General features: G+C 70.8%; 45 protein-coding genes, 3 tRNA genes and 1 pseudogene (2 of these 49 only partly in view). 28 read left to right on the forward strand and 21 right to left on the reverse strand.

The features are described 5' to 3' along the window. Both HNQ79_RS18295 and HNQ79_RS18300 read left to right on the forward strand, forming a co-directional pair. Positions 1-89, forward strand: partial view of a helix-turn-helix transcriptional regulator gene (locus HNQ79_RS18295; RefSeq protein ID WP_185032344.1) — the 3' portion only. It extends 487 nt beyond the left edge of the window; 89 of the gene's 576 nt are visible here — the last part of the coding sequence; its start codon lies beyond the left edge, outside the window; the stop codon is at positions 87-89. 32 nt (positions 90-121) lie between these two features. After that, positions 122-1,291: a tyrosine-type recombinase/integrase gene (locus tag HNQ79_RS18300; RefSeq protein WP_229923251.1), complete on the forward strand. Its 1,170-nt coding sequence runs from the start codon at positions 122-124 to the stop codon at positions 1,289-1,291. A gap of 119 nt (positions 1,292-1,410) precedes the next feature. Here the strand turns inward: HNQ79_RS18300 and HNQ79_RS18305 are convergent. Both HNQ79_RS18305 and HNQ79_RS18310 read right to left on the reverse strand, forming a co-directional pair. Continuing rightward, positions 1,411-1,483: transfer RNA gene (locus HNQ79_RS18305), tRNA-Arg, on the reverse strand. Between the two features lie 234 nt (positions 1,484-1,717). Then, a tRNA-Ser gene (locus HNQ79_RS18310) sits at positions 1,718-1,811 on the reverse strand. Positions 1,812-2,270: 459 nt separating this feature from the next. Between HNQ79_RS18310 and HNQ79_RS18315 the strand changes: the two genes are divergently transcribed. Further along, positions 2,271-6,749 (forward strand): response regulator, encoded by a 4,479-nt coding sequence (locus HNQ79_RS18315; RefSeq protein ID WP_185032346.1) that lies wholly within the window; start codon positions 2,271-2,273, stop codon positions 6,747-6,749. Between the two features lie 171 nt (positions 6,750-6,920). On the opposite strand, the gene HNQ79_RS18320 is transcribed toward HNQ79_RS18315, so the two are convergent. The 5 genes and pseudogenes from HNQ79_RS18320 to HNQ79_RS18340 all read right to left on the reverse strand — a co-directional run bounded on the left by HNQ79_RS18320 (position 6,921) and on the right by HNQ79_RS18340 (position 11,531). After that, complete coding sequence (locus HNQ79_RS18320) at positions 6,921-8,567, reverse strand: long-chain fatty acid--CoA ligase (protein WP_185032348.1); 1,647 nt, start codon at positions 8,565-8,567, stop codon at positions 6,921-6,923. Positions 8,568-8,724: 157 nt separating this feature from the next. Next, complete coding sequence (locus HNQ79_RS18325) at positions 8,725-9,306, reverse strand: SigE family RNA polymerase sigma factor (RefSeq protein ID WP_185032350.1); 582 nt, start codon at positions 9,304-9,306, stop codon at positions 8,725-8,727. Between the two features lie 209 nt (positions 9,307-9,515). Then, on the reverse strand, positions 9,516-10,514 hold the full coding sequence (locus tag HNQ79_RS18330; protein WP_229923252.1) for a DUF1906 domain-containing protein: 999 nt from the start codon (positions 10,512-10,514) through the stop codon (positions 9,516-9,518). 58 nt (positions 10,515-10,572) lie between these two features. Continuing rightward, positions 10,573-10,839: pseudogene (locus tag HNQ79_RS18335) on the reverse strand (thiolase C-terminal domain-containing protein); the annotation flags it as partial. Between the two features lie 380 nt (positions 10,840-11,219). After that, positions 11,220-11,531, reverse strand: coding sequence for a hypothetical protein (locus HNQ79_RS18340; RefSeq protein WP_185032354.1), 312 nt, complete (start codon positions 11,529-11,531; stop codon positions 11,220-11,222). A gap of 303 nt (positions 11,532-11,834) precedes the next feature. Here HNQ79_RS18340 and HNQ79_RS18345 point away from each other — a divergent pair, with 303 nt between their 5' ends. Then, positions 11,835-12,752: a bifunctional DNA primase/polymerase gene (locus tag HNQ79_RS18345; protein ID WP_185032356.1), complete on the forward strand. Its 918-nt coding sequence runs from the start codon at positions 11,835-11,837 to the stop codon at positions 12,750-12,752. Positions 12,753-12,941: 189 nt separating this feature from the next. Here HNQ79_RS18345 and HNQ79_RS18350 read toward each other — a convergent pair. Next, a tRNA-Ser gene (locus HNQ79_RS18350) sits at positions 12,942-13,028 on the reverse strand. Positions 13,029-13,071: 43 nt separating this feature from the next. Beyond that, positions 13,072-14,826 carry a S1C family serine protease gene (locus HNQ79_RS18355; protein ID WP_185032358.1) on the reverse strand — a complete coding sequence of 585 codons (1,755 nt, stop codon included), beginning with the start codon at positions 14,824-14,826 and terminating at the stop codon, positions 13,072-13,074. 267 nt (positions 14,827-15,093) lie between these two features. Between HNQ79_RS18355 and HNQ79_RS18360 the strand changes: the two genes are divergently transcribed. From HNQ79_RS18360 to HNQ79_RS18370, 3 genes are all read left to right on the forward strand, one after another. Next, on the forward strand, positions 15,094-15,939 hold the full coding sequence (locus tag HNQ79_RS18360; RefSeq protein ID WP_185032360.1) for a glycerophosphodiester phosphodiesterase: 846 nt from the start codon (positions 15,094-15,096) through the stop codon (positions 15,937-15,939). An 84-nt stretch (positions 15,940-16,023) separates the two neighbouring features. Then, positions 16,024-16,632 (forward strand): ATP-binding protein, encoded by a 609-nt coding sequence (locus tag HNQ79_RS18365; RefSeq protein ID WP_185032362.1) that lies wholly within the window; start codon positions 16,024-16,026, stop codon positions 16,630-16,632. A gap of 271 nt (positions 16,633-16,903) precedes the next feature. Continuing rightward, entirely contained in the window at positions 16,904-17,872 is a 969-nt protein-coding gene (locus HNQ79_RS18370) for a DUF5926 family protein (RefSeq protein ID WP_185032364.1), read from the forward strand. Between the two features lie 261 nt (positions 17,873-18,133). Here the strand turns inward: HNQ79_RS18370 and HNQ79_RS18375 are convergent, their stop codons facing one another. Both HNQ79_RS18375 and HNQ79_RS18380 read right to left on the reverse strand, forming a co-directional pair. Then, complete coding sequence (locus HNQ79_RS18375; RefSeq protein WP_229923253.1) at positions 18,134-18,688, reverse strand: hypothetical protein; 555 nt, start codon at positions 18,686-18,688, stop codon at positions 18,134-18,136. 247 nt (positions 18,689-18,935) lie between these two features. Beyond that, on the reverse strand, positions 18,936-19,628 hold the full coding sequence (locus HNQ79_RS18380; RefSeq protein WP_185032368.1) for a bifunctional DNA primase/polymerase: 693 nt from the start codon (positions 19,626-19,628) through the stop codon (positions 18,936-18,938). 636 nt (positions 19,629-20,264) lie between these two features. On the opposite strand from HNQ79_RS18380, the gene HNQ79_RS18385 reads away from it, so the two are divergent. Together HNQ79_RS18385 and HNQ79_RS18390 are read left to right on the forward strand one after the other, a co-directional pair. Beyond that, a complete protein-coding gene (locus HNQ79_RS18385; RefSeq protein WP_185032370.1) occupies positions 20,265-21,611 on the forward strand; it encodes a PP2C family protein-serine/threonine phosphatase in 1,347 nt (448 codons plus the stop codon). A gap of 131 nt (positions 21,612-21,742) precedes the next feature. Continuing rightward, a complete protein-coding gene (locus tag HNQ79_RS18390; protein ID WP_373312486.1) occupies positions 21,743-23,233 on the forward strand; it encodes an aminopeptidase P family protein in 1,491 nt (496 codons plus the stop codon). Positions 23,234-23,307: 74 nt separating this feature from the next. On the opposite strand, the gene HNQ79_RS18395 is transcribed toward HNQ79_RS18390, so the two are convergent. Next, positions 23,308-23,766 (reverse strand): ATP-binding protein, encoded by a 459-nt coding sequence (locus tag HNQ79_RS18395; protein ID WP_185032372.1) that lies wholly within the window; start codon positions 23,764-23,766, stop codon positions 23,308-23,310. Between the two features lie 248 nt (positions 23,767-24,014). Between HNQ79_RS18395 and HNQ79_RS18400 the strand changes: the two genes are divergently transcribed. The 11 genes from HNQ79_RS18400 to HNQ79_RS18450 all read left to right on the forward strand — a co-directional run bounded on the left by HNQ79_RS18400 (position 24,015) and on the right by HNQ79_RS18450 (position 36,352). Beyond that, complete coding sequence (locus HNQ79_RS18400; RefSeq protein WP_185032374.1) at positions 24,015-24,890, forward strand: hypothetical protein; 876 nt, start codon at positions 24,015-24,017, stop codon at positions 24,888-24,890. 110 nt (positions 24,891-25,000) lie between these two features. Beyond that, on the forward strand, positions 25,001-25,741 hold the full coding sequence (locus HNQ79_RS18405) for a YcnI family copper-binding membrane protein (RefSeq protein WP_185032376.1): 741 nt from the start codon (positions 25,001-25,003) through the stop codon (positions 25,739-25,741). Between the two features lie 33 nt (positions 25,742-25,774). After that, positions 25,775-26,443, forward strand: a complete 669-nt coding sequence (locus HNQ79_RS18410) for an SCO family protein (RefSeq protein ID WP_185032378.1) — start codon at positions 25,775-25,777, stop codon at positions 26,441-26,443. Next, the gene (locus HNQ79_RS18415; protein ID WP_185032380.1) at positions 26,440-26,946 is read left to right on the forward strand and encodes a copper chaperone PCu(A)C; all 507 of its coding nucleotides are present in this window, start codon (positions 26,440-26,442) and stop codon (positions 26,944-26,946) included. The genes HNQ79_RS18410 and HNQ79_RS18415 overlap by 4 nt, the downstream gene beginning before the upstream one ends. 17 nt (positions 26,947-26,963) lie before the next feature. Next, positions 26,964-29,051: a copper resistance CopC/CopD family protein gene (locus tag HNQ79_RS18420; protein ID WP_185032382.1), complete on the forward strand. Its 2,088-nt coding sequence runs from the start codon at positions 26,964-26,966 to the stop codon at positions 29,049-29,051. Positions 29,052-29,056: 5 nt separating this feature from the next. Continuing rightward, complete coding sequence (gene efeB / locus HNQ79_RS18425) at positions 29,057-30,340, forward strand: iron uptake transporter deferrochelatase/peroxidase subunit (RefSeq protein WP_185032383.1); 1,284 nt, start codon at positions 29,057-29,059, stop codon at positions 30,338-30,340. A 197-nt stretch (positions 30,341-30,537) separates the two neighbouring features. After that, positions 30,538-31,473 (forward strand): prephenate dehydratase, encoded by a 936-nt coding sequence (pheA, locus tag HNQ79_RS18430; protein WP_185032386.1) that lies wholly within the window; start codon positions 30,538-30,540, stop codon positions 31,471-31,473. Positions 31,474-32,056: 583 nt separating this feature from the next. Next, positions 32,057-33,334, forward strand: a complete 1,278-nt coding sequence (serS, locus tag HNQ79_RS18435) for a serine--tRNA ligase (RefSeq protein WP_185032388.1) — start codon at positions 32,057-32,059, stop codon at positions 33,332-33,334. Continuing rightward, positions 33,331-34,170 (forward strand): HAD family hydrolase, encoded by an 840-nt coding sequence (locus HNQ79_RS18440; protein ID WP_185032390.1) that lies wholly within the window; start codon positions 33,331-33,333, stop codon positions 34,168-34,170. Before serS ends, HNQ79_RS18440 begins: the two co-directional genes overlap by 4 nt. Before the next feature lie 153 nt (positions 34,171-34,323). After that, positions 34,324-34,998 (forward strand): FadR/GntR family transcriptional regulator, encoded by a 675-nt coding sequence (locus tag HNQ79_RS18445; RefSeq protein WP_185032678.1) that lies wholly within the window; start codon positions 34,324-34,326, stop codon positions 34,996-34,998. 73 nt (positions 34,999-35,071) lie between these two features. Next, the gene (locus HNQ79_RS18450; RefSeq protein WP_185032392.1) at positions 35,072-36,352 is read left to right on the forward strand and encodes a CynX/NimT family MFS transporter; all 1,281 of its coding nucleotides are present in this window, start codon (positions 35,072-35,074) and stop codon (positions 36,350-36,352) included. 194 nt (positions 36,353-36,546) lie between these two features. On the opposite strand, the gene HNQ79_RS18455 is transcribed toward HNQ79_RS18450, so the two are convergent. The 4 genes from HNQ79_RS18455 to HNQ79_RS18470 are packed head-to-tail and all read right to left on the reverse strand — an operon-like array spanning position 36,547 to position 40,110. Continuing rightward, on the reverse strand, positions 36,547-37,266 hold the full coding sequence (locus tag HNQ79_RS18455; RefSeq protein ID WP_185032394.1) for an ABC transporter permease: 720 nt from the start codon (positions 37,264-37,266) through the stop codon (positions 36,547-36,549). 15 nt (positions 37,267-37,281) lie between these two features. Beyond that, entirely contained in the window at positions 37,282-38,193 is a 912-nt protein-coding gene (locus HNQ79_RS18460; RefSeq protein WP_185032396.1) for an ABC transporter ATP-binding protein, read from the reverse strand. Beyond that, positions 38,190-39,101, reverse strand: a complete 912-nt coding sequence (locus HNQ79_RS18465) for an ABC transporter permease (protein WP_185032398.1) — start codon at positions 39,099-39,101, stop codon at positions 38,190-38,192. Before HNQ79_RS18465 ends, HNQ79_RS18460 begins: the two co-directional genes overlap by 4 nt. Beyond that, positions 39,091-40,110 carry an ABC transporter ATP-binding protein gene (locus HNQ79_RS18470; protein WP_229923254.1) on the reverse strand — a complete coding sequence of 340 codons (1,020 nt, stop codon included), beginning with the start codon at positions 40,108-40,110 and terminating at the stop codon, positions 39,091-39,093. The genes HNQ79_RS18465 and HNQ79_RS18470 overlap by 11 nt, the downstream gene beginning before the upstream one ends. Positions 40,111-40,376: 266 nt before the next feature. Here HNQ79_RS18470 and HNQ79_RS18475 point away from each other — a divergent pair, with 266 nt between their 5' ends. From HNQ79_RS18475 to HNQ79_RS18505, 7 genes are all read left to right on the forward strand, one after another. Then, positions 40,377-41,234, forward strand: a complete 858-nt coding sequence (locus tag HNQ79_RS18475; RefSeq protein WP_185032400.1) for a M24 family metallopeptidase — start codon at positions 40,377-40,379, stop codon at positions 41,232-41,234. Between the two features lie 2 nt (positions 41,235-41,236). After that, complete coding sequence (locus HNQ79_RS18480; protein ID WP_185032682.1) at positions 41,237-43,051, forward strand: SDR family oxidoreductase; 1,815 nt, start codon at positions 41,237-41,239, stop codon at positions 43,049-43,051. Beyond that, positions 43,033-43,605, forward strand: a complete 573-nt coding sequence (locus HNQ79_RS18485) for a metal-dependent hydrolase (protein ID WP_185032402.1) — start codon at positions 43,033-43,035, stop codon at positions 43,603-43,605. The genes HNQ79_RS18480 and HNQ79_RS18485 overlap by 19 nt, the downstream gene beginning before the upstream one ends. A gap of 66 nt (positions 43,606-43,671) precedes the next feature. Next, positions 43,672-44,673, forward strand: a complete 1,002-nt coding sequence (locus HNQ79_RS18490) for a MerR family transcriptional regulator (RefSeq protein WP_185032404.1) — start codon at positions 43,672-43,674, stop codon at positions 44,671-44,673. Between the two features lie 135 nt (positions 44,674-44,808). Further along, a complete protein-coding gene (locus HNQ79_RS18495; RefSeq protein WP_185032407.1) occupies positions 44,809-45,372 on the forward strand; it encodes an RNA 2'-phosphotransferase in 564 nt (187 codons plus the stop codon). A gap of 156 nt (positions 45,373-45,528) precedes the next feature. Beyond that, positions 45,529-46,443, forward strand: coding sequence for an LLM class flavin-dependent oxidoreductase (locus HNQ79_RS18500; RefSeq protein ID WP_185032409.1), 915 nt, complete (start codon positions 45,529-45,531; stop codon positions 46,441-46,443). A gap of 82 nt (positions 46,444-46,525) precedes the next feature. Beyond that, positions 46,526-47,422: an HAD family hydrolase gene (locus tag HNQ79_RS18505; protein ID WP_373312487.1), complete on the forward strand. Its 897-nt coding sequence runs from the start codon at positions 46,526-46,528 to the stop codon at positions 47,420-47,422. 48 nt (positions 47,423-47,470) lie between these two features. Here the strand turns inward: HNQ79_RS18505 and HNQ79_RS18510 are convergent, their stop codons facing one another. From HNQ79_RS18510 to hisC, 5 genes are all read right to left on the reverse strand, one after another. Further along, positions 47,471-49,225: a sensor histidine kinase gene (locus HNQ79_RS18510; protein WP_185032413.1), complete on the reverse strand. Its 1,755-nt coding sequence runs from the start codon at positions 49,223-49,225 to the stop codon at positions 47,471-47,473. A gap of 20 nt (positions 49,226-49,245) precedes the next feature. Further along, positions 49,246-52,818, reverse strand: a complete 3,573-nt coding sequence (gene cydD, locus HNQ79_RS18515; protein ID WP_185032414.1) for a thiol reductant ABC exporter subunit CydD — start codon at positions 52,816-52,818, stop codon at positions 49,246-49,248. A gap of 68 nt (positions 52,819-52,886) precedes the next feature. Beyond that, on the reverse strand, positions 52,887-53,891 hold the full coding sequence (gene cydB / locus HNQ79_RS18520) for a cytochrome d ubiquinol oxidase subunit II (RefSeq protein WP_185032416.1): 1,005 nt from the start codon (positions 53,889-53,891) through the stop codon (positions 52,887-52,889). Positions 53,892-53,907: 16 nt separating this feature from the next. Then, positions 53,908-55,416 (reverse strand): cytochrome ubiquinol oxidase subunit I, encoded by a 1,509-nt coding sequence (locus tag HNQ79_RS18525; RefSeq protein ID WP_185032419.1) that lies wholly within the window; start codon positions 55,414-55,416, stop codon positions 53,908-53,910. Between the two features lie 289 nt (positions 55,417-55,705). Next, complete coding sequence (hisC, locus tag HNQ79_RS18530) at positions 55,706-56,812, reverse strand: histidinol-phosphate transaminase (RefSeq protein ID WP_185032421.1); 1,107 nt, start codon at positions 56,810-56,812, stop codon at positions 55,706-55,708. Positions 56,813-57,201: 389 nt separating this feature from the next. On the opposite strand from hisC, the gene HNQ79_RS18535 reads away from it, so the two are divergent. Then, positions 57,202-57,671 carry the 5' end (the start) of a LacI family DNA-binding transcriptional regulator gene (locus tag HNQ79_RS18535; protein WP_185032423.1) on the forward strand. It continues 652 nt past the right edge of the window, so only the first 470 of its 1,122 coding nucleotides appear in the window; its start codon is at positions 57,202-57,204; the stop codon falls past the right edge of the window.

The raw sequence follows: 57,671 nt of genomic DNA on the forward strand, positions 1-57,671 counted from the left end.
GAGCCCAAGAGACTTTGCGGCAGCTCAACGAGAGCACCCGCAAGTTGCACGACGTCCAACATGGCGACCAGGCGGTCAATGACTCCTGATCGCGCAGGTCAAGAGAAGAAGGGAGGGGCTCGTGGCAGATCCGATCAAGAAGATCACACTCAAGGGCGGGAAGGTCCGCTACCGATTCGTCGTCGATGTCGGTACGGACCCGGCGACGGGCAAGCGCAAGCAGCTCACCGTCACGAAGGACACCAAGAAGGACGCCGTCGCGGAGTACGGCCGCATCCAGCACCAGAAGTCCACGGGGACCTACGTGGCGCGCTCGAACGCAACGGTCGGCGACCTCGTGGACATGTGGCTGAAGGCTGCGACGCGCGACGTCGAGCGGGCCACCAAGCGCAGCTACGAGGACGCGATGCGGTACGTCCGCACGCACCTCGGAGAGAAGCGGTTGCAGCAACTCACCGAGGACGACGTGGAGTCGCTCATCGACTGGATGCTGACCAGCGCGCGCCGCATCGGAGGAACACCCGGCACCGGGGTCGGCGTACGAACTGTGAGCCTCACCCTCGGGCGCCTGCGGGCCGCACTCAACCTCGCGATCCGGCGGGGCCTGGTCGCGCGGAACGTGGCGGAGCACGTCACCATCCCTCGGGCCGCACGCGTCGCAGCGAAGGCGAAGGCGAAGGCGCGCGTCCCGTGGAACGAGGACGAGGTGAAGGTGTTCCTCGGGCACGTCGCCGGGGACCGCCTCAACGGCGTGATGCTCCTGTCCCTTATCGGCCTGCGGCCGGCGGAAGTCTGCGGACTGCGCTGGCGGGACGTCGACCTGGACGCAGGCACCGTCTCCGTCGAGACCACCCGCACCCTCGTGGAGGGCATCGTGGTCGAGAAGGAGGCAAAGAGCGACTCAGGCGAGCGGAAGCTGCCGCTCCCCGCGGTCGTCCTTGTCGCGCTGAAGACGTTCCACCGGACGCAGGCCAAGGAGAGGTTGGCGGCCGGAGACGGGTACGACGCTTCCGGCCGCGTCGTCGTCGACGAGCTGGGTGGTGCGGTCAAGACTGATTGGCTGCGGCGCCGGGCGTACAAGTTGATGGAAGCGGCCGGGGTCCGGAAGGTGCGGCTGTACGACGCGCGACACGCGTGCCTGTCGTGGATGGCGAACAACGGCGTGCCCGACACGGTGGTGTCGGCGTGGGCCGGTCACGCGGACCTCGGCTTCACGAAGAGGATCTACGTCCACCCCGATCCGCAGTCCTTGAAGGCTGGTTCGGACAAGCTCGGTGAGCTGCTCGGATAGCAAGATCAAACAACGAATGTGAGATGTTGTGAGACGCCCGCTCTGCGAGCACGACAAAGGCCCCGATCCGCCTTAGCGTCTCAGGGCCTCCGACCTGGCCTTTAACCAGTCTTTCTCTGTGCACTCGGCAGGATTCGAACCTGCAACCTTCTGATCCGTAGTCAGATGCTCTATCCGTTAAGCTACGAGTGCTTGTCGCTGTGCTTCCGGGCCGTTTTCCGCCCCGTCGGCGTTGCAAGAAGAACATTACATGACCTCCGCCGTCATGCGAAATCCATTGCGCACACCCGGCTTGACCTGCGCAAACACCCAGACGAGTGACGGGCGCGCCGCATCCCTGGCCAGGGATGCGGCGGCCGCCGCCGCGGGCCGAGGACTCCAGGAACGGCCGAAGCCCCGGTCCTGGAGGACCGGGGCTTCGAGTGCTGGCGGAGGCGGAGGGATTTGAACCCTCGATGGGCTTTAAGACCCAAACCGCATTAGCAGTGCGGCGCCATAGACCGGACTAGGCGACGCCTCCAGCACGACCCAGCCGCGTTCGCCTGCGCGATCGCGAGTAGGTGCGTTGCAGATGATGGCACAGCATTGCGCGGTGTCACCAATCGCACCCCACGGTACTAGGCGACGGTGCCGCAGGGCAAAGCACTTCCGGCGACGCGCGGGACGGGAATCCACTGGCCGCGGGAGTGTCCGGGTGCGCCTCGGGCACTTGTCCGGCGTATGCGTCCCACGGTGTCTCCCCGGGGTGACCGGGGAGTGTCCGGAGCCGTCCGCGCGATCCGGCGGGAGATCCACTTCCGGCGGCGCTCCGGTCCGGCCCGGTGCTCCCGTTCATCCGCCGTCACGCCGGTATCCCCAGCCTTTAGACTCCTTCCAGTGACAACGCGCGGACCCAGGGGAAAAATTGGGGCCGCCGGAGGGTCACCGACCGGGCGGGATCGCCTGGGCAAGGTGCAGTAATCAGGAAGGAACCGTCGTTGTGAGCAGCAGGCCGTCCCGAGGCGCTGCTCGCCTCGCAGCGATACTCGACGCTCTCCCCGACGGGCTGCTGCTCGTCAATTGCAACGGGACCGTCGTCAACGCCAACACCATCGCCCTGGAGACCTTCGAGACCCCCGGCACCGCACTGGTCGGCCGCGGGCTGCTCGACCTGTTGCCGGAGTTCGACTCCAGGCTCATCCCGGGCTCGATGCGACGGCCCGCCCACGCGGACGCCCAGGGCCGTACGAAGCCGACCCGGATGACCGCGCGCCGCACCGACGGAACCGAGTTCCCCGTCGAGGTGACCAGCGCGAACCTGGAGGACGGGCGGGACGCCTTCTCCGCGGACCGGCCGACCGGCTCCAGCTCGCTGACCGGGGACGAGCTGCTGATGCTCGTCGTACGGGACCTTTCGGGCACCGTCGACACCGAGGCCGAACTCGCACGCTCCCAGCGGCAGACCGAGATGATCCTGCGCGCCGCGTCCGAGGGCGTGGTGGGCACCGACACCGACGGACGGATCGTCCTCGCGAACCCGGCCGCCGCACAGATCCTCGGCTTCCGGGCCAGCGATCTCGGCGGCAAGGAGCTGCACACGCTCGCCGTGCACTCGCGGGCCGACGGCACGCCGTTCCCGTACGAGGAGTCCCCGCTCGCCGACACCCTGAAGTCCGGGCGCAAGCACCGGGTACGCGGGCAGGTGCTGTGGGCGAAGAACGGCAAGGCGGTGCCGGTCGACCTGACGACGGCGCCGGTGCGCGACGGTGAGCAGCTGGTGGGCGCCGTCATGACGTTCACCGACCGCCGGGCTTACGACGAGCTGGTGGCCCAGCACGCCGAGGAACTGGCCGCCACGCGGGAACGGTACGACGCGGAGGTCGCGTTCGGTCAGGAGCGGTACGAGGAACTGGCCGGTCGGCACGCCCAGTTGAGCGCCGTACTGGGCGGCTCGCTGCGCGGGCCGCTGGAGGAGCTGCGCGGCGAGCTCGGCACGCTGGCGTCCGACCCGGCAGGTCAGCTGTGGCCCGAGGCCAACCAGATCCTGCACCACCTGGCCGCCGGGTACGCGCGCATGACGACCCTGGTCGACAACGTGCTGGGCTTCCAGCGGCTGGCATCGGGCGCGGAGCCGCTGGTCAAGACGAACGTGCTGGTGGACGGGATCATCGGGGCGGCCGTGGAGGGCGCGGTCGAGCTGATCGGCCCCGGGCGCGCCCAGTTTGCCGTGCACGCCCCCACCATCGAGGCCGAGGTGGACGGCGGGCGGCTGGCAACGGCCCTCGCACACCTGGTCGCGGATGTGGCGGGAGTGGACTCCACGGGCAAGGCACCCGCTGCCGCGGCGGCCGGGGGGAACGTCGACTCGACGATCGTGGTCGCGGCGGCGCTGCGCGGCGAAGTCGTGCGCTTCGAGGTGCGCGGACCGTACGAGGGCGGCGACCCTGTGCACGCACCGATCGTGCGAGGGATCGTCGATGCCCACGGCGGCATGCTCCAGACGATCGAAGTGCCCGGGATGAGCGGCAGCGCGTACGTGCTGGAGGTACCGCTGGGCGCGGGTTCGGGAGTCGTGGAGGCCCCGGCGGCGGACGCCGTGGCGGCTGCCGCCGCTGCCCGTCCGGCCTCGGGCCGGGATCCCGGGACCGGCGGGCCTGCGGGGGCCGGTGCGAGTGGTCCTGCCACTTCGGGTGCCGGTGTGCCCTCGGCGGAAGGCGGGGAGCCGTCGGCGGGGTCCGCAGAGCAGGGCGGCGGACGGCGCGGGCGGCGCGCCTCCACCGACGCCTTCCTGGACGTGGGCCTGGCGGGGGGCAGCCCGGCGGTCGGCTCCGTCCCCGGCGCCGGGGACGGAAGCGGGGCCGCCGACATCGCACAGTCTCCGCAGGCCGCACCGACTGCACAGGCGGCGCAGGCCGCCCCCAGCGGGCGGCGGCGGGCACGGCGCGGTCCCGGCGACGAACAGCAGGAACTGATCCCGGCTCAGGGCACGGGCGAAGGCTCGGGCGGTGCGGGCGGCGGCGGTACGGGCCGCAGGCGCGGGCGGCCGAGCCCGACGGAGGGCCCGGGGACGGCCGGCGATGCCACTCATGGTGCTGCCGGAAGCGAGGGTGCAGCCAGTGGGGACGGAGCCGCGGCTTCGCCGGGGACTCCCGGTGCGGGCCGCGCCCCCGGGGCGGGCGGTGTCCCCGGCGGGCAGGAACTGGCGCTGGCGGGTCCCGCCCGGTCGCCCGGCGCACCTGGTGTGCCTGTCGGCGAGCCTCTTGACCCTTCCGCAGAGGCGCGCCGCAACCCCTCCGAGGGTTCCGTGGTGACGGCCGGTGAGGGTGCGGTCGAACGTGCGGCACTGGGGGCCCCCGTGCCTCCGCAGGGCGTTCCCCAAGAGGCTCCGCAAGGGTCCCAGCAGGCGCTTTCGCACGGGGTTGTCCCCCCGCAGGGCCCGCCCCGCACCGGCGAGACGCAGCCGACGTCCGGCCGACGGGCCCGCCGTACGGGCGGCCCGATGCCCGCACTGCCGCCCGCACAGTCCTCGCACGAGGCTCCGTCCTCCGCTCCGGAGACCGTGGCCGGTACCGGCTCAACGGATGCGGGCACCTCCGGGGCAGGCGTCCTGGACGGTTGCGGCAGCGCCCACGGGACCGGGCATGCCCGTAACGGCGCGGACACCCGTACCGGGTCGGTCCCCGCCCCGGCACCTCACGACCGGCGTCCCCCGGGCTCGGACGCCTCCGCCATGCCCGGCGGGGTAGGCGGCACCCCGGCGGGCGGCGTCGAGCAGCCCGGCCAGGACACCTCCGGCCAGGGCGCCTCGGGCATCCCCGCTCAGGACACCTCCGGTGGCGGCCAGGTCCTGGCATCCGCCGGAGCGGCCCAGCAGCACGGGCAGGCATACGGTCCGGTTCCTGCTCAGGCACCGGCACAGGGGCAGTCCCAGGGAACCGCCGGCGGGCGGCGGGCCCGTCGCGCATTGGCCACCGCGCCCGCCGCCGAAGCCGAAAGCCCACGTGGTCCGTTCGCGCTGCCGCCCGCCGAGGCCGACCGCCCGCCGGTCGCCCCGCCCGGCGACGTACCGCGGGAAGCCCACCGCGACCCGCAGCCGCCGATGGCGTCCGCCGCGCAACACGGCTGGCCCACGCCGTCCGGGCAAGTGGCCAATCCGGCACCGCAGCCGCTGCCCCTCCCGCAGGCACAGCCGCACGGCGAGGCGCAGCCGCAGCCGCTGCCCGCGGAGGCGACGCACTCGACCCAGGGACGCGCCTTCAGCGTGCGGACGCTGGGTCAGGGCGCGCCGTTCGCGCAACACCTCACCCAGCAGCAGAACCAGACGCTGGGCTCGGGCCGTCGCCGCAGGCTCGCCACGCCCTCGCCGGACGAGCGTCCGGCGGCAGCGGCTCCCGAGACGAGCGCCCGCCCGCACCCGCAGGGCAGCCCGCAGCAGGGGCCGGTCGTCCCGCAGCAGGGCACTCACGCCCGGTCGGGCCCAGCAGGCACGGCGCAGCCCGGCACGCAGCAGTCCGGCGACCGTCAGGGCGACCCGCAGGCCGCGTCATCGACGCCGCTCCCGCAGCATCAGGCCCAGTCGCAGTCGCAGTCGCACCAGCAGGCGCACCAGCAGCTCATCCAGACGCCGACCGAGGGCCGCGCGTACGCCATAGACGCTCCCGACGAGGGCAGTGAGGGCCCGGAGCCGCTGGACGGTCCCAACGGGGCCGTGGAGGTCGCCAACCGGCCCGTTCCGCACCCGGTCGACGACGAGCTGCCTCCGGAGCCGCTCGACAACCCGCGCCGTCTCCTCGTCTGGCCGGCGCCCGACGTCTCCACCGAGCAGGCGCTCAGCGACCGCGGCTACCGGCCGGTGATCGTGCACTCCCGCGAGGAGGTCGACGCGCAGATCGCCGCCTTCCCTGCCGCACTGTTCGTGGATCCGCTGACCGGGCCGATCACCCGCACCGCGCTGCAGTCGTTGCGCCAGGCGGCCGTCGCGGCGGAGGTTCCGGTGCTGGTCACGGCCGGTCTCGGGCAGGCGACGCGGGAGGCCGCGTACGGCGCGGACCCGGCGGTGCTGCTCAAGGCGCTCGCCCCGCGCGACAGCGAGCAGCACCCGCCGCGTGTCCTGCTGATCGAGGAGCACGAGGAGATCGCGCTCGCGCTGACGGCCACCCTGGAGCGGCGCGGGATGCAGGTTGCCCGCGCGTCCGACGACACCGAGGCCGTCCATCTCGCGACCCAGATGCGACCGAACCTGGTCGTCATGGATCTGATGCTGGTGCGCCGCCGCAGGGCGGGCATCGTCGACTGGCTGCGCGCCAACGGGCAGTTGAACCGGACTCCGCTGGTCGTCTACACGTCCGCCGGTCTCGACCAGTCCCAGCTGCCCCGGCTGTCCTCCGGCGAGACCGTCCTCTTCCTCGCAGAACGTTCCACGAGCGCCGAGGTGCAGGGCCGGATCGTCGACCTGCTGGCGAAGATCGGCACCAACTGAGGCCGTTTGCCCCGGTGGCCCGCTTCCCCGCGGTCCACGGTCCCTGCGGCCGTGCCAACAGGCCTCAGGCAGCGGATGTTTCACGTGAAACGGGCAGCAGAGGCTGCACGAGAACCCGGCGGTGGGATGTTTCACGTGAAACATCCCACCGCCCGACTCACGGCCGTACGACTACAGCTGCGTGACGTCCAGCTGTCCGTCCGCGTAGCTCTTGCGGATCACCTTCTTGTCGAACTTGCCGACGCTCGTCTTCGGCACCGCGGGGATCAGCGCCCACCGCTCGGGCAGCTGCCACTTGGCCACCGACCGGGCGAGGAAGTCGCGCAGATCGGCGTACGAGGCGGTGGCGCCCTCCTTGAGAACGACGGTGGCCAGCGGGCGCTCGCCCCACCTGTCGTCCGGCACGGCGACCACCGCTGCCTCAGCGACCTCGGGGTGCGCCATCAGCGCGTTCTCCAGGTCGACACTGGAGATCCATTCGCCGCCGGACTTGATGACGTCCTTGGCACGGTCGGTGAGAGTCAGATAGCCGTCCGGGCTGATCACGCCGACATCGCCGGTCTTGAGCCAGCCGTCCTCGCTGAACTTGTCGTCGGGCCGGAAGTCCTCACCGCCGGCACCGCCGTAGTATCCGCCCGCGATCCACGGGCCGCGCACCTCCAGTTCGCCGGCGGACTCGCCGTCCCACGGGAGCGTGTCACCCGCAGGCCCCGACAGCCGGGCCTCGACGCCCAAGGGGAAACGGCCCTGGGTGATGCGGTACGGCCATTCCTGCTCGGGGGTGAGGCCGTACGGCGGATGCGCCATCGTGCCCAGCGGGGAGGTCTCGGTCATGCCCCACGCGTGGCACAGCCGGACGCCCAGCTTGTCGTATGCCTCCATGAGGGCCGGCGGACAGGCCGCCCCTCCGATGGTGACCTGGGACATCGAACTGAGGTCGCGCGGGTTCGCGGTGACCTCGGCGAGCAGGCCCTGCCAGATGGTCGGCACGGCGGCGGCGTGCGTGGGTCGTTCGCGCTCGATCATCTCGGCGAGCGGGGCGGGCTGGAGGAAGCGGTCGGGCATCAGCATGTTGATGCCGGTCATGAAGGTGGCGTGCGGCAGTCCCCACGCGTTCACATGGAACTGGGGCACGACCACCAGAGTGGTGTCCTTTTCAGTCAGCCCCATCGACTCGGCCATGTTGACCTGCATCGAGTGCAGGTAGATCGAACGGTGCGAGTACGCGACGCCCTTGGGGTCGCCGGTGGTGCCCGAGGTGTAGCAGAGGGCGGCGGCGGAGCGCTCGTCGATCTCCGGCCAGTCGTACGTCGTGGGACGGTCCGCGATCAGTTCCTCGTACTCGTGGACGCGCGGCGTACATCCGTCGAGGAGGGAGCGGTCGCCGGGGCCGGCGACGACCACGTGCTCGACGGTCGGCAGGTGGGGGAGAAGCGGGGCCAGGAGGGGGAGGAGCGAGCCGTTGGCCACGACGACACGGTCGGCGGCGTGGTTGACGATCCAGATCAACTGCTCGGCGGGCAGCCGGAGGTTGAGGGTGTGCAGGACGGCTCCCATGGAGGGAATCGCGAAGTACGCCTCGACGTGCTCGCTGTTGTTCCACATCAGGGTCGCGACCCGCTGGTCGCCGACGACACCCAGTTCGTCGCGCAGGGCGTTGGCGAGGCGGGTGGCGCGTTCACCGATCTCCGCGAAGCTGCGGCGCTCTGGCTCGGCCTCGCCGGTCCAGGTCGTGACCTGTGATTTTCCGTGGATGGTCATCCCGTGCTTCAGGATGCGGGTCACGGTCAGCGATACGTCCTGCATGGTGCTGAGCACGGCGTCCTCCCGGTGGGCGCGCGAATGGCACGTGGCACTGAAACGTCGTCAGTGCGTGTCTGGCCGATTCTGCGCACATACCCAGCGGTATGTCACTACCCGGAGGTGATCTGAGGAGAAACCGCGGGTGGCCCGGGGCAGGGAGGACAGGCGGGCGTCAGCGGACCGGGGTCAGCTCCGGGTCCTCCCGGAGTTTGCCCAGCGCACGGGAGACCGCGCTCTTGACGGTGCCGACGGACACGCCGAGAACCTCGGCGGTCTGCACCTCGCTCAGATCCTCGTAGTACCTGAGAACGACCATCGCCCGCTGGCGGTCGGGGAGCTTCATGACCGCGCGCCACATCGCGTCGTGCAGCACCTGCTGTTCGGCGGGATCCTGGACGGGCGCTGCGGTGGAGCCGGTGCTGCTCGGCTCGGGCAGTTCCTCGCAGGCGAACTCGTCGACCTTGCGCTTGCGCCACTGCGAGGTGCGGGTGTTGACCAGCGCCCGGCGGACGTAGCCGTCGAGGGCGCGGTGGTCCTCGATGCGCTCCCAGGCCACGTACGTCTTGGTCAGCGCGGTCTGCAGCAGGTCCTCGGCGTCGCACGGGTTCGCGGTCAGCGAGCGCGCGGTGCGCAGCAGGACCGGCCCGCGGGCCCGGACGTAACTGGAGAACGACGGGTATCCGGTGAAGGAGGCGGCGTGCCCGGCATGCCCGGTGGCGGCCTTGGATGCGCTGGTGCAGACAGGCGTGGTCATGTGTTCCACGCTAGAAGCGACGGCCGTTCCGGGGATCGGTCCCAGGTCCCGAAGCCGTGTCCGCCTCAGGTTGTAGGGGTGGGGCGGGCCCCACCTCCTGAAGGTGGAGAGGCACCCGGGGACCCTCAGGGTCGGGACGCCTTCCGGATGAGGGTCGCCCCGGGTGCGGAGGCGGGTACGGCCCGGAGCCGATCCCGCAGGCCGACGTCTCACTCCCAGGTGCGGGCCACCAGTGCGTCGACCCGGTTGCGGTCGATGTTGAGGCGGTGGCCGCCGTGCGTCTCGCGCACATTGCCCACGTACTGGTGGATACGGCGGTGCGGCATCCAGGCGCGGCGGTTCAGCGACGGCTCGTGCTGCACCGAGGGCGGCACCTTCCAGCGGGCGAACCACATGGCAGTGGGCAGGTCTTTGATCCCGGCCTTGCGCGCCCACTCCATGTGCCGCACACCCGAGCTCGCGCTGCTGTAGTAGCCGGGGATGTAGCGGTGGCGGCGGATCTCGCGGTTCCAGCCGCGCACGAAGGTCAGGGTCCGGTCCGCGCACGCCTTGTTCCGCAGGTCGTACGCCTCGATGTCGAGGTACAGCGTGCTGCCGGGGATCATGCGGTGCCACCTGGCGCGTTTCACGGCGTCGCGTGCCTCCCGGACACCCTGCTTCCAGGGGGCGCGGCCGATGGCGTACCTGCGCTTGTCGCGGGCGTGCACGCACGGCGACTGGGAACCGACGTACACCGGGAGCAGGAACCAGCCCATCCGGTCGACCGCGGTGATCCACTGCTTGTTCAGGTTCTTCTGGCGCGGGCAGCCACGGCCGCGACCACCGAAATAGATACCGACGGCTCGGTAGGGGGAGGCCCGCCGCCACGCCCTCATGGTGGCGAGCGAAGGGGCCTCGCAGGTGTCGAAGCCCCAGCCGTTGAAATGCACGGGCTTCCCGGAACCGGCCGCACGGTGGAACTGCGGTGCGACCCTGGCGTCCGCCGCCACCGCGGACCCGGTCGGCCAACCGCCGTCCGCCCCCACCGTGGCGCCCGCCACCCAACGGTCGTCAACCGCCGCCGCGGTTTCCACCGGCACACTGTCCGCCGACGCTTCGACGGGGGGCAGTACGAGCGCGGCGAGCATCGCGGTGAACGCACCCGCGAACCCCAGCGCCCGCCCGGGCGACCATTGTCGTACGTACGCAGAGAGTCTGATTCGGTACATATGGTGAGCTAACGGCCATTCGGTCGCGGAGTCCACGACTCACGCCGTACGGACAGCGATCCGCCCCCAGGATCAACCCGGATGTGGGAACCCCGGTCCCGGCCGTCACCAACATCCGCCCCACACCCGGCACCTGATTGACCGACGCACCCCGGACCTGGCGGACCGCCTCCGCGATCCCGTTCATCCCGTACAGGTAGGCCTCCACGAGATGGCCGCCGTGCGTGTTGAGCGGCAGCCCGTCCGCCGCCACGAAGTCCGCCGCCCCGCCCGGCCCGCAGAAGCCGTACTCCTCCCACTGCATCAGCACGAACGGTGTGAAGTGGGATGTCATGGTCCGAGCCACTCCCGAGGTGACCGCCACCCGCCCCTCGTACTGCTTCAAACGGGCTGCGAAGCTTCTGAGTCCCCCCTCGTCGCCGCTTCCCGCACTGGACTGCGCGCCCCCGGGGTGTCCCCCTCCGCATTCGGCCCTCGGCTCCCGTACCCGACGCGGGGCGGGCCCTCAAGACTCGCAGCACAGCCTTCTGACTGTCTGTCAGTCCTGCGAGCCATGTCGAGGTTGCCGTCACCGCGCCCGGAACAGCCCGATCCGCCGGATCGGGCGCAGCCGGACACGAAAAACTGCCTGTACGGCGGCGCCGAAGCACCGCCGTACAGGCAGTCATTCACCCCGCAGCACAGCCCCTCATCAGGCCGCGCCGACTACCAGAGGGGGAAGAAGTTCACCGCGACGTTGGAGTTGCCCTGGTTGATGGCCGTGAAGCCGGAGCCGTTCACGCTGGCGTTGTTGCTCTGGTTCGAGGCGCCGGCACCGTTCGCCACCTGCTGCGTGGTGGTGGAGTTGCCGTTGTTCGTGCCGCCCACGCCGCTGCCGGCGATGGTGGCGACAGCCGCGTTCGATCCGTCGTCCGCGAAGGAACCGTTGTCGGCGACTGCCACCCCGGTGAACAGGGCGGCGGCGAGCGGGAGAGCAGCAACAGCGGCGACAACGCGGGCGTTACGGATGCTTGCCATGTCAATTCCTCCAGGAACTGGTAAATACGGCTGGTTCCAAGGCAGTTGGCCGACCGCCTCGGCTGGTGACGACGTCGCCCCATCAGACTCGCCCACCGAATCCCCGGCGAACCACCCATCGCGCTCTTATTCACACTCAAGCGTGATGATTTGTCGATAAACCCCCAAGTAGCCGCCAAATCGCTCTTGTCATGCACAATTGGTCCACACAATCCAATAACCGCATAAGGAAAAGCGTTCCGGCAGATTTCCGGCCAATTTTTACCGCTTCCCTTATTCGAACGTCCGTACGACGATGGAGCCATGGCCACTCCCGACCGGCTCACCGCCACCCTGGCCCTCGCCCACGCCCTCTCCGCGGCGGAGCGCGGTCTGCCCGTCATCCCCCTGTCCCGCAGCAAACTTCCGGCTCTGCGCTCGCCGCACCACGAGGAGCGCGACACCAGCGCCGACACCCCGTCCGCCCCTCCCTGCCGCGGCGAGTGCGGGCTCCCGGGCCACGGCGTGCACGACGCCTCGACCGACCCGGCCGTCGTCCGCGCACTGTTCGCCGCCGCGCCACGGGCCGCCGGCTACGGCATCGCCTGCGGCCGCCCGCCGCACCACCTCATCGGCATCGACCTCGACACCAAGCACGGCGCCGACCCGACCGCGGCTCTCGGACGCCTGGCCCGCGAGCACCACTTCACGCTTCCGGACACGGTCACCGTCCTCACCCCGTCCGGTGGCCGCCACCTCTGGCTGGCCGGCCCACCCGACCCCTCGGTCCCGAACTCCGCGAGCCGTCTCGCCCCCGGTATCGATGTCCGTGGCTCCGGCGGCTACCTGGTCGGCCCCGGCTCCCTCACGGGACAGGGCGTCTACCACCTGGCTCCCGGCACCGCCGCCCTCCCGGTCGCTCCCTGTCCACCGGCCCTCCTCGCCCTCCTGTCCCCGCGCCCGCGCGGCCCGCGCAACCCGCCCCGGTTACCGCCGCCGGGCCAGGACCGGCGCCCAGGCCACGCGCACGGCCACGGCCTCGTCGAGTTCGTCCGCGCCGCCCACGAGGGCCAACGCAACACCCGCCTCTTCTGGGCCGCGTGCCGCGCGTACGAGAACGGTCTCGGGCCCGCCCTGGCCCCGGCCCTCGCCGATGCCGCCCTCCACGCCGGCCTCACCCTCCACGAAGCCCGCTCCACCATCGCCTCGGCAGCCCGCCTGACGACGGGCACGCGTGCGTGACGCGAGCGGACGGGCACGCGGGCGCGGAAACTGCAGGCACGCGCGCGCGTGAAGGCAGCAGGAGGCGAGAAGACCGGCAGCGGCCGCCCCAGCGACGCGCGCCGACTCCCGTACGGCCGGGGAGGTTCCCAGTCCGTCCAGTACGAAGGCCCCTGACCGAAACGCCTGGTCAGGGGCCTTCAACACCTGCGGTGGGTGTGGGATTTGAACCCACGGTGACATCGCTGCCACGACGGTTTTCAAGACCGTTCCCTTAGGCCGCTCGGGCAACCCACCCTCGCGCCACCGACCTGCGGTGACGCGAGGACAGCCTAGCCGGTCAGCCGTCGCCCTCGCGTGCCTGGAGGGTGACTTCTGTCGTGGACTCCTTGCCGCCGCGGGTGTAGGTCAGGGTGACCTTGTCGCCGGGCTTGTGCGTCCAGATCTCACTGATCAGGGTCGGGCCGCTGTCGATGACCCGGTCGTCGAACTTCGTGATGACGTCGCCGGGCTTGAGACCGGCGGCCGCGGCGGGGCCGTTGGGGGAGATCGCGGGGGTGTTGCCGGTGCCCTGGTCGGCGATCCTGGCGCCGTTGCCCTTCTGTTCCATGCCGACCGTCGCGCCGATCATCGGGTAGACCGGCTTGCCCGTCTTGATGAGCTGCTGGGCGACGGACTTGGCCTGGTTGATCGGGATCGCGAAGCCGAGGCCGATGGAGCCGGACTGGCCACTTCCGGAGCCGAAGCCTCCGCTGGGCACGGACTGGATGGCGGAGTTGATGCCGATCACCGCGCCCCGCGAGTCGAGGAGGGGGCCGCCGGAGTTGCCGGGGTTGATGGAGGCGTCGGTCTGGAGGGCGCTCATGTACGAGGCCTTGCTGCCCTGGCCGTCGCCCGAGGCCACCGGGCGGTCCTTGGCGCTGATGATGCCGGTGGTGACCGTGTTGGAGAGGCCGAAGGGGGCTCCGATGGCGATCGTGGCGTCGCCGACGACGACCTTGTCCGAGTCGCCCAGGGGCAGCGGGGCGAGGTTCTCGGGGTTCTTCAGCTTGATGACCGCGACGTCGTACCCCTGTGCCCGGCCGACGACCTCCGCGGCGTACTTCTTGCCGTTGGAGAACGTGACGGAGAGGTCGCCGCCGTCGGCCGCCGAGGCGACCACGTGGTTGTTGGTGAGGATGTGGCCCTGCTTGTCGTAGACGAAGCCGGTGCCCGTGCCGCCCTCCCCGTTGCCGCCCTGCGCGTCGATCGTGACGACCGACGGAAGCGCCTTGCCCGCAACCTGCGCGACACTGCCGGGTTCGCGCTTGAAGTCCTGCGGGTTCCCCGCCGCGGAGATGGTGGTGGAACCGCCGGGGGAGTTGGCCTCGCGGTTCGCCGCCCAGAAGCCGATCCCGCTACCGACGCCGCCGGCCACCAGCGCGGCGACCAGGACGGCTGCGATCAGCCCACCGCGGCCCTTGCTCTTGGGCGGCGGAGCGTCGGCCATCAGCGGTGCGGCCCAGGGATCACTGCCACCGCTCCCGCCACTGCCGGCGCCGGGGTGACCGAAAGTGCCCGAGTGACCGGAGTGGCCCTGTCCGGAGCCGTGGCCGCCGCTGGTGTCGTACGAGGAGGGGTACGCGGGCGGCGGGGGCGGCCAGGTGCCCCCGTGAGCAGGCGCGCCTCCGTGAGCAGGTGCACCCCCGTGAGCAGGCGTGCCTCCGTGAACAGGAGCACCCCCGTGCGCGGGAGAGACCCCGTGCGCAGGTACTCCTCCCTGAGCGGGAGCGGCCTCCGCGGCGGGAGGCAGCGCTCCGGACGCCGGCGGGTACGGAGGAGCCGCCGGGCTGCCCGGGGTCGCAGCGGTCGAAGACACCGGGGGCGGATCCCCCTGAACCCGAGCATCCGGAGTCCGAGCCTCCGGAGCCCCGGCAGCCGCAGTCGGCGCGCCCTCGGCCGGAGCAGCCCGGACGTCCTCGTCCCGGACCCTGTCGCCCGGCGCGGTTCCCGCCCCCTCGGCCGGAACGGGAGGGGTGTCCTCGACCGGAGCAGGAGGCGGTGGCGGTGCCGACGGGGCGGCCGGTACCGCAGTGCCCTCGTTCTCGGTGCTCACAGCTCTCTCCTCGGTTCCACGTCGTCCTGGGTCGGTTCGTCGCACTTTTCGCGCACGTCGTTCAAGTGTGTGGCGTCAGCTTTTCCCACAGCACGTCAGAGCACTGTAAGCGGGACCTGTGTGTCCGCCGGTCACCCTTTATTCCGGGCCAAACGGACGCATCCGGGCACCCCACGGGAGAGCCCGTCCGGCCGCGGATCCTCTTCTGCCGGACGCCGCGTCCGCACTTCGCGTACACCTGCCCCGCGTCGGTGACACCATGTCGCGGTGACTCACGCACGACAGCAGACCATCCAGGTAGTTGCCCATCGCGGAGCCTCCGAGGAGGCCCCCGAGCACACCCTGGCCGCGTACCGGAAAGCGATCGAGGACGGGGCGGACGCCCTGGAGTGCGATGTGCGCCTGACCGCCGACGGCCACCTCGTCTGTGTGCACGACCGCCGGGTGAACCGTACGTCGAACGGCCGCGGCGCGGTCTCCACCCTCGAACTGGCCGATCTCGCCGCCCTCGACTTCGGCTCCTGGAAGGGCCGGGAGGAGAGCGCCGAGAGCCCGGACTGGGACCCGGGCCGGGAGCCGGGGCGCAGCAGCGAGCCCGGCGACTTCACCTCCGTACTGACCTTGGAGCGGCTCCTCGAACTGGTCGCGGACGCGGGCCGTCCGCTGCAACTGGCCATCGAGACCAAGCACCCCACCCGGTGGGCGGGCCGGGTCGAGGGGAGGCTGCTGGAGATGCTGAAGCGGTTCGGCCTGGACAAGCCGCCGGGGGATCCGGACGTGCCCCCGCCGGTACGGATCATGAGCTTTTCGGCGCGTTCCCTGCACCGCGTCAGCCTCGCGGCACCCGCGATCCCGACGGTGTACCTGATGCAGTTCGTGACGCCCCGGCTGCGCGACGGACGGCTCCCGGCGGGCGCCGGGATCGCGGGCCCCGGCATGCGGATCGTGCGCAACCACCCCGGGTACATCGCCCGGCTGCACCGCGCCGGCCACCGGGTGCACGTCTGGACGGTGAACGAACCGGAGGACGTCGAGATGTGCGTGCGCCTCGGCGTGGAGGCGATCATCACCAACCGCCCCAAGCAGGTCCTCGCCCAACTCGGCCGCGGCTGACCCGGTTCGCGCGTCGCCCCACGCCCAAACCACCCCGCGACGACTACGGGGAGTGCGCTGGCGCATCCGTTCCGTATGCGATCGATGTCAGTGCATCACTGGCCACGGCTTGGCCGGTTTCCGGTCCAGGCCATTGGGGAATTCAACGGTGGCGTGGGGGCGAAGGAGGTCTCGGGGGTGGCGTTGGTGGAGGCACAGGAGGTGCCCACGTCGTCGTGCATGGCCATTGCACATGGTCCTGCCGGTGTGGGAGCGGCAAGACGTCAGATGCGTGCGGAGTTGTACGCAAAAGGCGTGTCCGAATCGATCATTGATGATGCGGTACTGATCCTTTCCGAACTTCTCAGCAACGCCTGTCGGCACGGCAGGCCGCTGGGGAACGCGGCAGAGGTCGGCGAGGGCGACGTCCGCGCCGCATGGGGGGTCGGTCCGACGGGACGACTGACCGTGGAAGTGACGGACGGGGGCGGTCCGACCCGACCGGTTCCGGCCACTCCGTCGGTCACCGCCAGGGGCGGTCGCGGGCTGAACATCATCAGCGCGCTCGCCCAGGCCTGGGGCGTACGGGACGACAGGGCGTCCGGCGAGGTGACGGTGTGGGTGGAGCTCGACGACGGCCACCGGCACCACGACTTCGCCACCCGGGTCGCGCCGCCCGCCCTCGACTTCGCCATCCCCCTGGACGACTTGTAGCCGAACTCGTAGGGGGTAGGGCCTCCCGGACGTCTTGCAAGCGGGCGTACGGGATCTTTCCCCTGACGGCGTGGAGAGCGTACGGTCCCCCGCTTCGGACGACTTGCGGGGGCGTACGGGCGGCTCGCCCGAAGGCGGGTGAGCGGCGTCCACGGCCGCGCCCGCCGACCGCCGGTCCGGGGCCGGAGCCGCGTACGCACCGCAAACCCCCGCTCCCCCATTGCGGCTAGGCTCGCGCCGACACCGCACCGCCGCAAGGGGAGAAGCACGCATGGCCAAGAAGCGTCCGCAGACCAAGGCCGCCAAACCGCAGGCCGCCAGCAACGAGCCCGTGCCGGTGGTCGGGGCGCGCGAGCCCTGCCCGTGCAGTTCCGGTCGCCGCTACAAGGCCTGTCACGGCCGTGCCGCCTCGCACGCCGTGACCGAGCTGGTCCAGCGCCCCTTCGAGGGCCTGCCCGGCGAGTGCGACTGGGTCGCCCTGCGCGAGCTGGTCCCGGCCGCGACCGTCGCCCTCGCCCTCAAGGGCGGGCTGCCGGAAGGCGTTCCCTCCGTCACGCTCGCCACGGTCCTGCCGATGGCCTGGCCGGCGCTGCGCCGTGAGGACGGATCCGTACTGCTCGGGCTGCAGAACGACACTCCGTCGGGCGACCTGAGCCGCGACCTCGCCGACACCCTCACCAGGGCACTGTCCGCCGAGCCCGGCAACCCGGTCGCGGCCGACAAGGCCCCCGCCGACGGCCCGCGCCTACAGGACCTGCTGGACCCGGGCGCCCCCTTCGTGCCGACCGTGCACACCGGTTTCGAGTTCTGGGTGCCGGACAGCGACAACGCCAACGCCGAGGTCACCGCCTCGCTGGAGCGCGCCAACGCCGCCGCCATCCCGACCGTACGGCTGACCGGCGTGGACTCGGCCTACTGGTGCGAGACGCCGGAGAAGAACCACCTGAGGTGGGCCATGCCGCATCCCGAGGAGAAGCTCCTGGACGCGCTGGCCCGGCTGCACGCGGCCGGCACCTCCTCGCTGGGCGAGGGCACCCGCCTCGTCGGCTCGTTCCGCGCGCACGGGATCACCGTCCCGGTCTGGGACCTGCCGAGTGCGATGACGGCGGAGGAGTGCGAGAAGCCGGCCGCGGAGTTCGCCGGGCGGCTGGCCGACGCGCTCGCCTCGGACGCCCCGCTGAACGCCGAGGAGCGCCGTTCCCGGGGCGGCCTCACCAACCGGCAGGTCACCCTCAGCTGAGGCCTCCGTTGCAGGTCGCACAACGGGACGGAGAGGACGCGGTGACCACGGTCGCCACTCTCCGTACTGGCGGGTAAATCCCTGTCTGAATACACGAGATCGAATTTGCGAACAGCAGATCTCTTGTTACCGTTCTAGGAGCCCGGTCGCTGGTGCATCCCCCGTCGCCAGCGACCGGGTCTTTCATTTCCGCCCAGTCGGGCGCCTGAGCGAGTCCTGACAAAATGGTCATGCACCGATCATGAACTTGGCGGAGAACGGTCATCCGGCGTCAGGAACAGCCGAGTTGCTTCCGGATCGCAGCAGCAAGGGACCGTCTGCCCCCGGACCCGCGAATTCCGCAACGGCCGTCCAGGACTCCTGCGCGCTGCCCTCGCCCACCGTCGTCGGCCCGGCCGGACCGTGCGGCGTCTCGCAGGTCCCCGGCTCGTCCTCCGCGCCCACCGGACAGCGCACGCGCACCGTGCGTCCGCCGGGGCCCATGAGGGTCAGGACCGCGTCCAGCTCCGACCCGGTCGCGTTGCGGTAGTACGTACGCGCCCACGTGGCCCGCCCCTCCGTGAGCACGCAGGTCTGCGCCTCCACCCCCTCCGGGGAGGCCACTTCCGGACCGCACTGCGCGTGCGCACGCTCCGGGTGCCGTGCCTTCGGATCTTCCGCCGCCGCGCCTGCCGCAGGGCCCGTCCCCTTCTGCACGGCTGCGGGCGCTGCCTCCACCGGTTCGGCGGGCGCCCCCTCCGGCTCGGCGGGTCCTGCCGACGCTCCCGCGAACGGCAGCAGAACGGTGAACACCACGACGGACGAAAGCCCGAGCATGCGGATATTCAAGGAGAGTCCCACCTGTCGGCTGACGGGAAATTCGTGCCGGTGCGCCGAACATATCGACGGATGGCGCGCGTCCCGACGGCCGCGCGCCCGATTCCGCTGAACTGGCGCCCGCTCACACCCTTACGAGTGAGAGGCACACCTGCGTCGACGCCGCTCGCGCACCGGGCACGGCCTCCGACTGCGCGCTCTCCTCTCCCTCGCCCCGCCGGTCTCAGTACGCGAGCCTGCTCCCGTCTCAGTACGCGAGCCTGCTCCCGCCGCCCGGCGCGCCGCTGCTCGCCACGACCAGGGCGTCCAGCACCGTCTCGACGTCCGGCAGCCACGGCCGCCCGTCCCGTCCGGTCACCGGCTCGCGCTCCCAGCGCACCTCTCCCGCGCCGGTCTGCGAGGTCGGCAGCACCAGGTAGCCGCCGTCTCCGTGGAAGCGCAGGGAAGCGGGCACCCGGTCCTTGGCGTAGAGCAGTTCGCCCAGCCGCTCCAGGGAGTACGGGGTCACCAGCAGCGACCACCGGGTGGGCGTCGCCACGACCGGGCCAAGCCGCACCCCCATCCGGTCCAGAGCCACCAGCGCGCGCGCCCCTGCCAGCGCCGGGAGGCTGAGCGCGCAGGGCGCGCTGCCTCCGGTGGCCAGCAGCACCGGCGCGGTCGGGCGGATCTGCCACCACCAGCGCACCATGCGCGCGTCGGTGGTGGCGGCCAGCAGCCCGGGGTCGAAGGGGTGCGCGCCGGGTACCACGCACTCGGGGTCGGGGCAGGCGCAGCTCCGGCCGGGGCCGGGGGCCGGGTCGTGCCCGGCCGTTGTCAGGCCCACGCCCGGCAGTACCGGCCACTGCCATGCGGTGGCGCAGGTCAGCGCCGTACCGGGTGGGGCGGGCCGCTCGCTCCGCCGGAGCTTGCGCCTGCGTCGCCTTCCGAGGATCTCGCGCATGAGCGCTCGTTCCTTTCCGTTGAACGCCGAGGTCCAGATGACGTACCGAACCGTTGCCGGGCAGGACACTGCCGGGGCACTGACAAGACTGCGCTGCCACAGCCTTTTGAGAGCGGGGCGTGGAACGTGGCGGGGGGTGGCGCGCGCGAGGCGCTTGCCCGTCCCGCAGGACGTCGCCGGAGCTTGCGGTGGTGCTTGGATTCCGCTTGTTCGTGCGGTGCGACTTGCGTGCGGCTTTGCCGTGCGACTTCCGGTGGCACTTTCCCTGGTGCTTCCCCGCGACTCGGGGACCGTGCCGGGCCCACAGCGAGAAGGACGCCTGCGCCCGCCGCCGGGTTCCGGGACGACGGCTGCGTGGCCGCGCTCGCCCGGACATCCACGAGTCAGATACCCAGCACGACTGATATGACGCGCTGTCGATCGCCCTCAGTCGATCGCAAATGTCTGCCGGGGACTGCATTTTCACGCCAAGTTCGCGATCATCAGTTTCCTCAGGGACACCATGAATCCCTCCAGGACAATGCTGGACATCGCCTCACATCTGCGTGTAGATGTGGATCCGTTGATAGCGGCGCAGAATGACTGGGGGTTTGCGATGCTATTGCGCGAAAAGCACCAGGTGGAAAGCCGGTTGACATGAGCGCCCCGAACGTGCCGAAAGTGGCCGGAATCGATCCACTGGTTCCGCCCCCCGCGCAGACTTCCGCGCCTACCGGGAAGACCCCCGCCCGGACAGGGGCAGTGATCCAGGACCGGTTGGCCGGCTGGGTCTTTGACCTCACCACCCTGCACGAGTGCACCGACCGCCTGGTGGCCACCAGTGCGCTCGACGAAGCGCTGCACGAAGCGGTACGTGCCGGAGCCGCCCTCGTCGGAGCCCGTCGCGGCCTCGTCGCCCTCGAACCGGCCGACGGGCTCGGGCCCGACACGACCGCCGGGTTCGGTCTGACGCACGCCGATCTCGGCCATATCGAGACGGTGCCGAGCCCCTCGGCGGACGACCCGGGACCGGGCCTCTTCGGCTCCAGCCCCGACCTGTTCCACGAGGAGGACCTCGACCCGCTGCACCGCGAGGTCGCCGTCCGCCTCGGCTACGCCGCCAGTTACGCGCTCCCGCTGGCCGGACCCTCGGGCCGGCTCGGCACTCTCCTATGGCTGTACGACGAACCGGCCGAACCCACCGAACGGCAGCGCCGTCTGGTGAGCCTCTACGCCCAGTACGCCGCCGAGCACCTGGCCCGTCTGCTGGAGCTGGAACGGGCACGCGCGCGCGTGACGGCACTCACCCAGGAGCTGCAGCCCAGCAGACTGCCCCGCGTCTTCGGGGTGCAGATGGCCGTACGGCACCACGCCGGCCGGCACGGCGGCGGCGACTGGTACGACGCGCTGGCGCTGCCCGAGGGGGCACTCGGCCTCACCGTCGGATCCGTCTCCGGGTCCGGTCCCGGCGCCACCGCCGCCATGGTGCGGATGCGGGCGAGCCTGCGGGCGTACGCCGTCATGGAGGGCGAGGACCCGGTCGCCGTCCTGTCCGACCTGGAACTCCTGATGCGGCTGACCGAACCCGCCCGGTCGGCGACCGCACTTCTGGCGTACTGCGAACCGGCCAAGAGGACGATCGTCCTCGCCGGAGCGGGGCACAGTCCCCCACTGATCGTCGGCGAACGGCGCACCGAGTTCGTGGAGACGTCGCTGTCCGCGCCGCTGGGGATGCTGTCGTGCTGGGAAGCACCCAGCGTCGAGATCCGTCCGGAGCCCGGCGAGACCGTACTGCTCTACACCGACGGGTTGCTGCAGCGCACCGGCGAGCCCATGGACCGGGCCTTCGCACGGCTGCACGCGGCGGCGACGAGCGTGCCCAGGGCGTTCCGCGAGGACCCGGAAGCGATCGCCGACCACGTCCTTGGGACGCTGCTGCCCGGCGGGCTCGACGAGGGGGACGCGACGGAGGACGTCGTGCTGCTGGCGGCACGTTTCGACTGAGTCCGCACCCCGGTACGGGACTGATTTCTCACAGTTGTCCACAGGCTGGGGAGCGTCCGACCGCACGGACATACGATGGAGGGCCAGGAGGCGGGAAACCCCTGGCCCTGTGTCGTATGAGGAGACGTTTCGTGTCTGAGGAGACCAAGCCGGAGACCCCGGAGACCGTTGACGGCGAGGCCGCCGAGGCCACTGAGGAAGAGCCCATCAAGCAGCGCAAGAACGGGCTGTACCCGGGTGTGTCCGACGAGCTCGCCGAGAACATGAAGTCCGGCTGGGCCGACACCGAGCTGCGCGGCCTGGAGCCGATCCCGCAGGCGAAGCACACCGCCGCCCGCCGCGCCGCGCTCTCCGCGCGCTTCCCCGGCGAGCGTCTGGTGATCCCCGCGGGCAACCTCAAGACCCGTTCCAACGACACCGAGTACGCCTTCCGCGCCTCCACCGAGTACGCGTACCTCACCGGCGACCAGACCCACGACGGCGTCCTCGTCATGGAGCCGGCCGGAACCGGCCACGACGCCACGCTCTACCTGCTGCCCCGGTCCAACCGGGAGAACGGCGAGTTCTGGCTGGACGGCCAGGGCGAACTGTGGGTCGGCCGCCGCCACTCCCTCACCGAGGCCGAGCAGCTCCTGGGCCTGCCCGCCAAGGACGTCCGCGAGCTGCCCGAGGCACTGCGCGAGGCCACCGGCCGGGTGCGTGCAGTACGCGGGCACGACGCGGGCATCGAGGCCGCCCTTGCCGACAAGGTCACCGCGGAGGCCGATGCCGAGCTGCGTGTCTACCTCTCCGAGGCGCGCCTGGTGAAGGACGAGTTCGAGATCGGGGAACTCCAGAAGGCCGTCGACTCGACGGTGCGCGGCTTCGAGGACGTCGTGAAGGTCCTCGACAAGGCGGAGGCCACCTCCGAGCGCTACATCGAGGGCACGTTCTTCCTGCGCGCCCGAGTCGAGGGCAACGACATCGGCTACGGCTCGATCTGTGCCGCCGGCCCGCACGCCACCACCCTGCACTGGGTCCGCAACGACGGCGACGTCCGCTCCGGCGACCTGCTCCTGCTCGACGCCGGCGTGGAGACCCACACCCTCTACACCGCCGACGTCACGCGCACACTGCCGATCAACGGCACGTTCACGCCGCTCCAGAAGAAGATCTACGACGCGGTGTACGAGGCCCAGGAGGCCGGCATCGCGGCGGTCAAGCCGGGCGCCGCGTACCGCGACTTCCACGAGGCCGCGCAGCGCGTGCTCGCCGAGAAGCTCGTGGAGTGGGGCCTCGTCGAGGGCCCGGCCGAGCGCGTCCTGGAGCTGGGCCTCCAGCGCCGCTGGACCCTGCACGGCACCGGCCACATGCTCGGCATGGACGTGCACGACTGTGCCGCCGCCCGACGCGAGGCGTACGCCGACGGCACGCTGGAGCCGGGCGTCTGCCTCACCGTCGAGCCCGGCCTGTACTTCCAGGCCGACGACCTGACCGTGCCGGAGGAGTACCGGGGCATCGGCGTCCGCATCGAGGACGACATCCTCGTCACCGAGGACGGCAACCTGAACCTGTCGGCCGCGCTTCCGCGGCGCTCCGACGAGGTGGAGGCCTGGATGGCCGCCACCAAGGCCGCCAAGTAGTCACGCGGGCAGAGCCGGCCCGGCCGTCGAGCACGGCGGTGGGGCCGGCCGGGGCGCGTTGCCCGGGTGATCCGTCAGGACGCCTGGAGCAGCGCGCCCTCGCGCCATTTCAGGATCTTGTCGAAGGTCACCACCGCGCCGCGCCCCGGCCGGTTGCGGAAGTGGACGTGGTCGGCGAGCTGCTCGATCAGACACAGCCCCCTGCCGTTCTCACGGGTGTGCGACACGGGGCGCGCGGCCCTGTTGCGGCGACGGCGCGGCCGGGGAAAGCCGGGTCCCGAGTCGGCGACCTCGATGCGGCACTTCTCGCCGTCCAGGTAGGCGGTCACCCGGTACTCGGCGCAGTGCGGGCCCGAGGAGTCGTCCCCACCGTGCTCCACTGCGTTCGCGCAGGCCTCGCTGAGCGCGACCGACAGGTCGTAGGAGACGTCCGGGTCGACTCCCGCTGTCTCCATGGCGCCGAGCAGAAGACGGCGGGCGAGCGGAACGCTCGCGGCTTCGCGCCGCAAGTGGAGTGACCACCAGATGCTCATGCTCCAGCCTCCTGGCTGCGGCTCGTCATACGTCTACGTATTGCCGCAAGTGGAGGCCCGTAAGCCCGGAATCGGGCCGAGAGCGCTCATTCGGCGGATGCGCGTCCCCCGGGTGCCGGTGCGGACGGCGGGCCGGACGGGCAGTCGCGGGACCCTGCGCACGGCGACCGGGGTGACACAACGGACCATCGTGAGCTTGTGGACCTGCCGGGTCCGCTACCGGGCAGCAGTGCGATGATGGCTCCGCCATGTCCCAGCCCGAGCCGCCCGTCGCCGTGCGCGACGCACGCACGTCAGTCGCCTCGCGACTGCTGAGGGCCGCGGTGTTCGCCGCGGTCTGCGTCGTGCTGTCCGCGACCGGGCACGTGCTGGGCTCCACGGCGACCGTGCCGTGGTGGACGCTCGTGATCGCCTTCGCCGCGGTGTTCGCGCTGGCCGCGCCGCTGGCCGGGCGCACCCGGTCACTGCCCTCGATCACCTTCGCGCTGACCGCGGGACAGCTCGGCCTGCACGCCCTGTTCGGCATCGGACAGGGCCATGCGGGCAGTGCTTCCGGCGCCGATCAAGGTGCGCTGTCCGGGCTCGCCGCCCAACTGATGTGCGGCGGCGGCACGCCGATGAGCGCGGACCGGGCCCGCGACGTCCTGACGGCGGCCGGCATCGACCCGTCGGCCGGCGCACATATCGGGCACACCGCGTCGACCGGTTCCGGAACGTACGGCTCCTACGACGCCGTCGGTACCAGCGGTGGACAGGCGGGCGGCGGTGCGATGGCCGACTGTCTGCACTCGCTCGTCCCCACCCTCCCCATGCTGCTCGGTCACCTGATGGCCGCGCTCGCCACCGGATGGCTGCTGCGCCACGGCGACCTCGCCCTGCGCCGGCTGGCCCGGCTCTCGGCGTACGGCGTGGCGGAGGTCGCGGCGGGGACGCTCGTACGGTCCCTGCGCGCAGCGCTCGCGTTCGTACGCGCCCTGCTGGCAGGTCTGTCGGCAGCGCCCGCCTGCGGGCCGGGCGTCGCGCCCGCCGGTTTCCGCGCGCCGCTCCGGCTCACCGGGCGGTACCTGCTGCACTCGGTGATCAGGCGTGGGCCGCCCGCGTCGGCGTACTCCCTCGTCGCCTGACGCGACCCCCCTCACGTACATCTGCGGAACGGGCGGGTCGCGGACCCGGTGCACTTGAACGAGGTGCTCCGGCCACCCAGTCCACTCCTGCCTCTGTGGGGTTCACAGTCATGACCGTTTCGCGTCGTATCTCCCGTCTCTCTGCCGTCGGTGTCGCTTCGGCCGCCTCTCTGCTGCTCGTCGCGGGACCCGCCTTCGCGCACGTCACCGTGCAGCCGGCCGGCCCCGCCGCCAAGGGCGGTTACGCCACCGTCAACGTCAAGGTCCCGAACGAGCGCGACAACGCCTCCACCGTGAAGCTCGAAGTGACCTTCCCGGTCAAGGACCACCCGCTCACCTCCGTGATGCCGCAGGCCGTGCCCGGCTGGACCGTCAAGGTCGAGAAGACCACCCTCGAAAAGCCGCTGAAGGTACACGGCAAGGAGGTCAAGGAAGCCGTCGAGAAGATCACCTGGACCGGCGGGAAGATCGGCCCCGGCGAGTTCCAGCAGTTCCCGCTCTCGCTCGGCAAGCTCCCCGAGGACGCCGACCAGCTCGTGCTGAAGGCCATTCAGACGTACGACAACGACGAAGTCGTCCGCTGGATCGAAGAGCCCAAGGAGGGCCAGCCGGAGCCGCAGTCCCCGGCGCCCGTCCTCAAGCTGAGCGCGCCCGAGGGCGACGGCCACGGGGCCGCCGGCGACGACAAGACGAAGACCGGCGACAAGGCCGGCCACAAGGACGAGAAGCAGACCGTCGCCGCGTCCGACAGCACCGACACCACCGCCCGCGTCCTCGGCGTCGTGGGCATCATCGTGGGTGTCGCGGGTGTGGCTTTCGGCGTTCTCGCCGGCCGCCGCCGCGCCGCCTGATCCACCCCTCACTCCTCAAGCTCCAGGAACTCCATGCGTAAGAAGAACGCGCTGGTCGCGGTGGCCCTCGCCGCCGCGGCAGCGCTCACCCTGTCCGCGTGCGGCGGTGGCGACCCCTCCCCGAAGGAGAGCAGCCAGTCCGCCGCCGAGGTCTCCGCCCCGACCAGGACGAAGGCCGCGACCGTCCTCGACCGGCCCTACAAGAAGCCCGACCTCGTCCTCACCGACACCCATGGCAAGAAGTACGACCTGCGCGAAGCCACCAAGGGCAAGCCGACGCTCATCTACTTCGGCTACACCCAGTGCCCCGACGTGTGCCCGATGACGATGAGCAACATCGCCGTCGCGTACAAGAAGCTGCCCAAGGCCGACCAGGAGAAGCTCCAGGTCGTCTTCGTCACCACCGACCCGGACCGGGACACGCCTGAGCAACTCGGCAAGTGGCTCAAGGGCGCCGGAAGCCCGGACTTCATCGGGCTGAGCGGCGACTTCCCGACCATCCAGGCCGGGGCCCGCCAGCTCGGCGTCAGCATCGAGCCGTCCACCAAGGACAAGAACGGCAACGTCACGTCCATGCACACCAAGCAGGTCATCGCGTTCTCGCCGAAGACCGACGCCGGCTACGTGCTGTGGACCGACGAAGCCACCCCGGACGACTACACCGCCGATCTCCCGAAGATCGTCAAGGGAGAAACCCCGTGAACCGCCGCACCACCCGCACCCTTTCGTTCGTCGCCACAGCCCTCGCGGGAGCCCTGGCCCTCACCGGCTGCAACGGCGAGACGAACACGTCGGCGAGCAGGACGCCCGCCGCGCAGACGGACAGCAAGCCGAAGCTGGAAGTGACCGGCGCCTTCATACCGGAACCCGCGACGGCCGACATGGCGGGCGGCTTTCTCACCGTCAGGAACAGCGGTTCCGTCGCCGACAAGCTGACCTCCGTCACCGCCTCCGCCTTCGCCGGCAAGGCGGAGATCCACGAGACGAAGGACGGGAGGATGCAACAGGTCACGTCCTTCGACGTGCCCGCCAACGGCACGCTGGACCTGAAGCGCGGCGGCAGCCACCTCATGTTCCTCGATGTGAAGAGGAAGCCGAAGAAGGGCGACAGGATCGCCGTCGAACTGCACTTCGAGAAGTCCGGCACCGTCAAGGTCGACATGCAGGTCGAAGCGGCAACCCACAACCCGCAGCAGCACCACTGAGGGGCTGACAGCACACCATGACGGACACCGCCCCGCACCTCGGGACACCCCGCGTTCAGGCCTCCGGCTCCGAGGCCTCGCGATGCGGGACACCTCGCTCCGGGACACCGGCGGCCACGACGGTCGTACGCCTGCTGCTGACGGTCGCCGCCCTGTTCGGCGCGCTGCTCGCGGGGGCCTCCCCCGCGGCCGCGCACGCCGCGCTCACCGACAGCAACCCGAAGGACGGGGCGGTGCTCGCCACCGCACCCAAGGACGTCACCCTCAACTTCTCCGAGCAGATCGCGCTCGGCGAGGACGCCATCCGCGTTCTCGACCCGTCGGGCAAACGCGCCGACACCGGCGAAACCCTCGATCTGTGCAGCGGAAACGTCGTCAAGTACGGCATCGCCCTGCGCAGCGGGCTGCCCGATGGCACGTACACCGTCGCCTGGCAGGCCGTCTCCGCCGACAGCCACCCCATCTCCGGTGCCTTCACCTTCTCCATCGGCGCACCCTCCGAGAGCAGCGTCGCGCTGCCCTCCCAGGAGGCGGGCGGCGGTGCGGTGGGCGTGCTCTACGACATCGCGCGCTACGCCGCGTACGCCGGATTCATCGTGCTCGTCGGCGGCGCCGCCTTCCTCCTCGCCTGCTGGCAACGGGGAGCGGCCGAGCGGCCGATGCAGCGGCTGGTGGTGCGCGGCTGGCTGCTGCTGACCGCGGCGACGCTGGCGACGCTGCTGCTCAGGGCCCCGTACACCGGCTCCGGCGAGCTGTCGGGCATCTTCGACCTGGCGGCGCTCAAGGCCGTGCTGTCCACCAAGACCGGTGCGGCGCTGGTGTCGCGGCTGCTGCTGCTCGGCGCGGCCGCCCTGTTCGTCGCGGTGCTGTTCGGGGCGTACGCGAAGAAGAACGCGGAACAGGCCGACGGCGGCGGGGCGGAGGACGACGAGGACTCCTCGCTCAAGGACCTGACCTTCGGCCTCGTGCTGGGCGGCGGGGTCGTCGCGGCGGGCATCGCGGCGACCTGGGCCATGTCCGAGCACGCCTCGACCGGCCTCCAGCCGGGCATCGCGATGCCGGTCGACGTGCTGCACATGCTGGCGGCCGCCGCCTGGCTGGGCGGCCTGGCCGCACTCCTGGTCGCCCTCCACCGTTCACCCGCGTTGGACCGCGCCGCGGTGCGGAAGTTCTCCCGGCTCGCCTTCGGCTCCGTCGCCGTGCTCGCCGCGACCGGCACCTATCAGTCCTGGCGACAGGTGGGAACCTGGCGGGCGCTGGTCGACACGACGTACGGACAGCTGCTGCTCGCCAAGATCGCCCTGGTGGTGGTCATGGTGGGTGCCGCCTGGTACTCGCGCAGGTGGACCGGACGCCTGACGGAGGGCTCGGCCGAGGAGCCCGTAGCAGCCGTGTCCCGGCCGCGGACCGGTGACCGTACGACGACGGCCGACTCCACGGTGGACACCGCCCACACCACGGCGAGCGCTTCGACCAGCACCGCGGAAGCCACGGCGGCGGATTCCTCGGCGGCAGGCGCGGGCGCGGACCCTGAGCGCGCCGCCCAGCTCGCCCGGCAGCGGGCCGCGATGGAGGCGACGCGTGCCAAGCGCGAGCGCGACGCGGACCCGGAGCGCTCCGGCCTGCGGCGGTCGGTCCTCGTGGAAGCGGCGGTCGCGGTCGTTCTGCTCGCCGTCACCACCGTCCTGACCAGCACCGAACCGGGTCGTACCGAGCTCAAGGAGGCCGGCCGCGGTTCAGGCGCCTCGCCCGCGGTGCCGGACCGTCCCGTCGACGTCGTCCTCCCCTTCGACACCGGTGGCGAGGCCGGCGAGGGCACCCTCCGCGTCCAGCTCACCCCGGGCCGGACCGGCAGCAACGCCCTGCACGTATGGGCCGAGTCACCCGCCCGCACACCGGTCGACGCACCCGAGCTGAAGGTCGCCCTCACCAACGAGGACAAGCAGATCGGGCCGCTGCCCGTCGTGCCCGACAGGCTCGCTCCCGGGCACTGGAGCGCCAACGGCGTTCAGGTTCCGCTGGCGGGAACCTGGAAACTCGACGTGACGATCCGGACTTCCGACACCGACCAAGTGACCGTGAACAAGAACGTGAAGATCGGCTGACCCGCATGACCGACACCTCTTCCCCTGAGAGTCCCGAGAACACGGAGGCGCCCGGCCTGTCACGGCGGCGACTGCTCGGCACCGCGGGCGCGGCCGGAGCCGCCGGGCTCGCCCTGGGCGCGGTCGGCGGGGCGGGCGTCGCCGCCGCCGTGAACTCCGACGGCGAGGGACCGGCCGCTCTGACCTCCGTCGGCGCGACCGAGGTCATGTTTCACGTGAAACATCAGGCGGGCATCACCACCCCGCTGCAGTCCCGCGGCCATCTGATCGCCTTCGATCTCGCCCCCGGCGCCGGCCGCAAGGAGGCCACGGCACTGCTGCGCCGTTGGTCGCACGTGGCGAAGCAGCTGATGGCAGGCCGCTCGCTGGCCGGGGACGACACCGAGGTCGCACGCGACGCGGGACCTTCCTCCCTCACCCTCACCTTCGGATTCGGCCGGACCTTCTTCGACCGCACGGGCCTGACGGCCCAGCGGCCGATGGAGCTGGACCCGTTGCCCGACTTCTCCTCCGACCACCTCGACCCCCGTCGCAGCAACGGCGACCTGTGGGTGCAGATCGGCGCGGACGACGCCCTGGTGGCCTTCCACGCGCTGCGCGCCGTACAGAAGGAGGCGGGCGAGGCCGCACGGGTGCGCTGGCAGATGAACGGCTTCAACCGCTCGCCCGGCGCGACCGCTTCCCCCATGACGACCCGCAACCTGATGGGACAGGTGGACGGTACGGGCAACCCGAAGCCGTCCGAGCCGGACTTCGACAAGCGGATCTTCGTCCCGGAGAGCGGGCGTCCGGCCGGCCAGGAGTGGATGGCCGGCGGCTCGTACGCGGTCGTACGGCGCATCCGCATGCTCCTCGACGACTGGGAGAAGCTCCCCCGGGGTGACCAGGAAGCGGTCATCGGACGGCGCAAGAAGGACGGTGCCCCGCTGACCGGGGGCGACGAGTTCACCGAGCCCGACCTGGCCAAGGCGGGCCCGGACGGCCAACTGGTCATCGCAGCCGACGCCCACTCGCGGATCTCCGCGCCGGAGCAGAACGGTGGCGCGGCGATGCTGCGCAGGCCCTTCTCGTACCACGACGGCATCTCGGCGGACGGGACGCCGGACGCGGGGCTGCTGTTCATCTGCTGGCAGGCGGATCCGCTGCGGGGCTTCGTGCCGGTGCAGCGCAAGCTCGACCGGGGGGACGCTCTGTCACGGTTCATCCGGCACGAGGCCAGCGGGCTGTTCGCGGTGCCGGGCGGGCCGGGCGAGGGGGAGTACGTAGGACAGCGCCTGCTGGAGGGGTGAGCCCGGACCGGCCCGTCACCGCGCGTCTGCCCGTGGCGGGTGGGGTCGCCGATGCCACCGGACGGGACAGGCGGCACCCAGGGCGGCCCGGGTCATCGGTGCCGTCGGAGGTGCCGTTCGGGTGGGCGGAGCCGCAGGGCCGCAGTGGGTGGTGAGACGGTCGAGCCGGGCCCCGTGTGGCGCATTAGGGTGACCGTATGTCAGCGACGCGCTACGCCTATCTCGGCCCCGAGGGCACCTTCACCGAGGTCGCCCTCCGTACGCTCCCCGAAGCCGCCACTCGTGAACTCACCCCGATGCTGTCGGTCCCTGCCGCGCTGGACGCCGTGCGCGCCGGGGAGGCCGCGGCGGCGCTCGTGCCGATCGAGAACTCGGTGGAGGGCGGGATCACGGCGACACTGGATGCCCTGACCTCCGGCGAGCCGTTGATGATCTACCGCGAGGTGCTGCTGTCCATCCGCTTCGCGCTGCTGGTGCGGCCGGGCACGAAGCTCACCGACATCAAGACGGTCACCGCCCACCCGGCGGCGCAGCCGCAGGTACGGAACTGGATCAAGACGAATCTGCCGGACGTGCTGTGGGAGTCCGCCGCCTCGAATGCGGACGGGGCACGGCTGGTGCAGGAGGGGCGCTATGACGCCGCCTTCGCGGGCGAGTTCGCGGCGGCGACGTACGGGCTGGAGCCACTGGTCACCGACATCCACGACGCGGTGAACGCACAGACCCGCTTCGTGCTGGTGGGTCGGCCGGCGCGGCCGGCGGCGCCGACGGGTGCGGACAAGACGTCGGTGGTGATCTGGCTGGGTCCCGACCGTCCGGGCGCGCTGCTGGAACTGCTCCAGGAGTTCGCGGTGCGGGGCGTGAACCTGATGCTCATCCAGTCGCGGCCGACGGGCGCGGGCATCGGGAACTACTGCTTCGCGGTGGACGCGGAGGGACACATCGCGGACCGACGGGTCGGTGAGGCGTTGATGGGGCTGAAGCGGATCGCGCCGAAGGTGCGTTTTCTGGGGTCGTACCCGAGGGCGGGCGTCACGGCTCAGGACGTGGCCGAGTTGCGGCACGGTACGTCGGACCAGGAGTTCACGGAGGCGTCGGACTGGCTGGCGCGGTGCCAGGACGGGCGCGCCTGAAGAGAGGCCCACGGCCCCTCCGCATGCGCGCGCGACTTTCCCACATAGTTATCCACAGGGTGCGTCAGCCCCTGGGGACAAGTCGACAACCTAACGCGACATGGTCGACAAATTGCCCCAGCGAGCCTCCATTCCTCCACAGAGCGACAGGGCCACCCATGTCACCTCCTGCACCCTGATCAACTCTTTAGGGGGAGCAATTCCCACTCGAATGTGTGCGTGAGTCGCGTTTGAGGAAGAAATCCGTCGCCCCGGATGCACCTTTCAAGAGGTCCGTTCCAGCATCCACAGCTATTTCACACACCCTGTGGATAACTTATCGGGGTAAGCGCCTTCCTGTGGAAAACAGGCACCGGGAGTCTCTCAACTGCCGCCTCCCGCAAGGGAGAAGCGCCGGGCACAAGGAGCCCCCACGCCCTGCTCCGAGACGATGCGTCCGGTGCGCCAACGGGCGCCGTCGCGCCGCGCGGATTGCTTCCGAACCTCCGTCCACTGCATTCCCAAACTCGGGCAATACGGGCACATAGGAGGGCGCTGTCTTATCCGGTCGAGTGACGGAAGCAGGCACCGGTAGCCTGGTGGGGTGATTGACCTTCGCCTGCTCCGTGAGGACCCCGACCGTGTTCGCGCCTCCCAGCGCGCCCGTGGAGAGGACGTCGCGCTCGTCGACGCCCTGCTCTCCGCCGATGAGCGGCGCAGGTCGTCCGCCGTCCGCTTCGACGAGCTCCGCAATGAGCAGAAGACGCTCGGCAAGCTCATCCCCAAGGCCACCGGCGACGAGAAGACCGAGCTGCTGAAGCGCACCGGCGAACTCTCCGCCGCCGTGAAGGCCGCGGACGCCGAGCAGAACGAAGCGGCCGAGGAGGCGCAGCGTCTGCTGCTCCAGCTCGGCAACATCGTGCACGAGGACGTTCCGGTGGGCGGCGAGGAGGACTTCGTCGTCCTGGAGACGCACGGCACGATCCGCGACTTCGGCGCCGAGGGCTTCGAGCCCAAGGACCACCTGGAACTGGGCGAGGCGCTCGGTGCCATCGACGTCGAGCGCGGCGCGAAGGTCTCCGGATCGCGCTTCTACTACCTGACCGGTGTCGGCGCGCTGCTGGAGCTGGCGCTGGTCAACGCGGCGATCGCGCAGGCCACGGAGGCCGGTTTCATCCCGATGCTGACCCCCGCGCTGGTCCGTCCGCGCGCGATGGAGGGCACCGGCTTCCTCGGCCAGGCCGCGGAGAACGTGTACCACCTGGAGAAGGACGACTATTACCTGGTCGGCACCTCCGAGGTCCCGCTCGCCGCGTACCACATGGACGAGATCATCGACGCGGACAAGCTGCCGCTCCGCTACGCGGGCTTCTCGCCGTGCTTCCGCCGCGAGGCCGGCACGTACGGCAAGGACACCCGGGGCATCTTCCGTGTGCACCAGTTCGACAAGGTCGAGATGTTCTCCTACGTGAACCCGGAGGACGCCGATGCCGAGCACCTGCGTCTGCTGGAGTGGGAGAAGCAGTGGCTGACCGCGCTTGAGCTGCCGTTCCAGGTGATCGACGTGGCGACCGGCGACCTCGGGTCGTCGGCCTCGCGGAAGTTCGACTGCGAGGCGTGGATCCCCACCCAGGGCAAGTACCGCGAGCTGACTTCGGCGTCGAACTGCAACAGCTTCCAGGCACGGAGGCTGTCGGTCCGGATGCGCGACGGCAAGAAGGTCCAGCCGCTCGCCACCCTGAACGGCACGCTGTGCGCGGTGCCGCGCACCATCGTGGCGATCCTGGAGAACCACCAGCTCCCCGACGGGTCGGTGCGGGTCCCCGAGATGCTGCGTCCGTACCTGGGCGGCCGTGAGGTGCTGGAGCCGATCACCAAGTGAGCACTTCCGCTTCCGCCGGTCCCGGCGCGCCTGCTCCGTTCCCGTACAAGCTGGTCGCCACCGATCTGGACGGCACGCTCCTGCGCGACGACCAGACGGTCTCCCGGCGCACGCGCGACGCGCTGGACGCGGTGACGGCGGCGGGCGCCGCCCATATCGTGGTGACCGGCCGGTCCGTCGCCTGGACAAAGCACATCTTCGAGGACCTCGGCTACAAAGGGCTCGCGGTGTGCGGGCAGGGCGCGCAGGTCTATCACGCGGGCGAGCGGCGGCTGCTGACCTCGGTGACCCTGGACCGGCAACTGGCGGGGCTCGCACTGTCCAAGGTCGAGGCCGAGGTCGGTCCGCTGGCGCTGGCCGCCAGCCGGGACGGGATGGACGGCGCCGTGCTGCTCGGCCCGGGGTACCGGGTGCACGAGGGGTCGCTCCCGTACCTGCCGTTCGAGGATCCGGCCGAGCTGTGGTCGGAGCCCCTGAACAAGGTGTACATCCAGCACCCGGGGATGTCCGACGACGAGCTGGCGAGAGTCGCCCGGACTACGGTCGGAAACCTCGTGGACGTGGTCATGGCCGGCGAGGGGATCGTGGAGATCCTGCCCCTGGGGCTGAGCAAGGCGACCGGGCTGTCACTGGCCGCGCGCCGGCTGAAGCTGAAGGCCGCGGACACGATCGCCTTCGGTGACATGCCGAACGACATCCCGATGTTCGGCTGGGCCGCGCACGGTGTGGCGATGGCCAACGCGCACGACGAGTTGAAGGCCGTCGCGCACGAGGTCACCGCGTCCAATGAGGACGACGGCATCGCCGTGGTCCTGGAGAACCTTCTGACCCGCTGAGGACTCGGTGGGAGGCGGCACTCCGGTGCCGCCTCCCCTCCCTGTTTAGAGGCCGCTTACATCTATTCCCGTCGCAGTTGTAGGATGACTGGGCAACCGGGCGAATTACACCTGTCGTCGCCCGGACAGGAGCAGAAAGCGGAGGCCGACCTCATGGCACTTCAGGCGGCGGGACGGAAGTCCCTGGTGGACGCCGTCGTGGAGCAGCTCCGCGACCAGCTCACCGACGGGGAGTGGTCCGTCGGCGACCGGATTCCCACCGAGCACGTCCTGGCCGACCAGCTCGGCGTCGGCCGCAACACCGTGCGCGAGGCCGTACGAGTGCTGGTGCACGCCGGGCTGCTGGAATCCCGTCAGGGCAACGGCACGTTCGTCCGCTCGACCGCCGACCCCTCGGCCGTCCTGCGCGGGATGCGGCACGCCGATGTGCTGGACGTGCTGGAACTACGGGTGGCCCTGGAAGCGGAAGCCGCCCGGCTGGCCGCCGTACGGCGCGACAAGGACGACCTGCGTGCCCTGCGGGCGACCCTCGCCGCGCTGACCGAGCAGGGCGACCGTGCCGCGGACGCCGACCTCGACTTCCACCGGGGCATCGTGGAGGCCACCCACAACGCGGCGTTCACCGAGGTCTACCGGTTCTTCTCCGCCCAGGTGCACGCGTCCCTGGTCACCGCCCTCGGGGACCGTCAGCTGCCGCCCATCGACCTCGTCGCGCACGCGGCCCTGGTCGACGCCATCGAGGCCGGTGACCCCACCACCGCGGAACAGGCCGCCAGGGCACTTCTCCAGGTGCCGATCGACGCCGTTCGCGAACTGGTCCGCCGCTGACGACGTCCGTCCGCGCCTCTCCCCCTTCGCTCCCCCCACCGCTGTTCCTCCCCCCACCCGAAAGGTGCTTGCCTTGTCACGCCCGGAAGCCGATCAACTCCTGCTGGACGCCGAGGCCGATGTACGGCCCTCCCCCCAAGGTGTCGCCGCACGGCGGGCGTTGCTGGCGCACCCGGTGCTGCTCATGGTCGGCATCGTGCTGGCCTCCCTCAACATGCGTGCGGCGCTGGCGAGCGTGTCCCCACTGGTCAGTGAGATCAGCGAGAGCTTCGGACTGTCGTCGACGGCCACCAGCCTCGTGACGTCCGTGCCGGTGCTGTTCCTCGGCGTGGGCGCGCTGGTGGCACCCTGGCTCGGTCGCCGCTTCGGCACCGAAGCGGTTCTGTTCTGCGCCCTGTTGCTGCTCGGCGTGGGCATCCTGGTGCGCGTTCTGCCCGCCACGGCCGCCCTGTACGGCGGGGGTGTGCTGATCGGCATCGCGATATCCCTCCTCAATGTGCTGATGCCGGGTCTGATCAAGCGGGACTTCCCCGACAGGGCCGCGCCGATGACCTCGGTCTACACCGGCTCGATGATCGCGGGCGCCACCATCGTGGCGGCCACCTCCGTACCGCTGGAGAAGGCGTTCGGCGACAGCTGGGAAGCCTCGATGGCGTTCTGGTCGCTGCTGGCCGCCGTGGCCGCGCTGGCCTGGCTGCCCCAGGTGCTGATCGCCCGGGGCCGTACCGGGCACGAGACGCGCGTCGCCCCGGGGGCGTCCGGCAGCGCCGCTCCCGCCGCGCCGAGGAGTGTCTGGCGGTCGGGTCTCGCCTGGCAGGTCACCCTCTTCATGGGGCTCCAGTCGCTGTGGTCCTACGTGCTGATCGCCTGGATGCCGACGATCTTCACCGACCACGGGATGAGCCGGTCCACGGCAGGCGTGATCTTCGCCTTCAACAATCTGATCCAGGTCGCGGGTGCTTTCGCCGTACCACTGCTGGCCGGGCGCATGCGCAGCCAGCGCCCGCTGATCGCTCTGGTCACCTCTCTCGTCGCGACCGGTTACGTCGGCCTGATGGCCGCCCCGGTTGCCGGGGCCTGGCTGTGGTCGGGGATTCTCGGCATCGGGCAGGGCGGCGCCGTGGGTCTGGCGCTCACCCTCATCGTGCTGCGGTCCGGGGACGCGGTGACGGCGGCCCGGCTCTCCGGAATGGCGCAGACGATCGGCTATCTGTTGGCCGCTGCGGGCCCGTTGGCTGCGGGCGCCGTGTACCAGATGACCGGCAGCTGGACGGTGCCGATCGCCCTGATGCTCGGCGTGTGCGCGACGGCGCTGGCCGTGGGTCTCTTCGCGGCCAGGGACCGGAAGGTCTGACTCACCTCCCCCGGGCAGTCCGGAGCCCGGTGCGGTCACGTACGCGGGCATCCGAGGGGCTGTGCCTTCGAGAACAACGTGCCTTCGAGAACACTGTGCAGGTGTCAAGGTGCGGGTGAAGCGGGAAGCGCCCCTGATGCGTATGGGAGATACGCATCAGGGGCGCTCCCTGTTCCCGGAAGTGCCGCTTCGGGCTATTCATCACCCGCAAGAGTGAGCGAGCGCAGCTTCTGGCCCGCGTACCAGGTGGCCAGGCCGGTGACGACGACCAGCAGGATCACCGCCGTGGGAAGCCCGACGTCCGAGGTGATCGTGCCGTTCGTGCCGATCCTTTCGGCGAGCGAGAGCGCCCACTGCTGGATGCTGAGGGTCCGCGCCCCCGGTACCAGGCTGCCGAACAGGGCCTCCCACACCAGGGCGTACACCAGGCCGAAGACGACCGCGTGCCGCGAGACGGTGCCGAGCAGCAGGAACACCGCGCTGTAGGCGATGGAGGCGACCAGTGCGGCGATCGTGTAGGCGATCGCGACCTGCCCGCCGTTGCCGTTGAGGATCATGCCCGCGATGAAGGTCGGGATCGCGGAGAAGGCCATGGTGACGGCGATGGCGACGATCAGCTTGGTGAAGATGATCGTGGGGCGCTTCACCGGCTTGGAGAGCAGGTAGACGATCGAGCCGTCGTCGATCTCCGGGCCGATGGCGCCCGTACCGGCGATGACGCCGATCAGCGGGACCATGGTGGCCAGCGCGAAGCCGCCCAGGACGTCGGCGGCGACCTGGTCGTCCACGCCGACCAGCGCCCGCACCGCGACGGCGATCACGAGGAGCAGCGCCGGCAGGATGAAGAGGATGGCCGCCCGGCGGCGGCCGAGAAGGGCCCGGTAGGTGAGCCGGGCGACTGTGGGTTCGTACATCGCAGCAAGCTCCTTTCAGGCCGTGACGAGGTAGGAGAAGACCGACTCGAGGGACTCGTCGGAGGGCTGCACCGTGAACAGGCGGATGCCGTGCTCACGTGCGACCCGCGGGAGCAGCTCGGTGAAGCGGCCGAAGTCGACGGCCTGGATGCGCAGCGCCCGTTCCGTGTAGTCGACCTCGATGCCGGCCGTGGACGGGTCGGCGATCAGCGCGGCCGCCAGGGCACGGTCGTCGCCCGAGCGGACGAGGTAGCGGTGCGGGCGGTCCGTCATCAGTCGGCGGATCTTGCGGAAGTCGCCGGAGGCGGCGTGCCGCCCGGCGACGATCACCTCGATGTGCGAGGCGAGCTGCTCGACCTCTTCCAGAATGTGCGAGGAGAACAGCACGGCGCGGCCCTCGCCGCCCATCCGGCGCAGCAGGTCCATCAGCTGCATGCGCTGGCGCGGGTCCATGCCGTTGAACGGCTCGTCCAGAAGCAGTACCGAGGGGTCGTGGACCAGGGCGGACGCCATCTTGACGCGCTGGCGCATGCCCTTGCTGTACGTGGCGATCTTGCGGTCCTGGGCGTACTCCATCTCGACCGTGGCGAGCGCCTGTGCGGCCGCGCGGTCGTCGAGGCCGTGCAGCTCGGCGTTGGCGACGACGAATTCGCGTCCGGTGAGGAAGTCGTACATCGCCTCCCGCTCGGGGACGACGCCGATCTCCTTGTAGACCTCCTCGTTGCGCCAGATCGGCTTGCCGTCGAGGGTGACGGTGCCGTTGGAGGGGGCGAGGAAGCCGCCCATCATGTTGATCAGAGTGGACTTTCCGGCGCCGTTGGGGCCGAGGAGGCCCGTCACGCCGGGGCCGATGTTCATGGTCACGTCGTTGACGGCGACCACGTTCCCGAACCAGCGGGAGGCCTTGGTGATGTCGATCGTGGTCACAGCCCGACCTTCCGGTAGCGGCGCATCAGTACGGCGTACGAGCCTGCGATGAGCGCGAGGACGACCAGCAGGTGGACCACGCCCGCACCGGCCCCGGGCCCGTACCCGCCGGGGTAGCCGGAGGAGGCCCCGAGGAAGGCGGTCTGGACGCCGTCGATGAGGGTGGCGGGCGAGAAGAGGCCGAGCCAGGAGACGGCGCCGGTCGCTTCCTGGCTGTAGGCGATGACCTGGACGGTGGAGACCGCACCGTAGGAGATGGTGAAGAGGGCGATGACGGCGGCGACACCGAACCCGCGGCGCGGCGTCAGTGCGGCCATCACCAGGCCGAGGCCGGCGAACAGGACGGACAGCAGTGCCACGGACACCAGCCCCTGCCCGAAGCCCTTGGTCTGGGCTCCGAAGTCGAACTTGGCGAGCAGCGCGCCCGCGTAGAGGACCACCAGCGGAACGGCGGTGAGGACGAACAGCGCGGAGGCCATCGCCCCGTACTTGGCGAGGACGTAGTCCCGGCGCTCGATGGGCCGGGAGAAGTACAGCGGCACCGTCTTGAAGCGCAGGTCGCGCGAGACGGTCTGCGGTGCCTGCGAGGCGAGGTAGAGGCCGATCACCGGCTGGAGGGAGATCGCGAACGCCGTGTAGGAGAGCGGCAGTTTGGTCATGGTGCCCGCCGGGGCGGCCACCGCGACCGCGACGATGATCGCCGCGACCAGGACCATCACACCGAACAGGATCATCGGCAGCACCTTGGACTTGGCGCTGCGGCCCAGTCCGTACGCGCCGCGCAGGGACTGCGAGTAGAGCGAGCGCCTGGCGTAGGAGCGGCCGAGCCGCTGCCCGTCGTACTTGCGGTAGCCGATGTTGTGGATGCGCGTCGGGTCGGCGCCCGGCGGAGTGAGCTCAGTTGCCATCGTGGCCGCCTCCCGTCTGCGGTGCGAGCTGCGCGTGCGCTGGTTGCTGGGACTGCTGCTGGATCTGTTGTTCCTGGGGGCCGGCGTGGAAGACCTCGGCGATGTGGTGGCGGCGCTGTTCCATGCGGACCAGGCCGATGCCCAGGTCGGCGACCGTGTCGCGCACCAGGTCGTACGTCGCTTCGCCCTCGCCCTCGACCAGCAGGACGTGGCCCGCGCCGGGCAGACCCTGCTCCTCCGCCGCGTGCAGGGTCACGCCGGCCGCGGTGAGCGCCTCGCGCAACGCGCGCGTGCCGTCGGGGTGGGCGTCGGAGTCGGTGACCTCGACCGCGAGGGTGGTGGTGGTCTGGGTGAAGTCACTGGTCGAACTGGACCGCAGCAGCGCTCCGCCGTCGATGACGACGACGTGGTCGCAGGTGCGCTCCAGCTCGCCCAGGAGGTGCGAGGTGACCAGGACGGAGATGCCGAAGTCGGTGTGGATGCGGCGGATGAGGCCGAGCATCTCGTCGCGGCCGACCGGGTCGAGGCCGTTGGTCGGCTCGTCGAGAAGGACCAGTTGCGGGTCGTGGACCAGGGCCTGGGCCAGCTTCACCCGCTGCTTCATGCCGGTCGAGTAGCCGCCGATGGGGCGGTAGCGCTCTTCGTAGAGGCCGACGTGGCGCAGGGTGTCGGCGGTCCGCTCGCGTGCGGCGGTGGCGGGGAGACCCGACATGCGCGCCATGTGGACGACGAACTCGGTGGCCGACACGTCCGGTGGCAGGCAGTCGTGCTCGGGCATGTACCCCACGCGCTCGCGGATCTCCGCACCGCTCGTCGCCACGTCGAGGCCGAGCACTGCGGCACGTCCCTCCGTGGCGGGGGACAGACCCAGCAGGATCTTGATCAAGGTGGACTTGCCGGCTCCGTTGGATCCCACCAGGCCCGTTACTCCGGGTCCGATGTCCAACGAGAGCCGGTCAAGCGCGGTTACCCGGGGGAACCGCTTGCTCAGGGCTTCGGTTGCGATCACGGCAGTCACCTTTCCGAAGGTAGTGGCGCGGACCACATTGCACGTCAGCCCTGGCGGTGGTTGGCGTCTCCGCCTCTGGTCGTAGGAACCCGTAGGGGCCGCAGTACCGAGGGTGGACAGAAGGCCGGGGCGGAAGCCCCCGGACGGGGCGGGGCCAGGTTGTCCACAGGCCGTTGTGCACACCCCTTGACGCAGCCGCCGGGCATTGTCACATTCATCAGTGTCAAGTTGCGAGCACGTACCGCGGCACGGGACGGACGGGTGGCATGACCTCAGCAGTGCAGGGCGAGGAGGGCGGACCGACCGCGCGACTGCGGGGGTTCAGGCAGGTGCAGCGCCTCGCGTACGAATGCGCCGAGGCCGTCGCCGCGCAGCTCAGGCCGGGTGTGACCGAGCGCGACGCGGCACGGATGCAGCGGGTGTGGCTGCGCGAGCGCGGGGTGCGGGACTGGTTCCACCTGCCGTTCGCGTGGTTCGGGGACCGTACGGCGTTCACCGGGTTCCGGACACCGTTCCAGTTCTTCCCGACGAACCGCCGGCTGGAACCGGGGATGCCGTTCATCCTCGACATGGCGCCCGTCCACAACGGTTTCACCGCCGACATCGGGTACTCCGGCTGCCTGGGCCTCAACCCGGTGCACGACCGGCTGCTCGCCGATCTGGAGGCGCACCGCACCCTGCTCCTGGACCAGGTGCGCGAGAGACGCCCGCTGCGGGAGATCTACGAGAACGTCGAGCGGCTGATGGTGCGCCAGGGGTACGCCAACCGGCACGGCGCCTATCCGTTCGGCGTGATCGCCCACAAGATCGACCGGGTGAAGGAACGCCGCTGGTCGCCGCAGGTGTTCGGGTTCGGGACGCAGTCGCTGAAGGGGCTGGCGTCGGATGCGCTGCACGGGCACCGGGAGGGCTGGTCGCCGCTGTGGAGCCCGCACAAGTTCTCCGACCACCCGCCGCAGCCGGGCCTGTGGGCGGTGGAACCGCACCTCGGATTCAGGGGTACGGGCGTGAAGTTCGAGGAGATCCTGGTGGTCACCGACTCCAAGGACCCCGAACAGAGCGCCTTCTGGCTGGACGACGACCTGCCGCACGTGCGGCGCTGGGCCGAGGAGAGGGCGGCATGACGATGGGCGTGGCTGGATGGGACGGGACGGCGGGCCCGGCCGGGGAGGGCGGCCCGGAGGGGGCACGCGAGCGCCGGGTGCGGACCGGAGGGATCGAACTGTGCGTCGCCGAGCTGGGTGACGCGACGCAGCCGACAGTGGTGCTGCTGCACGGGTACCCCGACAGCAAAGAGGTGTGGTCCGACGTCGCGACGCGCCTGTCGGGGCGCTTCCACGTGGTCCTGTACGACGTGCGCGGGCACGGCAGGTCCTCCGCTCCCGAGCCGCTGCGCGGGGGATTCACGCTGGAGAAGCTGACCGACGACTTCCTGGCGGTCGCGGACGCGGTCAGCCCGGACCGGCCGGTGCACCTGGTGGGGCACGACTGGGGATCCGTACAGGGCTGGGAGTTCGCGACGGTCGAGCGCACCCGGGGACGGATCGCGTCCTTCACGTCCCTGTCCGGGCCCTCGCTGGACCACTTCGGGCACTGGATCGCGAAGCGGATGTCCCGGCCGACCCCGCGCAGGGCCGCCCAGCTCCTGGGTCAGGGCGCCAAGTCCTGGTACGTGTACCTGCTGCACACCCCTGCGCTGCCCGAACTGGCCTGGCGGGGACCGCTCGGCAAGCGGTGGCCCAGAATCCTCCAGCGGATGGAGAAGGTCCCGGCGGGCGGGTACCCGACGGCGTCGCTGCCGCAGGACGCGGCGCACGGCGCCTGGCTGTACCGCGACAACGTGCGCACCCGTCTGCGCAGGCCGCGCACGGACGCGTACGCCCACGTACCGGTGCAGCTGATCACGCCGACCCGGGACCCCTTCCTGTCGGAGCGGCTGTACGACGAGCTGGAGACGTGGGTCCCACAGCTCCTACGCCGTACGCTGCCCGCCAAACACTGGGTTCCACGCACCCGGCCCGATCAACTCGCCGCCTGGACGGCCGAGTTCGTTCTGGCGAACGAGGACCGCGGGGCCGGGGTGGGCCCCCTCCCCGCCGCGGTGGGCGGTAAGTACGCGGACCGGTTCGCCGGGCAGCTGGTCCTGGTGACCGGGGCGGCCAGCGGCATCGGCCGGGCCACCGCGTTCGCGTTCGCCGAGGCCGGCGCGCGGGTGGTCGCCGTGGACCGGGACGAGGAGGGCGCCGCGCGGACCGCGGAACTGGCTCGGCTGATCGGTGCGCCGGAAGCCTGGCCGGAAGTCGTCGACGTCGGTGACGGCCGGGCGATGGAGAAGCTCGCGGCCAGGGTCGCGGCCGACCACGGCGTGGTGGACGTGCTGGTCAACAACGCCGGGATCGGAATGTCCGGCTCCTTCATGACCACCTCCGCGCAGGACTGGAAGAAGGTCCTCGACGCCAACCTGTGGGGCGTCATCCACGGCTGCCGCACCTTCGGCAGGCAGATGGCCGAGCGCGGCCAGGGCGGGCACATCGTCAACACCGCCTCGGCAGCCGTGTACCAGCCGTCCCGGGCGCTGCCCGCGTACAGCACGTCCAAAGCGGCGGTACTGATGCTCAGTGAGTGCCTGCGTGCCGAACTGGCCGGCCAGGGCATCGGCGTCAGCGCGATCTGTCCCGGCTTCGTCAACACCAACATCACCGCCACCTCACGCTTCACCGGAGTGAGTGCGGACGAGGAGAAACGCAAGCAGAAGCGGTCTTCGCGGCTCTACGGACTGCGCAACTACCCGCCGGAGAAGGTCGCCGACGCCGTCCTGCGCGCGGTGGTGCAGAAGCAGGCCGTGGTACCGGTGACGCCGGAGGCGCGTGGCGCCCTCCTCCTGTCCCGTTTCGCGCCCGGGGTCCTGCGCGCGATCGCCCGATGGGATCCGTCACTGTGAGCACCGTTCCCCGCCCTCGCGAGCAGGGCCAACAGAGCGACGAGGGCCATGTCATCGTGCCCCGCCGGGTCTCCTTCGACTGGCAGGGGACACCGCTTCACTGGATACCGGACGAGCCGACCGCCACCCACGTCATCAACGTGCTGCAGCTCGACCTGCTGCGCCGGCACGGCGCGGAGGAGGTCGAGCACCGGGCGGTCGCCTTCGACATGTACCAGCACTGCGGCGGCGGGGGCCCGCCCCGGTACGCCCGCCGCATCGAGGTCATGGTCGTGGTCGCGCCGGTGGTGCTGTGGCTGTGGGCCTGGGGCGCCTCGTACCTCATACGGCACGACCCCCGTCTCGCGGGACGGCTGAGGTACTCGCTGCGGGAACACAACAGGGCGTTGGCGAAGGGGCTGTTGCCGGACTGGCGGGAGCTGGGCTCGGCGATACCGTGCTACTCGCGGCGGTCTTACCATCCTTCCCAGGAAGGCTCGCTGCGCAGGGCCGTCGAGTACCTGGCCACCTCGCCCGCGGCGGGCGCGGTGGGACGCGCGGCACTGCGGCCCTGAGGCACCCGGAGGTTCCGGTTCCGGGGAAGCCGGGTGACCGGCCGGCGCCGGCGGGAGGGAGTAAGCATGTCCGCGCGACCATCGCGTCAGGTGGCGGCCGAGTACCGGATCGAGGACCTGGCACAGCTCAGCGGCGCCACGGTCCGTACGATCCGCGCCTACCAGGACCGCGGGCTGCTTCCCCGGCCGGAGCGCCGCGGGAGGGCCAATGTGTACGGGGATCCGCATCTGGCCAGACTGCGCCAGATCGCCGACCTCCTGGAACGCGGTTACACGCTGGCCAGTATCAAGGAGCTGCTGGACGCGTGGGACGCGGGACGGGGCCTCGGCGGGGTGCTCGGCCTGGTCGCGGAGGTGGGCGGGCCGTGGACCGACGAGGAGCCGGGCCGCATCTCACGGACAGAGCTGGACGCGCGGTTCGGCGGCCTACGCGACGAGGCGGCGGTGACGGAGGCGGTCGCGCTGGGCGTACTGGAGAGGCTTCCGGACCGGGACGACGAGTTTCTCGTACCGTCGCCGCAGGAGCTGGCGGTGGCCGCGGAGCTGCACGCGGCCGGGGTGCCGCTGGCGGCGATCTCGGGGCACCTGTGGGAACTGCGCGGGCAGGTCGAGCACATAGCGTCGCGATTCCTGGAGTTCACCACCGAGCACGTCTTCGCCCGCTACCTCGGTCACCGGCCGCCGAAGGACGCGGACGCGGCGGAGGCGGCCGCACTCGTACGGAGGCTGCGCCCCCTCGCGCAGCAGAGCGTGGACGCCGAACTCGCCCGCGCCATGCGGTTGTTCGCGACACGGCACCTTCAGCAGCACCTGGGGACCGTGCCCCCGCCGGCACCGGAGGAGGAGACGCTCGCCGTCGGGCCGGAGAAGGGGTCGCGCTCCGCGGGGCCGACGGAGGAGAGGGTGGCGCTGCCGGCATCCCTGGTCGCCGCTGTGCGGGATCTGGTGGGATACGAGAATGTTGCGGCCTTTGTCGCAGCGGCCACCGAACGCGAGATCCAGGCGCGCACCCTGGATGCGCTGGCTTCCACACCGCGGGATACCGCGAAATTTGACAAATCACTCTAAAGAGTCCGCGAGTTATCCACAGATTCGCTCTTTCCACTGTGGAAAAGGGGCCCTGGCTGTGGATTACTCAGAACTGGCGTGCCGGGAACGAGAATTCGGATGCGCCCCCGTCGTACTCTCCGGGACCCTGCCGCCATGGACGAACAACGTGCGGTGCAGGTGTCGAAGTACCTCTCGAAGCATCTGCGGCACCAGCCCGAGCGCATCGGCATCACTCTCGACGCACACGGCTGGGTGGAGATCGACACCCTGCTCCGGGCAGCCGCGGAACACGGCTTCCCCCTCAGCCGCGCCGAGCTGGACCACGTCGTCGCCGTCAACGACAAGCAGCGCTTCGCAGTACGGGACGACGCACCGGGCCGCGGCCCGCTGATCCGTGCCAGCCAGGGCCACACGGTCGGCGTCGACCTCGCCCTGCCGCCCGCCGAGCCGCCCGCGTACCTCTTTCACGGCACCCACCCCCGCGCCCTGGCGGCGATCCGCGCCGAGGGCCTGCGTCCCATGGCCTGCGACGATGTCCATCTCTCGCCCGACCGGGAGACGGCCACCCGGGTCGGCTCCCGCCGGGGCCGGCCGGTGGTGCTGTCCGTGGACGCGGGGGCGATGCACCGCGCGGGACACGTCTTCAGGGTCAGCGCCAACGGGGTGTGGCTGACGGCGTGCGTGCCGACGCGCTTCTTGCGCTTCCCGGACTCCTGAAAGGGCTTCCCCCTCCCCGACGAGGGGCTTCGACGACGTGTGCCCGCGTCACGCGGGACGACTGCCCGGTGCACAAAAGACGCCTGCCCACTTCCCGAAGAGGGCCCCCGCGACGAGCAACTCCACAGCCGCGGCGAAGCCCGTAGAGTCGGGATCATGCGTCTGAGCACTGTGATTCTGCCGATCCGTCGCTGGCACGAGGGAGGCAGGGAGGTCTGGCAGCGGGCCGAGGAACTGGGCTTCCACACCGCTTACACCTACGACCACCTTTCCTGGCGGGTGCCGTTCCGCGAGGGTCCGTGGTTCGGTGCGCTGCCGACCCTGACCGCCGCCGCGTCCGCCACCGACCGGATGCGGCTGGGTACGCTCGTCACCTCGCCCAACTTCCGCCACCCGGTGACCCTGGCCAAGGAACTGATCTCGCTCGACGACATCAGCGACGGACGCGTCACCCTGGGCATCGGTGCGGGCAGCGCGGGCGGCTTCGACGCGACGGCGCTGCTGCCGGAGGGTGCGCAGCCGTGGACGCCGCGCGAGCGGGCCGACCGGTTCGCGGAGTTCGTACCGCTGCTGGACCGGCTGCTGACCGAGGACGCCGTGACGCACGAGGGCCGGTTCTTCTCGGCGGGCGACGTACGGAACATCCCCGGGTGCCTCCAGCGCCCCCGGTTGCCGTTCGCGGTGGCGGCGACCGGGCCGCGCGGACTGAAACTGGCGGCGCGGCACGGCCAGGCGTGGGTGACCACCGGGGACCCCAAGCTCTTCGCGGAGGGCACACCGGACCAGTCCCTGGAAGCGATCCGGGGGCAGGTCGCCAAACTGGGGTCGGCCTGCGAGGAGATCGGGCGGGACGCGGGGGAGCTGGGCAAGACCCTGCTGACCGGGTTCACCCCGGACCGGCCGCTCGACTCCCTCGACGCGTTCGTGGATTTCGCGGGCCGGCACACGGAGCTGGGGATCGACGAGATCGTGCTGCACTGGCCGATCGCCGGAACCCAGTTCGCGGCGGACGAGAAGGTCTTTGAGCAGATCGCGAGCGAGGGGCTCGCCCAGCTCGGAAACCGCGGCTGAGCGGAAGGCCCCGTTCCGGACCTGCCCTCTCAGATGTGCACGCTTTCGCACGTCCGTGCGTTCCATGCGAGAAGATGAAACGGTGACCTCAGCTATCGACCCTCGCTCCCTCCCGACCGCGGGGACCGGCGCAGTCCCCGCCGTCGCCCCACGCCTGATCGCCACCGACCTCGACGGCACCCTGCTGCGCGACGACAAGACCGTCTCGGAGCGCACCGTCGCGGCTCTCGCCTCCGCCGAGGCCGCCGGCATCGAGGTGTTCTTCGTGACCGGCCGCCCGGCCCGCTGGATGGACGTGGTCAGTGCGCACGTCCACGGCCACGGCCTCGCGATCTGCGCGAACGGCGCCGCGGTCGTCGACCTGCACGCGGGAGGTGAGCTGATCGAGGTGCGCCCGCTGGAGCGGGCCGACGCCCTCTCCACCGTCGCCGCGCTGCGCGCCGTCGCGCCGGGCACGTCGTTCGCGGTGGAGCTGACCACCGGCATCCACTACGAGCCCGCATACCCGCCGTTCCAGTTCGACGCGGCGGCTAGCATCGCCACCGCCGAGGAACTGCTGCACGAGGAGAGTCCGGGCAGCGGCGCCGCGGTGATCAAGCTGCTGGCCCACCACCCGTCCCTCACCCCGGACGACTTCCTGGACCTGGCCCGTGCAACGGTCGCCGACTTCGGCTCGGTCACCCGCTCCAGCCCGACCGCACTCCTGGAGATCAGCGGCCTGGGCGTCTCCAAGGCGAGCACCCTGGCCCGCTGCTGCGCCGAGCGCGGCATTTCGCCCGAGGAGGTCGTGGCCTTCGGCGACATGCCCAACGACATCGAGATGCTCGCCTGGGCGGGCCGTTCGTACGCCATGGGCAACGCCCACCCGGCGGTCCTGGCCGCCGCCTCCGGCCGCACGGCTCCCAACAACGAGGACGGCGTCGCGGTCGTCATCGAACGCATCCTGGCCGGGCACTACGACGGGCCGACCGAGGACTGACACCGGCTCCGCGGGGCCCGGGTCGCGCCCCCCTACAACGCGCCCCTCCTACAGAGGGGCCTCCCACACCACCGCGGTTCCGCCGCCCCCGTCGCCCAGTCCCGGCCCGTACGAGCTGGAGCCGCCCAGCGCCTCCGCCCGCCGTGCCAGGTTCCGCAGCCCGCTGCGCCGGCCGCCCTCCGGAATGCCCACACCGTCGTCCGCGACGGTGAGCCGCACCGAGCGGCGGCCGTCGGCCAGGGTCGCCGTGGCGTCGACGACGACCTCGATCCGTGAGGCGTCCGCGTGCCGGAAGGCGTTCGACAGCGTTTCCCGCAGCGCCGCGACAAGGTTCTTGCCCGTGAGTTCGCCGACCAGCGCGTCCACCGGTCCGACGAAGCGGTGCGCGGGTTTGAAGCCCAGCGGCACCGACGCCATGTTGATCTCCCGCAGCACCCTGGTGCGCAGCCCGGACGGTGCCTCCGCCGGCCCCTGCTGGAGGGCGAAGATCGCCGTGCGGATCTCCTGGATGGTGACGTCCAGCTCGTCCACGGCCTTGCCCACGCCCACCTGCACCTCGGGCACGATCGACCTGCGCTGTGCGCTCTCCAGCATCATCCCCGTCGCGAACAGCCGCTGGATGACGAGATCGTGCAGGTCACGGGCGATCCGGTCGCGGTCCTCATACACCGCGAGCCGCTCCCGGTCACGCTGCGACTCCGCCATCATCAGCGCCAGCGCCGCCTGCGAGGCGAACTGCGTCGCCAGGGTCCGCTCCGCCTCGGTGAACTGCTTCCCGCCCCGGGCCCGCGGGGTGGCGAGCGCGCCCAGTACCCGGCCGCCGCTGTGCAACGGCAGCAGCATGCTCGGCCCGTACCGCTGGGAGAGCTTCGTGATCATGCGCGGGTCGGTGGCGGAGTCCTGTACGAACACCGCCTCCCCGGCCAGCAGCAGCGCCACGATCGGACTCTCCACCGGAATCACCTGGCCCAGCGACTCCCCGGGATTGTCCGCGGAGACCGCCGCGATCTCCAGACCGCCCTCGGCGGCCGGCAGCAGCACCATGCCCGCCGCCGAGTCCGCCAGCCGACGCGCCTGTTCGGCGACCACGGTGAGCGCGTCGTCCACGCCCTCACCGGACAGCAGAGCGGTCGTCACCGCCACCGACCCGTCGATCCACCGCTCCCGCTGGCGCGCCGCTTCGTACAGCCGGGCGTTGCCGATGGCGATGCCCGCCTCCGTGGCCAGCACCCGCAGCATGTGCAGGTCGTAGTCGTTGAACTCCTCCGCGCCCTTCTTCTCGGCCAGGTAGAGGTTGCCGAAGATCCTGTCCTGCACCCGGATCGGCACACCGAGGAAAGTCCGCATCGGCGGGTGGTGCGGTGGAAAGCCCTCGAAACGGGGATCGGCCGTCAGGTCCGCCAGCCGTAGCGGCTCCGGGTCCGCGATGAGAGCCCCCAACAGCCCCTTGTGCCCGGCCGGCAGCCGTCCGATGGCCGCTGCCTCGGTCCCGCTGACGCCGTGTGTCACGAAGTCCGAGAGCCCCTCGCCCTCGTCGTCGACGACCCCGATCGCCGCGTACCGGGCGTCCGCCAGCTCGGCAGCCGTCTCGCAGATCCGGTCCAGGGTGGAGTGCAGTTCCAGACCGGTACCCACTGACCGCATGGCCTCCAACAAGTGCGGCACCCGGGCGGTGAGCTCGGTCGACAGCCCCTGGAGGCCGCGGGTCGCCTCCGCTGCCGCGGCAAGCGAGTCATGGGAGGCAACCCCGCCGTGGGGCGGCGGCGAATCCGCTGAGGCGGGCGGGTCCTGCTGCACTGACATGCTCTTCAGACTAGTTAGTCCTATTTGCAGGGGAAAGTCGACTGTGCAGCGGTTGCACCCGCTTGCGCTGCCGGTTCCACCGCCCTCTCCCGCTCCAGCATCCGCCGCAGCGCACCCTCGCTCCTGGCCAGCACGGCGAACTCCCCGCGCTGCACCACTCGGCCCGCGTCCAGCACCAGTACCTCGTCCACCGCCTCCAGCCCATGCAACCGGTGCGTGATCAACACCGTCGTACGCCCTTCCGTGGCAGCGAGAAGGTCGGTGGTCAGCGCGTCCGCCGTCGACAGATCCAAGTGCTCGGCCGGTTCGTCCAGCACGAGTACGGGGAAATCCGCCAACAGCGCCCTGGCCAGAGCGAGTCGCTGCCGCTGCCCGCCGGACAGCCGCGCCCCGTGCTCACCCACGAGCGTGTCGAGCCCGGCGGGCAGCGTCTCCACCCACTCGCGCAGCCGGGCCCGACCGAGCGCGTCCCACAGCTCCGCGTCGTCCGCGCCGGTCCTGGCCAGCCGCAGGTTCTCCCGTACGGAACTGTCGAAGAGATGCGCGTCCTGCGCGCACAGCCCCACCATCCGTCGCACCTCGTCCCCGTCGAGCGCGTCGGCGGCCACTCCGCCGAGGGTGTAGGTCCCCCGCTCAGCGTCCAGGAACCGGAGGAGCACTTGAGCGAGGGTCGTCTTGCCTGCCCCGCTCGTGCCGATGACCGCGATCCGTTTCCCGGCCTCAAGGGTCAGGTCCACCTCGGCGAGGGCGTGCCCCTGCTGCCCCGGATACCGCGCGGCCAAGCCCCTTACCTCCAGGGGGAAGGGCGACGCGGGCGCCTTCCCGGCCTTCTCGGGCTCCAGGACGGGCAGAGGCGCGTCCAGCACCTCGTGCACCCGCTCCGCACTGCGCCGTACCCGTTGCCGGTACTGCACGGCCAGCGGCATCCCGGTCACCGCCTCGAACGCGGCCAGCGGCGTCAGAACCACCACCGCGAGCTGCACGCCTGCGAGCCGCCCCTCGAACACCGCCTGCACCCCGACCCAGGCCGCCGCGACCACGGTCAGCCCGCTCACCAGTGCGGACAGCCCGCCGCCCAGCGCGGTCGCCGAAGCACCCCGCGACGCGATCCGCGTCAGTATCCCGTCCGCGTCCCGCACGGCGGCGGCCCGGCGCCCGAGCGCTCCCGCCACCGTCAACTCGCCCACCCCGCCGAGCAGGTCTGCCACCCGCACCGCCAGCGCACCCCGCGCCGGGGCCAGCCGGCGCTCCGCCCGCCGCGCCACCCATGCGCTCACCGTCGGCACCGCCACCCCGGCGACCAGCAGACCGACGGCCAGCACCGCACCGGCCTCGGGCAACATCCACCCGGTGAACCCGACCGAGGCGACGCCCACCACCACCGCGGCCCTGGCCGGCAACGCCCAGCGCAGCCAGTAGTCCTGCAGCGCGTCGACGTCCGCCACCAGCCGTGACAGCAGGTCCCCGCGCCGTACCTCGCGCAGCCCGGCGGGCGCGATGCGCTCCAGCCGCCGGTAAACGGCGACTCGCATGTCGGCGAGCATCCGCAGCACCGCGTCGTGCGACACCAGCCGCTCCGCGTACCGGAATACGGCCCGCCCGATACCGAAGGCCCTCGTCGCGGTGACCGCCATCATCAGATACAGCACCGGCGGCTGCTCGGAAGCCCGCGAGATCAGCCATCCGGACACCGCCATGAGCCCCACGGCCGATCCCAGCGCCAGGCTGCCCAGCAGCAGCGCCAACCCGAGCCGACCCCGCTGCTCACCTGCGTCCTGCCGCACCCGGCGCAGCCAGCCGCCGCGCGTTTCACGTGAAACATCGGCGCCCGGCCCCGCTTCGGCCACCGCCCGCGCCGGGGATCGCGTACCGCCTGCCGGGCCCGCCGCCGTGTCCGGCGTTCGTGCGGGGGCCGCCTGCTCAGGCGAGAGCGGCACGGCGGGCGGGCTGGCCCCAGCACCCGCCTGCCCCAGCCGCACCACCTTGTCCGCCACCGCCAGCAGTGCCGGCCGGTGCACGACCAGCACCACGGTCCGCCCCGCCGCGAGCCGCCGCACCGCCTCGACGATCTGCGCCTCCGTCTCACCGTCCAGCGAGGCCGTCGGCTCGTCGAGCAACAACACCGGACGGTCCGCGAGGAATGCCCTCGCCAGTGCGATCCGCTGCCGCTGTCCGGCGGAGATTCCTGCGCCGTCCTCGCCGAGCAGCGTCTCGGCCTTCTGCGGCAGCGCGGCCACGAAGTCGTACGCCCCCGCGTCCCGCAGTGCCTGGAGCACCGCCGCGTCGTCCGCGTCGGGCCGGGCCAGCCGGACGTTCTCGGCGACGGAACCGGCGAACAGGTGCGGCCGCTGCGGCACCCATGCCACACGCTCCCGCCACTTCTCCAGGGACACGGACGCCAGGTCCACGCCGCCGACCAGCACCCGCCCGGCTTCCAGCGGTACGAAGCCCAGCAGTGCGTTCAGCAGCGTCGTCTTGCCCACTCCGCTCGGCCCGACGACCGCGACCGTCTCGCCCTCCGCCACGGTCAGCGATGCCGACTCCAGCGAAGCAGCCGTCCGCCCCTCGTGCCGTACGGTCACGCCGTCGACCCGCAGCGCGACGGAAGCCGGCGGCTCTCCTGTGCCGCTCTGCGGCAGCTCACTCTCCAGGACCGCGAAAATCTCCTCGGCGGCCGACAGGCCCTCGGCCGCCGCATGGTACTGCGCCCCGACCTGCCGCAGCGGCAGATACGCCTCCGGGGCCAGAATCAGGATCACGAGCCCGGTGTACAGATCCAGGTCGCCGTGCACGAGCCGCATGCCGATGGTGACGGCGACCAGCGCCACCGACAGCGTGGCCAGCAACTCCAGTGCGAAGGACGACAGGAAGGCGATCCGCAGCGTCCTCATGGTGGCGCGCCGGTACTCCCCCGTGATCTCCCGGATCGACTCGGCCTGCGCCTTGGCACGCCCGAACACCTTGAGCGTGGGCAGCCCGGCGACCACGTCCAGGAAGTGCCCGGACAGCCGCGACAGCAATTGCCACTGACGGTCCATCCGGGCCTGGGTGGCCCACCCGATGAGAATCATGAAGAGCGGGATGAGCGGCAGCGTCACCACGATGATGGCGGCCGACACCCAGTCCTCGGTGACGATCCGCGCCAGCACCGCCACCGGTACGACGACGGCCAGCCCCAGCTGCGGCAGATACCGCGAGAAGTAGTCGTCCAGCGCATCGACCCCTCGCGTGGCCAGGGCGATCAGCGAGCCCACCCGCTGTCCGCCGAGCCACCCGGGACCGAGAGCCGCTGCTCGCTCCAGCAGCCGTCCCCGCAATTCCGACTTGACCGCCGCGCTCGCCCGGTGTGCGGCGAGCTCGGTCAGCCAGGCCACGAACGCCCGGCCGAGAGCCACTGCTGCCAGCAGGATCAGGGAAGTGCGCAGCTCCGCGGCTCCCTGCCCGTCCTGGAAAGCGCCGACCACGGCCTCGGCGATGAGCATCGCCTGGGCGACGACCAGTCCCGCCCCGGCGAGTCCGAGGACCACCACCGCCGCGAGGAAGAAGCGAGTGGCACGGGCGTGGCGGAGCAGACGCGGGTCGATCGGTTTCACGTGAAACATCCCCCACTGCAGGACGGGTCCCGGTCACGGCTGGACGGGCAGGTTCTCATCGGACGGTCTCAGTGCGCGTCGGCGAGGTGCTGCGTGCCGATGCGCTTCCTGAAGACCCAGTACGTCCAGCCCTGGTAGAGCAGCACCAGCGGAGTGGCGATGGCTGCGCACCAGGTCATGATCTTCAGTGTGTACGGGCTGGACGAGGCGTTGGTGACGTTGAGGCTCCACGCCTCGTTCAGCGAGGACGGCATGACGTTCGGGAACAGCGCCAGGAACAGCATGGCGAACGCGGCCGCGATGGTCACGCCCGACAGTGCGAACGCCCATCCTTCGCGCCCCGCCGCCGTGCACACAAGGGCAACGGCAAGCGCCAGCACCGCTACGACCAGGGCGACAAGGCTGCTGGTACCGCCGCCCGTGTCGCGCTGGGTCCACACCAGGAAGACCAGCGCCAGCACAACCGCCACCGCGCCCAGCCGAAGCGCCAGGACCCGTGCCCGTACCCGGATGTCCCCGAGCGTCTTGAGTCCCGCGAACACCGCGCCGTGGAAGGTGAACAGGGTGAGCGTGACCAGCCCACCCAGCAGGGCGTACGGGTGGAGCAGGTCGAGGAAGTTTCCGACGTATTCCATGTCCTTGTCGATCTTCACGCCTCGCACGATGTTCGCGAAGGCCACGCCCCACAGGAAGGCGGGCAGCAGCGAGGTCCAGAAGATCGCGTGTTCCCAGTTGGTCTGCCAGCGTTCCTCGGCCCGCTTGTGCCGGTACTCGAAGGCGACTCCGCGCACGATCAGGCAGACCAGGATGAGCAGCAGCGGCAGATAGAAACCGCTGAAGAGGGTGGCGTACCACTCGGGGAAGGCGGCGAAGGTGGCACCGCCGGCGGTCAGCAGCCAGACCTCGTTGCCGTCCCAGACGGGTCCGATGGTGTTGATCAGGACCCGTCGTTCCTTGCGGTCCCTGGCGAGCAGTCTGGTCAGGACACCGATCCCGAAGTCGAAGCCCTCCAGGAAGAAGTAGCCGATCCACAGGACGGCGATCAGGACGAACCAGACGTCATGGAGTTCCACAGCAGTTCCCCATTCCTCAGTACGAGAAGGCCATCGGCCGGTCGGGATCGCGGTCGTCGCCGCCGATCTTCGTGGGCGGATTGAGGTCGGCCTCGGTGAGCTCCGGGGGGCCGATTCTGACGTACTTGATCATCAGCCTGACCTCGATCACGGCAAGCACCGCGTACAGGCTGGTGAAGACGAGCATCGAGGTGAGGACCTCGCCCTGCGAGACGCCGGGGGAGACAGCCGCGGAGGTCTTCAGGACGCCGTAGACGACCCAGGGCTGGCGTCCCATCTCGGTGAAGATCCAGCCCCACGAGCTGGCGATCAGCGGGAAGAGCATGGTCCACAGCGCGACGACCCAGTACAGGGAGGCGAGGCGGGGGCTGAGCACCTTCGTGCGGAAGAGCACCAGGTTCGGCACCTCGTCCTCGCCGGTCCGCAGCCCCGGTGGCAGCAGGAACCTCTTCCTGGTCAGCCACAGACCTAGCAGTCCGAGACCGAAGGACGCCATGCCGAAGCCGATCATCCAGCGGAAGCCCCAGTAGGCGACGGGGATGTTGGGCCGGTAGTCGCCGGGCCCGTACTTCTCCTGCGCGGCCTTGTTGAGTTCGTTGATGCCCGGCACGTACTCGGTGAAGTTGTCGTGAGCGAGGAAGGACAGCACGCCGGGGATCTCGATGGTGACCCGGTTGTGGCCCTTGTCGACGTCGCCGATCGCGAAGACGGAGAACGGGGCGGGCGCCTCGCCCTCCCAGAGGGCTTCGGCGGCGGACATCTTCATGGGCTGCTGCCTGTACATGACCTTGCCGAGCATGTCGCCGCTGATCGCGGTCATCAGACCGGCGATCACCACCGTGACCAGCCCGAGCCGGAGCGAGGTGCGCATCACCCCGATGTGCTTTCTGCGGGCCAGGTGAAAGGCGGCTATGCCGACCATGAAGGCACCACCGACCAGGAAGGCGGCGGTGATGGTGTGGAAGAACTGGTTGAGCGCGGTGTCCTGGGTGAGGACCTTCCAGAAGTCGGTGAGCTCGGCGCGCCCGCGCTCCTTGTTGATCCGGAAGCCGACCGGGTGCTGCATCCAGGAATTGGCCGCGAGGATGAAGTACGCGGAGAGGACGGTGCCTATCGACACCAGCCATATGCAGGCCAGGTGGATCTTCTTCGGCAGCTTGTCCCAGCCGAAGATCCACAGCCCGATGAAGGTCGATTCGAAGAAGAACGCGATCAGTGCTTCGAAGGCGAGCGGCGCACCGAAGATGTCGCCGACGAAGCGGGAGTAGTCGGACCAGTTCATCCCGAACTGGAACTCCTGCACGATGCCGGTGACGACCCCCATCGCGATGTTGATGAGGAAGAGCTTGCCCCAGAACTTGGTCGCCTTGAGGTACTTCTCCTTGTTGGTCCGCACCCAGGCGGTCTGCAGGCCGGCGGTGAGCGCGGCGAGCGAGATCGTCAGGGGGACGAACAGGAAGTGATAGACGGTGGTGATACCGAACTGCCATCGCGCCAGGGTCTCTGGCGCCAGAGCCAGGTCCACGTCGTCGCTCCTTACGTCACCGCAGCAACAGCGGCACTTTGCCCCTTTAATCCCATAGGTAATGGGATGAACGGGACGCGCTTGTGAACGCGTTCACATTCACAAGCATTATGTCGCACGTCTTTTCGGGGTCCTCCAGGGGGGTCCCCCTGGAAACCGCCGATGCCCCCACGGGCCGCATCAGGGCTCACAGGGGCACCGGAAGTCACAGCCGAACCCACAGCACGACCGGCGACAACGAAGAGCGCTTCACCGGCGGGGCCGCAGCCCAGCCCGGCCGGCAGAAGCATTAGAGCTCCTTGCGGAACTCCTCCGCCGCCTTCAGGAACAGATCGTTCGCCTCGGTCTCGCCGATCGTCACCCGCACCCCCTCGCCCGCGAACGGCCGGACCACGACGCCGGCCCGGTCGCACGCCGCCGCGAAGTCGGTCGTGCGGTCCCCCAGCCGCAGCCACACGAAGTTCGCCTGCGTCTCCGGCACCGTCCACCCCTGGCCGACCAGCGCCTCGTAGACCCGCGTGCGCTCACCCACCAGCGCGTCCACCCGCTCCAGCAGCGCGCTCTCGGAACGCAGCGAGGCGACCGCGGCCTCCTGGGCGATCTGGCTCACGCCGAACGGGACGGCCGTCTTGCGCAGCGCCGCCGCCACCGGCTCGTGCGCCACCGCGAAGCCGACCCGGAGCCCGGCCAGACCGTACGCCTTGGAGAAGGTACGCAGCACCGCCACGTTCGGACGGTCCCGGTGGAGCTCGATGCCGTCGGGCACCTGCTCGTCGCGGATGAACTCCCGGTACGCCTCGTCCAGTACGACCAGCACGTCCCCCGGCACCCGGTCCAGGAAGCGCTCCAGTTCCGCCCTGCGCACGACGGTGCCGGTGGGGTTGTTGGGGTTGCAGACGAAGATCAGCCGGGTCCGCTCGGTAATCGCGGCCGCCATCGCCTCCAGGTCGTGCACGTCGCCGTCGGTCAGCGGCACCGGGACCGCGGTGGCCCCGCTGACCTGCGTGATGATCGGATACGCCTCGAACGACCGCCACGCGTAGATGACCTCGTCGCCCGGCCCCGAGGTCGCCTGGAGCAGGGACTGCGCGACGCCGACCGAGCCCGTGCCGGTGGCCAGGTGGGATACGGGAACCCCGAAGCGTGCGGCGAGCTCCTCCATCAGACCCGTGCAGGCCATGTCCGGGTAGCGGTTGAAGCCGCCGGCCGCCTCGACCGCACGCTCCATGACGCCCGGCAGGGGAGGGAAGGGGTTCTCGTTGGAGGACAGCTTGTACGCCGTCGGCCCGTCGGCGTCGGCGGCAGCGGCCGGCTTGCCGGGCTTGTACGTGGGGATGCCGTCCAGCACCGCGCGCAGTCGGGGGTGCGCCTCGCTCGTACCGTTCGTCTCGCTCACTGAAGGTCCTCCTCGACCGTACGTACCGCCAATACTGCTCACCCTATGAGGATTGGGCGGCGCTGCGAAGGGGCTGCCGAAGGACGCTTCACCGGCCGGCCGGGACCTCCCGGAGGGCGCGAGCGGCAAGGGGCGCGCTCTCTCCGTGTTTGCGCGCCGGTGGCTCACGCCGTGGCGCGCGTCCCTCGAAGTGGTGAGTTGAGACCTCCCCGAAATATCCGCCAGCCACCGGGCCCGGACCGCATGCCGGAGGACTTCACGCCGAAGTGGCGACAACTCCCGCCGTTTCCATGGTCATTGAGCGCGTAGACCCATGCAGAAACGTGCCTGCTAATCGGCGCATATGCGCGAAGGCCAACCAGTGCTCCGCGCCCTACTATCGGCTCGCCATGACAGCAGCAGGGAAGCATCAGGTGAGCCGGACCGAGACACCCCGGCGAGGCAGTCGGCCAGGACGCGCGGGCATCCGGGATGTTGCCGCCGCGGCCGGCGTCTCCATCACGACTGTCTCCGACGCCCTCAACGGCAAGGGCCGGCTCCCGGACGCCACCCGCAGCCATGTCCGCGAGGTCGCCGACCGGCTGGGCTACCGCCCGTCGGCCGCGGCCCGAACCCTCCGTACCGGCAAGTCGGGCCTCATCGGTCTGACCGTCACCACGTACGGGGATGAACCTTTCACCTTCACCGAATTCGCGTACTTCGCGGAGATGGCCAGAGCCGCGACCTCGGCCGCGCTCGCCCGCGGCTACGCCCTCGTCATCCTCCCCGCGTCCTCCCGGCACAGCCCCTTCGACGTGTGGCAGAACGTCGCGCTCGACGGGACCGTCGTCATCGACCCCTCCGACGACGACCAGGTCGT

The organism is Streptomyces candidus (assembly GCF_014207445.1).
Taxonomy (GTDB): Bacteria; Actinomycetota; Actinomycetes; order Streptomycetales; family Streptomycetaceae; genus Streptomyces; species Streptomyces candidus.

Coding starts and splice junctions, on each gene's coding strand:
- HNQ79_RS18395 (WP_185032372.1), bottom strand. CDS start 23,766: ATGAGCATCTGGTGGTCACTCCACTTGCGGCGCGAAGCCGCGAGCGTT.
- HNQ79_RS18365 (WP_185032362.1), top strand. CDS start 16,024: ATGTCAGTGCATCACTGGCCACGGCTTGGCCGGTTTCCGGTCCAGGCC.
- HNQ79_RS18465 (WP_185032398.1), bottom strand. CDS start 39,101: ATGGCAACTGAGCTCACTCCGCCGGGCGCCGACCCGACGCGCATCCAC.
- HNQ79_RS18400 (WP_185032374.1), top strand. CDS start 24,015: ATGTCCCAGCCCGAGCCGCCCGTCGCCGTGCGCGACGCACGCACGTCA.
- HNQ79_RS18485 (WP_185032402.1), top strand. CDS start 43,033: ATGGGATCCGTCACTGTGAGCACCGTTCCCCGCCCTCGCGAGCAGGGC.
- HNQ79_RS18510 (WP_185032413.1), bottom strand. CDS start 49,225: ATGTCAGTGCAGCAGGACCCGCCCGCCTCAGCGGATTCGCCGCCGCCC.
- HNQ79_RS18490 (WP_185032404.1), top strand. CDS start 43,672: ATGTCCGCGCGACCATCGCGTCAGGTGGCGGCCGAGTACCGGATCGAG.
- HNQ79_RS18340 (WP_185032354.1), bottom strand. CDS start 11,531: ATGGCAAGCATCCGTAACGCCCGCGTTGTCGCCGCTGTTGCTGCTCTC.
- HNQ79_RS18495 (WP_185032407.1), top strand. CDS start 44,809: ATGGACGAACAACGTGCGGTGCAGGTGTCGAAGTACCTCTCGAAGCAT.
- HNQ79_RS18370 (WP_185032364.1), top strand. CDS start 16,904: ATGGCCAAGAAGCGTCCGCAGACCAAGGCCGCCAAACCGCAGGCCGCC.
- efeB (WP_185032383.1), top strand. CDS start 29,057: ATGACCGACACCTCTTCCCCTGAGAGTCCCGAGAACACGGAGGCGCCC.
- HNQ79_RS18420 (WP_185032382.1), top strand. CDS start 26,964: ATGACGGACACCGCCCCGCACCTCGGGACACCCCGCGTTCAGGCCTCC.
- HNQ79_RS18385 (WP_185032370.1), top strand. CDS start 20,265: ATGAGCGCCCCGAACGTGCCGAAAGTGGCCGGAATCGATCCACTGGTT.
- HNQ79_RS18405 (WP_185032376.1), top strand. CDS start 25,001: ATGACCGTTTCGCGTCGTATCTCCCGTCTCTCTGCCGTCGGTGTCGCT.
- HNQ79_RS18445 (WP_185032678.1), top strand. CDS start 34,324: ATGGCACTTCAGGCGGCGGGACGGAAGTCCCTGGTGGACGCCGTCGTG.
- HNQ79_RS18500 (WP_185032409.1), top strand. CDS start 45,529: ATGCGTCTGAGCACTGTGATTCTGCCGATCCGTCGCTGGCACGAGGGA.
- HNQ79_RS18345 (WP_185032356.1), top strand. CDS start 11,835: ATGGCCACTCCCGACCGGCTCACCGCCACCCTGGCCCTCGCCCACGCC.
- HNQ79_RS18455 (WP_185032394.1), bottom strand. CDS start 37,266: ATGTACGAACCCACAGTCGCCCGGCTCACCTACCGGGCCCTTCTCGGC.
- pheA (WP_185032386.1), top strand. CDS start 30,538: ATGTCAGCGACGCGCTACGCCTATCTCGGCCCCGAGGGCACCTTCACC.
- HNQ79_RS18410 (WP_185032378.1), top strand. CDS start 25,775: ATGCGTAAGAAGAACGCGCTGGTCGCGGTGGCCCTCGCCGCCGCGGCA.
- HNQ79_RS18380 (WP_185032368.1), bottom strand. CDS start 19,628: ATGCGCGAGATCCTCGGAAGGCGACGCAGGCGCAAGCTCCGGCGGAGC.
- HNQ79_RS18375 (WP_229923253.1), bottom strand. CDS start 18,688: ATGCTCGGGCTTTCGTCCGTCGTGGTGTTCACCGTTCTGCTGCCGTTC.
- HNQ79_RS18475 (WP_185032400.1), top strand. CDS start 40,377: ATGACCTCAGCAGTGCAGGGCGAGGAGGGCGGACCGACCGCGCGACTG.
- HNQ79_RS18480 (WP_185032682.1), top strand. CDS start 41,237: ATGGGCGTGGCTGGATGGGACGGGACGGCGGGCCCGGCCGGGGAGGGC.
- HNQ79_RS18325 (WP_185032350.1), bottom strand. CDS start 9,306: ATGACCACGCCTGTCTGCACCAGCGCATCCAAGGCCGCCACCGGGCAT.
- HNQ79_RS18330 (WP_229923252.1), bottom strand. CDS start 10,514: ATGTACCGAATCAGACTCTCTGCGTACGTACGACAATGGTCGCCCGGG.